The organism is Streptomyces sp. NPDC045778, assembly GCF_056431945.1.
Genome location: NZ_JBWKJZ010000002.1, coordinates 285,740 through 342,558, shown reverse-complemented (window position 1 = coordinate 342,558; position 56,819 = coordinate 285,740). Strand labels below are relative to the sequence as shown.

General features: G+C 71.5%; 49 protein-coding genes, 1 tRNA gene and 1 pseudogene (1 of these 51 cut by a window edge). 22 read left to right on the top strand and 29 right to left on the bottom strand.

Annotated features, from left to right (window positions below):
• The first annotated feature begins 236 nt into the window (after positions 1-236).
• Complete coding sequence (locus tag AC07GB_RS04265; RefSeq protein ID WP_478841670.1) at positions 237-1,121, top strand: D-alanyl-D-alanine carboxypeptidase family protein; 885 nt, start codon at positions 237-239, stop codon at positions 1,119-1,121.
• A gap of 73 nt (positions 1,122-1,194) precedes the next feature.
• On the opposite strand, the gene AC07GB_RS04260 is transcribed toward AC07GB_RS04265, so the two are convergent.
• Genes AC07GB_RS04260 through pdhA (AC07GB_RS04250) form a run of 3 tightly spaced genes read right to left on the bottom strand, consistent with a single transcriptional unit; the run spans position 1,195 to position 4,894 of the window.
• Positions 1,195-2,649: a dihydrolipoamide acetyltransferase family protein gene (locus AC07GB_RS04260; RefSeq protein WP_478841669.1), complete on the bottom strand. Its 1,455-nt coding sequence runs from the start codon at positions 2,647-2,649 to the stop codon at positions 1,195-1,197.
• Positions 2,650-2,660: 11 nt separating this feature from the next.
• Positions 2,661-3,641, bottom strand: coding sequence for an alpha-ketoacid dehydrogenase subunit beta (locus AC07GB_RS04255; RefSeq protein WP_478841668.1), 981 nt, complete (start codon positions 3,639-3,641; stop codon positions 2,661-2,663).
• A gap of 2 nt (positions 3,642-3,643) precedes the next feature.
• On the bottom strand, positions 3,644-4,894 hold the full coding sequence (gene pdhA / locus AC07GB_RS04250) for a pyruvate dehydrogenase (acetyl-transferring) E1 component subunit alpha (RefSeq protein WP_478841667.1): 1,251 nt from the start codon (positions 4,892-4,894) through the stop codon (positions 3,644-3,646).
• Between the two features lie 359 nt (positions 4,895-5,253).
• Between pdhA (AC07GB_RS04250) and AC07GB_RS04245 the strand changes: the two genes are divergently transcribed.
• Together AC07GB_RS04245 and AC07GB_RS04240 are read left to right on the top strand one after the other, a co-directional pair.
• Positions 5,254-5,913, top strand: coding sequence for a response regulator (locus AC07GB_RS04245; RefSeq protein ID WP_478841666.1), 660 nt, complete (start codon positions 5,254-5,256; stop codon positions 5,911-5,913).
• A gap of 79 nt (positions 5,914-5,992) precedes the next feature.
• Complete coding sequence (locus AC07GB_RS04240) at positions 5,993-6,433, top strand: pyridoxamine 5'-phosphate oxidase family protein (RefSeq protein ID WP_478841665.1); 441 nt, start codon at positions 5,993-5,995, stop codon at positions 6,431-6,433.
• Between the two features lie 93 nt (positions 6,434-6,526).
• On the opposite strand, the gene AC07GB_RS04235 is transcribed toward AC07GB_RS04240, so the two are convergent.
• Positions 6,527-8,128 (bottom strand): protein kinase domain-containing protein, encoded by a 1,602-nt coding sequence (locus AC07GB_RS04235; protein WP_478841664.1) that lies wholly within the window; start codon positions 8,126-8,128, stop codon positions 6,527-6,529.
• Positions 8,129-8,491: 363 nt separating this feature from the next.
• Here AC07GB_RS04235 and AC07GB_RS04230 point away from each other — a divergent pair, with 363 nt between their 5' ends.
• Entirely contained in the window at positions 8,492-10,144 is a 1,653-nt protein-coding gene (locus AC07GB_RS04230; protein ID WP_478841663.1) for a protein kinase domain-containing protein, read from the top strand.
• Positions 10,145-10,283: 139 nt separating this feature from the next.
• Entirely contained in the window at positions 10,284-10,745 is a 462-nt protein-coding gene (locus tag AC07GB_RS04225; RefSeq protein WP_478841662.1) for a carboxymuconolactone decarboxylase family protein, read from the top strand.
• A gap of 118 nt (positions 10,746-10,863) precedes the next feature.
• Here AC07GB_RS04225 and AC07GB_RS04220 read toward each other — a convergent pair whose 3' ends face one another.
• From AC07GB_RS04220 to pdhA (AC07GB_RS04180), 9 genes and pseudogenes are all read right to left on the bottom strand, one after another.
• Positions 10,864-11,409: a bacterial proteasome activator family protein gene (locus AC07GB_RS04220; RefSeq protein ID WP_478841661.1), complete on the bottom strand. Its 546-nt coding sequence runs from the start codon at positions 11,407-11,409 to the stop codon at positions 10,864-10,866.
• Between the two features lie 97 nt (positions 11,410-11,506).
• The gene (locus AC07GB_RS04215) at positions 11,507-11,938 is read right to left on the bottom strand and encodes a hypothetical protein (protein ID WP_478841660.1); all 432 of its coding nucleotides are present in this window, start codon (positions 11,936-11,938) and stop codon (positions 11,507-11,509) included.
• Positions 11,939-12,046: 108 nt separating this feature from the next.
• Positions 12,047-13,024, bottom strand: a complete 978-nt coding sequence (locus tag AC07GB_RS04210) for an NAD(P)H-quinone oxidoreductase (RefSeq protein ID WP_478841659.1) — start codon at positions 13,022-13,024, stop codon at positions 12,047-12,049.
• A 338-nt stretch (positions 13,025-13,362) separates the two neighbouring features.
• The gene (locus tag AC07GB_RS04205) at positions 13,363-14,469 is read right to left on the bottom strand and encodes a potassium channel family protein (RefSeq protein ID WP_478841658.1); all 1,107 of its coding nucleotides are present in this window, start codon (positions 14,467-14,469) and stop codon (positions 13,363-13,365) included.
• Positions 14,466-16,157 (bottom strand): molybdopterin molybdotransferase MoeA, encoded by a 1,692-nt coding sequence (locus AC07GB_RS04200; RefSeq protein ID WP_478841657.1) that lies wholly within the window; start codon positions 16,155-16,157, stop codon positions 14,466-14,468. The genes AC07GB_RS04205 and AC07GB_RS04200 overlap by 4 nt, the downstream gene beginning before the upstream one ends.
• Before the next feature lie 206 nt (positions 16,158-16,363).
• Positions 16,364-17,365, bottom strand: a pseudogene (locus AC07GB_RS04195) (DUF6457 domain-containing protein); the annotation flags it as partial.
• Between the two features lie 144 nt (positions 17,366-17,509).
• The gene (locus AC07GB_RS04190; protein ID WP_478841656.1) at positions 17,510-19,003 is read right to left on the bottom strand and encodes a dihydrolipoamide acetyltransferase family protein; all 1,494 of its coding nucleotides are present in this window, start codon (positions 19,001-19,003) and stop codon (positions 17,510-17,512) included.
• Positions 19,003-20,013 carry an alpha-ketoacid dehydrogenase subunit beta gene (locus tag AC07GB_RS04185; RefSeq protein ID WP_478841655.1) on the bottom strand — a complete coding sequence of 337 codons (1,011 nt, stop codon included), beginning with the start codon at positions 20,011-20,013 and terminating at the stop codon, positions 19,003-19,005. Before AC07GB_RS04185 ends, AC07GB_RS04190 begins: the two co-directional genes overlap by 1 nt.
• Positions 20,010-21,152 carry a pyruvate dehydrogenase (acetyl-transferring) E1 component subunit alpha gene (gene pdhA, locus AC07GB_RS04180; RefSeq protein ID WP_478841654.1) on the bottom strand — a complete coding sequence of 381 codons (1,143 nt, stop codon included), beginning with the start codon at positions 21,150-21,152 and terminating at the stop codon, positions 20,010-20,012. The genes AC07GB_RS04185 and pdhA (AC07GB_RS04180) overlap by 4 nt, the downstream gene beginning before the upstream one ends.
• 216 nt (positions 21,153-21,368) lie before the next feature.
• Here pdhA (AC07GB_RS04180) and AC07GB_RS04175 point away from each other — a divergent pair, with 216 nt between their 5' ends.
• The gene (locus AC07GB_RS04175; protein WP_478841770.1) at positions 21,369-21,854 is read left to right on the top strand and encodes an Lrp/AsnC family transcriptional regulator; all 486 of its coding nucleotides are present in this window, start codon (positions 21,369-21,371) and stop codon (positions 21,852-21,854) included.
• A 63-nt stretch (positions 21,855-21,917) separates the two neighbouring features.
• Here AC07GB_RS04175 and AC07GB_RS04170 read toward each other — a convergent pair whose 3' ends face one another.
• Positions 21,918-22,511, bottom strand: coding sequence for a TetR/AcrR family transcriptional regulator (locus AC07GB_RS04170; RefSeq protein WP_478841653.1), 594 nt, complete (start codon positions 22,509-22,511; stop codon positions 21,918-21,920).
• Positions 22,508-24,022: a 3-hydroxyacyl-CoA dehydrogenase gene (locus tag AC07GB_RS04165; RefSeq protein ID WP_478841652.1), complete on the bottom strand. Its 1,515-nt coding sequence runs from the start codon at positions 24,020-24,022 to the stop codon at positions 22,508-22,510. Before AC07GB_RS04165 ends, AC07GB_RS04170 begins: the two co-directional genes overlap by 4 nt.
• Positions 24,023-24,217: 195 nt before the next feature.
• Between AC07GB_RS04165 and paaN the strand changes: the two genes are divergently transcribed.
• The gene (gene paaN, locus AC07GB_RS04160) at positions 24,218-25,909 is read left to right on the top strand and encodes a phenylacetic acid degradation protein PaaN (RefSeq protein ID WP_478841651.1); all 1,692 of its coding nucleotides are present in this window, start codon (positions 24,218-24,220) and stop codon (positions 25,907-25,909) included.
• 45 nt (positions 25,910-25,954) lie between these two features.
• On the opposite strand, the gene AC07GB_RS04155 is transcribed toward paaN, so the two are convergent.
• The 3 genes from AC07GB_RS04155 to AC07GB_RS04145 are packed head-to-tail and all read right to left on the bottom strand — an operon-like array spanning position 25,955 to position 28,931.
• Positions 25,955-26,758, bottom strand: a complete 804-nt coding sequence (locus AC07GB_RS04155) for a TrmH family RNA methyltransferase (protein WP_478841650.1) — start codon at positions 26,756-26,758, stop codon at positions 25,955-25,957.
• Positions 26,755-28,143 carry an HTTM domain-containing protein gene (locus AC07GB_RS04150; protein WP_478841649.1) on the bottom strand — a complete coding sequence of 463 codons (1,389 nt, stop codon included), beginning with the start codon at positions 28,141-28,143 and terminating at the stop codon, positions 26,755-26,757. The genes AC07GB_RS04155 and AC07GB_RS04150 overlap by 4 nt, the downstream gene beginning before the upstream one ends.
• Positions 28,140-28,931 carry a DUF5819 family protein gene (locus tag AC07GB_RS04145; protein WP_478841648.1) on the bottom strand — a complete coding sequence of 264 codons (792 nt, stop codon included), beginning with the start codon at positions 28,929-28,931 and terminating at the stop codon, positions 28,140-28,142. Before AC07GB_RS04145 ends, AC07GB_RS04150 begins: the two co-directional genes overlap by 4 nt.
• A 565-nt stretch (positions 28,932-29,496) precedes the next feature.
• Between AC07GB_RS04145 and paaA the strand changes: the two genes are divergently transcribed.
• The 6 genes from paaA (at position 29,497) to AC07GB_RS04115 (ending at position 34,469) form a co-directional block, all read left to right on the top strand.
• Positions 29,497-30,555: a 1,2-phenylacetyl-CoA epoxidase subunit PaaA gene (paaA, locus tag AC07GB_RS04140; RefSeq protein WP_478841647.1), complete on the top strand. Its 1,059-nt coding sequence runs from the start codon at positions 29,497-29,499 to the stop codon at positions 30,553-30,555.
• Positions 30,552-30,842 carry a 1,2-phenylacetyl-CoA epoxidase subunit PaaB gene (paaB, locus tag AC07GB_RS04135; protein WP_478841646.1) on the top strand — a complete coding sequence of 97 codons (291 nt, stop codon included), beginning with the start codon at positions 30,552-30,554 and terminating at the stop codon, positions 30,840-30,842. Before paaA ends, paaB begins: the two co-directional genes overlap by 4 nt.
• Positions 30,839-31,564, top strand: a complete 726-nt coding sequence (gene paaC / locus AC07GB_RS04130) for a 1,2-phenylacetyl-CoA epoxidase subunit PaaC (RefSeq protein ID WP_478841645.1) — start codon at positions 30,839-30,841, stop codon at positions 31,562-31,564. Before paaB ends, paaC begins: the two co-directional genes overlap by 4 nt.
• Entirely contained in the window at positions 31,558-32,058 is a 501-nt protein-coding gene (paaD, locus tag AC07GB_RS04125) for a 1,2-phenylacetyl-CoA epoxidase subunit PaaD (protein ID WP_478841644.1), read from the top strand. Before paaC ends, paaD begins: the two co-directional genes overlap by 7 nt.
• Positions 32,058-33,125 carry a 1,2-phenylacetyl-CoA epoxidase subunit PaaE gene (gene paaE, locus AC07GB_RS04120; RefSeq protein ID WP_478841643.1) on the top strand — a complete coding sequence of 356 codons (1,068 nt, stop codon included), beginning with the start codon at positions 32,058-32,060 and terminating at the stop codon, positions 33,123-33,125. Before paaD ends, paaE begins: the two co-directional genes overlap by 1 nt.
• Positions 33,126-33,320: 195 nt before the next feature.
• Positions 33,321-34,469, top strand: coding sequence for an acyl-CoA dehydrogenase family protein (locus tag AC07GB_RS04115; protein WP_478841642.1), 1,149 nt, complete (start codon positions 33,321-33,323; stop codon positions 34,467-34,469).
• A 91-nt stretch (positions 34,470-34,560) separates the two neighbouring features.
• Here AC07GB_RS04115 and AC07GB_RS04110 read toward each other — a convergent pair whose 3' ends face one another.
• The 4 genes from AC07GB_RS04110 to AC07GB_RS04095 all read right to left on the bottom strand — a co-directional run bounded on the left by AC07GB_RS04110 (position 34,561) and on the right by AC07GB_RS04095 (position 38,515).
• On the bottom strand, positions 34,561-34,890 hold the full coding sequence (locus AC07GB_RS04110) for a rhodanese-like domain-containing protein (RefSeq protein ID WP_478841769.1): 330 nt from the start codon (positions 34,888-34,890) through the stop codon (positions 34,561-34,563).
• Positions 34,891-35,006: 116 nt separating this feature from the next.
• Positions 35,007-35,849 (bottom strand): J domain-containing protein, encoded by an 843-nt coding sequence (locus AC07GB_RS04105; protein WP_478841641.1) that lies wholly within the window; start codon positions 35,847-35,849, stop codon positions 35,007-35,009.
• Positions 35,850-36,094: 245 nt separating this feature from the next.
• Positions 36,095-37,705 (bottom strand): DUF2252 domain-containing protein, encoded by a 1,611-nt coding sequence (locus AC07GB_RS04100; protein WP_478841640.1) that lies wholly within the window; start codon positions 37,703-37,705, stop codon positions 36,095-36,097.
• A 723-nt stretch (positions 37,706-38,428) separates the two neighbouring features.
• Positions 38,429-38,515, bottom strand: a tRNA-Leu gene (locus tag AC07GB_RS04095).
• A 1,726-nt stretch (positions 38,516-40,241) separates the two neighbouring features.
• Here AC07GB_RS04095 and AC07GB_RS04090 point away from each other — a divergent pair.
• From AC07GB_RS04090 to pknB, 6 genes are all read left to right on the top strand, one after another.
• Positions 40,242-41,111: an FhaA domain-containing protein gene (locus tag AC07GB_RS04090; protein ID WP_478841639.1), complete on the top strand. Its 870-nt coding sequence runs from the start codon at positions 40,242-40,244 to the stop codon at positions 41,109-41,111.
• 10 nt (positions 41,112-41,121) lie between these two features.
• Positions 41,122-41,652 carry an FHA domain-containing protein FhaB/FipA gene (locus AC07GB_RS04085; protein WP_478841638.1) on the top strand — a complete coding sequence of 177 codons (531 nt, stop codon included), beginning with the start codon at positions 41,122-41,124 and terminating at the stop codon, positions 41,650-41,652.
• Positions 41,653-41,780: 128 nt separating this feature from the next.
• The gene (locus AC07GB_RS04080) at positions 41,781-43,325 is read left to right on the top strand and encodes a Stp1/IreP family PP2C-type Ser/Thr phosphatase (RefSeq protein ID WP_478841637.1); all 1,545 of its coding nucleotides are present in this window, start codon (positions 41,781-41,783) and stop codon (positions 43,323-43,325) included.
• A 26-nt stretch (positions 43,326-43,351) separates the two neighbouring features.
• Positions 43,352-44,791, top strand: coding sequence for an FtsW/RodA/SpoVE family cell cycle protein (locus tag AC07GB_RS04075; protein ID WP_478841636.1), 1,440 nt, complete (start codon positions 43,352-43,354; stop codon positions 44,789-44,791).
• Positions 44,788-46,251: a peptidoglycan D,D-transpeptidase FtsI family protein gene (locus tag AC07GB_RS04070; protein ID WP_478841635.1), complete on the top strand. Its 1,464-nt coding sequence runs from the start codon at positions 44,788-44,790 to the stop codon at positions 46,249-46,251. The genes AC07GB_RS04075 and AC07GB_RS04070 overlap by 4 nt, the downstream gene beginning before the upstream one ends.
• A 170-nt stretch (positions 46,252-46,421) precedes the next feature.
• Positions 46,422-48,458, top strand: a complete 2,037-nt coding sequence (pknB, locus tag AC07GB_RS04065) for a Stk1 family PASTA domain-containing Ser/Thr kinase (protein WP_478841634.1) — start codon at positions 46,422-46,424, stop codon at positions 48,456-48,458.
• 126 nt (positions 48,459-48,584) lie between these two features.
• Here the strand turns inward: pknB and AC07GB_RS04060 are convergent, their stop codons facing one another.
• The 5 genes from AC07GB_RS04060 to AC07GB_RS04040 all read right to left on the bottom strand — a co-directional run bounded on the left by AC07GB_RS04060 (position 48,585) and on the right by AC07GB_RS04040 (position 52,790).
• Positions 48,585-49,316, bottom strand: a complete 732-nt coding sequence (locus AC07GB_RS04060; protein ID WP_478841633.1) for a class E sortase — start codon at positions 49,314-49,316, stop codon at positions 48,585-48,587.
• A gap of 35 nt (positions 49,317-49,351) precedes the next feature.
• Positions 49,352-50,488, bottom strand: coding sequence for a class E sortase (locus AC07GB_RS04055; protein ID WP_478841632.1), 1,137 nt, complete (start codon positions 50,486-50,488; stop codon positions 49,352-49,354).
• Complete coding sequence (locus AC07GB_RS04050; protein WP_478841631.1) at positions 50,419-51,057, bottom strand: aminodeoxychorismate/anthranilate synthase component II; 639 nt, start codon at positions 51,055-51,057, stop codon at positions 50,419-50,421. Before AC07GB_RS04050 ends, AC07GB_RS04055 begins: the two co-directional genes overlap by 70 nt.
• Positions 51,058-51,285: 228 nt before the next feature.
• Positions 51,286-51,969: a class E sortase gene (locus tag AC07GB_RS04045; protein ID WP_478841768.1), complete on the bottom strand. Its 684-nt coding sequence runs from the start codon at positions 51,967-51,969 to the stop codon at positions 51,286-51,288.
• A gap of 29 nt (positions 51,970-51,998) precedes the next feature.
• Positions 51,999-52,790: a DUF881 domain-containing protein gene (locus tag AC07GB_RS04040; RefSeq protein ID WP_478841630.1), complete on the bottom strand. Its 792-nt coding sequence runs from the start codon at positions 52,788-52,790 to the stop codon at positions 51,999-52,001.
• A 146-nt stretch (positions 52,791-52,936) separates the two neighbouring features.
• Here AC07GB_RS04040 and crgA point away from each other — a divergent pair, with 146 nt between their 5' ends.
• Positions 52,937-53,194, top strand: a complete 258-nt coding sequence (gene crgA / locus AC07GB_RS04035) for a cell division protein CrgA (RefSeq protein WP_138960810.1) — start codon at positions 52,937-52,939, stop codon at positions 53,192-53,194.
• 320 nt (positions 53,195-53,514) lie between these two features.
• Here the strand turns inward: crgA and AC07GB_RS04030 are convergent, their stop codons facing one another.
• Together AC07GB_RS04030 and AC07GB_RS04025 are read right to left on the bottom strand one after the other, a co-directional pair.
• Complete coding sequence (locus AC07GB_RS04030; RefSeq protein WP_478841629.1) at positions 53,515-54,408, bottom strand: rhomboid family intramembrane serine protease; 894 nt, start codon at positions 54,406-54,408, stop codon at positions 53,515-53,517.
• Positions 54,409-54,535: 127 nt separating this feature from the next.
• Positions 54,536-55,069, bottom strand: coding sequence for a peptidylprolyl isomerase (locus AC07GB_RS04025; RefSeq protein WP_144319944.1), 534 nt, complete (start codon positions 55,067-55,069; stop codon positions 54,536-54,538).
• Positions 55,070-55,351: 282 nt separating this feature from the next.
• Here AC07GB_RS04025 and AC07GB_RS04020 point away from each other — a divergent pair, with 282 nt between their 5' ends.
• Both AC07GB_RS04020 and AC07GB_RS04015 read left to right on the top strand, forming a co-directional pair.
• On the top strand, positions 55,352-56,077 hold the full coding sequence (locus AC07GB_RS04020) for a DUF5324 family protein (protein WP_478841628.1): 726 nt from the start codon (positions 55,352-55,354) through the stop codon (positions 56,075-56,077).
• A gap of 361 nt (positions 56,078-56,438) precedes the next feature.
• A protein-coding gene (locus tag AC07GB_RS04015; RefSeq protein WP_478841627.1) for a M23 family metallopeptidase crosses the window boundary here: on the top strand, positions 56,439-56,819 show its 5' portion. 312 nt of this gene lie beyond the right edge of the window; only the first 381 of its 693 coding nucleotides appear in the window; it begins with the start codon at positions 56,439-56,441; its stop codon lies beyond the right edge, outside the window.

Sequence of the window (56,819 nt, the reverse complement as noted above, 5' to 3'; positions counted from 1 at the left end):
TGTATCCGGACGACGCCCTCGCACGTATCCGGACGACGCCCTCGCACGTACATGACCATGCGACAACTTTCGGGTCACTTTTTCCGTCATCCGTGCATCCTTCGTGCCCCCTCGCGAGTCTTGTCCGTGGCGGCTCCCTCATGTCGTCTGCAATGCAGGGGGATTCGGGGCGCGGGCCGCCCAACTCACGTATCAGGGACAATGGAGCGTCTACTTTGAGAATCCGGACAACGGGCATGCGCCGGGCATCCGCCGCCGCCGTCATCACGGCCGGAGCCGTCATGACGACGACGGTCGTCACGGTCCCCGCAGCACACGCCGCCGCGCCGCCCAAGCCGTCGATCTCGGCCAAGGGCGGCTTCCTCATGAACAGCGCGACGGGCAAGACGCTGTTCACGAAGAGCGCCGACTCCCGCCTCAAGACGGGGTCCACCACCAAGATCGCGACCGCGCTCACGGTGCTGAATCAGCCGAACCTGAACCTGAACCGCAAGGTCAAGTACCAGAAGGCGTACAGCGACTACATCGTCCGCAACGGCGCCTCCTCGGCCAAGGGCCTCATCGTCGGCGACACCGCCACGGTCCGCGAGCTGCTGTACGGCCTGATGCTGCCGTCCGGCTGCGACGCCGCCTACGCCCTCGCCGACACCTACGGCAAGGGCAGCTCGCGCGGCGCCCGCGTGAAGTCCTTCATCGGCAAGATGAACAAGACGGCGCGCGACCTGGGCCTGCGCAACACGCACTTCGACTCGTTCGACGGCATAAGCAATGGCGCGAACTACTCCTCGCCGCGCGACCTCACCAAACTGACGGTCAAGGCGATGAAGAACTCGCTCTTCCGCACCATCGTGAAGACCAAGGGCTACAAGGCCAAGCCCAAGATGCCCAACGGCGGCACCCGCGGGATGCCGGTCTGGGGCAACACCAACCAGCTGCTCGGCACCTACCGCGGTGCCATCGGCGTGAAGACGGGCTCCGGCGCCCAGGCCAAGTTCAACCTGGTCTTCGCCGCGACCCGCAACGGCAAGACCGTCGTCGGCACCGTCCTGACCGCGCCGACGAAGGAAGCACGCTACAAGGACGCCAAGAAGATCATGGACTACGGCTTCCGCGTCGCGTAACTCCCGGCCCCGAGCCACGGGAAGGGGGCCCGCCGCGGTGTGCGGCGGGCCCCCTTCTCGCGTCCGCGGGCGCCTACGCCCAGGTCATCAGCCGCTTGGGCTGCTCCAGGATCGCCGCCACGTCACCGAGCACCTTCGAGCCCAGCTCCCCGTCCACCAGGCGGTGGTCGAAGGACAGGCCGAGGGTGGTCACCTGACGCGGCTTCACCTTGCCCTTGTGGACCCACGGCTGGAGCTTGATCGCGCCGACTGCGAGGATCGCGGACTCGCCGGGGTTCAGGATGGGCGTGCCCGTGTCGATGCCGAAGACGCCGATGTTCGTGATCGTCACCGTGCCGCCCTGCATGGCGCCGGGCGACGTCCTGCCCTCGCGGGCCGTGGACACCAGCTCGCCGAGCGAGGCGGCCAGCTCGGGCAGCGTCCGGGCGTGCGCGTCCTTGATGTTCGGCACGATCAGGCCGCGCGGGGTCGCCGCGGCGATGCCCAGGTTCACGTAGTGCTTCTGCACGATCTCCTGGTTCGCCTCGTCCCAGGTGGCGTTCACCTCCGGGTTGCGGCGGATCGCCACCAGGAAGGCCTTGGAGATCAGCAGGAGCGGGTTCACCCGCAGGCCCTCGAAGGCCCGGTCCTGCTTCAGCTCCTCGACGAGCTTCATCGTGCGCGTCACGTCCACCGTCACGAACTCCGTGACGTGCGGCGCCGTGAACGCCGAGGCGACCATCGCCTGCGCGGTCGCCTTGCGGACGCCCTTGACCGGGATACGGGTCTCACGAGCCTCCGACGACACCGCCGACGACGACGCCACCGCCGCCACGGGCTCCTGGGCCGCCGCGGGTGCCGGGGCCACGGGGGCCGGCGCCGGGGCCACCGCCGCGTGCACGTCCTCGCGGGTGATGACGCCGTCCGGGCCCGTCGGCGCGACCGTGGCGAGGTCCACGCCCAGGTCCTTGGCGAGCTTGCGCACGGGCGGCTTGGCCAGCGGGCGGGACCCGGCGGGCGCGGGGGCCGCCGCCTCCGGGGCGGGCGGCGCGCTGTGGCCGTTCAGCTCGGCCTGCACCGCGGCCGCGGCGGGCGAGGGCTCGGCCTGGCCCGGCACCTGCTTGCGGGCGCGGCGCTTGGTGGAGGACTCCGCCACGCCGTATCCCACGAGGACCGGCTGGCGGCCGGAGGGGGCCGCGGGCTCCGCCGACGGCTCGGGCTCCGCCGACGGCTCGGGCTCCGCCGACGGCTCGGGCTCCGCGGCGGGCGCGGGCGCCGCGCCCCCGGACACGTCCACGGTGATGATCACCTGGCCGACGTCCACGGTGGTCCCCTCCGCGAACCGCAGCTCACGGACCGTGCCGTCGAACGGGATCGGCAGCTCCACGGCCGCCTTGGCCGTCTCCACCTCGCACACGACCTGGCCGTCGGTGACGGTGTCACCCGCGGCCACGTACCACTTGAGGATCTCCGCCTCGGTGAGTCCCTCGCCCACGTCGGGCATCTTGAACTCGCGGACGGCCGACGTGGTGTCAGTCATTGTCGTCACGACCTCTTCCCTCAGTACGCAAGCGAGCGGTCGACGGCGTCGAGCACCCGGTCGAGGCCCGGCAGATAGTCCTCTTCCACCCGCGCGGGCGGATACGGGGAGTGGAAGCCGCCGACCCGCAGGACGGGCGCCTCCAGGTGGTAGAAGCTGCGCTCGGTGATGCGCGCGGCGATCTCCGCGCCCGCGCCGAAGAACACCGGCGCCTCGTGCACGACGATCAGCCGGCCCGTCTTCTCGGCCGAGGCCTGCACCGTGTCGAAGTCGATCGGCGACATGGAGCGCAGGTCGACGACCTCCAGGGACTTGCCCTCCTCCGCGGCGGCCGCGGCGGCCTCCAGACAGGTGCGCACCATCGGTCCGTACGCCACGAGCGTCACGTCGGTGCCCTCGCGGGCCACGCTCGCCCGGTGCAGCGGGCCCGGGATGGCGTCGGTGTTGACCTCGCCCTTCTCCCAGTAGCGCCGCTTGGGCTCGAAGAAGACGACCGGGTCGTCGCTCTGGATGGCCTGCTGGAGCATCCAGTACGCGTCCGACGCGTTCGACGGCGAGACCACCTTCAGGCCCGCCACGTGCGCGAACAGCGACTCCGGGGACTCGCTGTGGTGCTCGACGGCGCCGATGCCGCCGCCGTACGGAATGCGGATGACGACCGGCACCTTGACCTTGCCGAGCGAGCGCGCGTACATCTTCGCGAGCTGCGTGACGATCTGGTCGTACGCGGGGAAGACGAAGCCGTCGAACTGGATCTCCACGACCGGCCGGTAGCCGCGCAGGGCCAGGCCGATCGCGGTGCCGACGATGCCGGACTCGGCGAGCGGCGTGTCGATGACGCGGTCCTCGCCGAAGTCCTTCTGGAGCCCGTCCGTGACCCGGAAGACGCCGCCGAGCTTGCCGACGTCCTCACCCATCACGAGGACCTTGGGGTCGGCCTCGAGGGCCGTGCGCAGGGATTCGTTGATCGCCTTGGCGACCGGCAACTTCTTCACGGCCATGACTACTTGACCTCCCCGCCGGTGGCGGCGTCCGCAGGAGCGTCCGCGAACGACGCTTGGTAGGCGGCGAACTCGGCCCGCTCCTCGTCCACGAGAGCGTGCCCGTCCGCGTAGATGTTCTCGAAGATCGACATGGGCTCGGGGTCGGGCATGGCCCGCACCGCCTCCCGCACCCGCTTGCCCAACGTCTCGCTCTCCGCGTCGAGTTCCGCGAAGAACGCCTCGTCCGCGTGGCCCTCGGCCTCCAGGTACGCCCGCAGCCGCTTGATCGGGTCCTTGGCCTCCCACGACTCGCGCTCCTCGTCGCGGCGGTAGCGCGTCGGGTCGTCGGACGTGGTGTGCGCCCCCATACGGTACGTGAACGCCTCGACGAGGGACGGGCCCTCGCCGGTGCGCGCCCGCTCCAGGGCCCACTTGGACACCGCGAGGCACGCGAGGACGTCGTTGCCGTCGACGCGCACGCCGGGGAAGCCGTAGCCCTGCGCGCGCTGGTACAGCGGTACGCGGCTCTGCTTCTCGGTCGGCTCGGAGATCGCCCACTGGTTGTTCTGGCAGAAGAACACCACGGGGGCGTTGTAGACCGCGGCGAACGTGAAGGCCTCGGCCACGTCGCCCTGGCTGGTGGCGCCATCGCCGAGGTACGCGACGACCGCGCTGTCTACGCCGTCCTTGGCCGCTCCCATCGCGTAGCCCGTCGCGTGCAGCGTCTGGGAGCCGATCACGATGGTGTACAGGTGGAAGTTGTTGCCGTTGGGGTCCCAGCCGCCGTGGTTCACGCCGCGGAACATGCCGAGCAGCAGCGTCGGGTCGACGCCCCGGCACCAGGCGACGCCGTGCTCGCGGTAGGTCGGGAAGACGTAGTCGTCCTCGCGGGTCGCGCGGCCCGAGCCGACCTGTGCCGCCTCCTGGCCGAGCAGCGAGGGCCACAGGCCCAGCTCGCCCTGGCGCTGGAGCGTGACGGCCTCGGCGTCGAAGCGCCGGGTCATCACCATGTCCCGGTACAGCGCGCGCAGGTCGTCGGGGGTCACGTCCGCCACGTACGGGTCGTACGCGGGGTTCTCCACCCGCTCACCCTCGGGCGTCAGCAGCTGTACGAGCTGGGGCTGAGCGCTCGGGCCCGCGTCCTTCGCGGCCTTCTTCGCGCTCGTGCTCTTCTTCGCGCTCGCACTGGCGCTCTTCGCGCTCGCGCTGGCGCGCTTGCCGCCGCTGCTTGCGCGGCGCGGCGTACGCGCGGCGGTGCTTTCCACGGTCACGTGTGCTCCTCCGTCGGTCCGGCCCCCGGGGTCCACCGGCAGGCCAGTACGGCTCGCCCGATTCCAGCCCGTCGCACGGGGTGGGTGCGGCTCAGCGGGATTAGGCGTGACAGTCGTCCCGGCGAGCGCCCTTCTCCAAGCACGTTACCCAGTGCGAACCAAAACTGTGAAACCCCGTCTGACCTGCAATTTTGCTTGGATTTCCAAGTAAAGGACCACTAGGGAATCCAACTAAACCGAGAAGCCGGGAAACACATGCTGGTCACGCCACTGATCACAGCCTGGCAGGGGGCCGGAACACCGGCACGTTATCCCGGCCACCCCGGGCACGGGAAGAGTTGATGTGTGACACTGACACCGTGCGCGAACAAGGAAAAATCACGGTATTCCTGCTCGATGATCACGAGGTCGTGCGACGCGGAGTCCATGAGCTGCTCTCGGTGGAGTCCGACATCGAGGTGGTCGGAGAGGCGGGCACGGCCGCCGATGCCTTGGTGCGCATTCCGGCCACGCGACCGGATGTCGCGGTCCTCGACGTGCGCCTTCCCGACGGCAGCGGAGTCGAGGTCTGCCGTGAGATCCGCTCGCAGGACGACTCCATCAAATGCCTGATGCTCACTTCCTTCGCGGACGACGAGGCTCTCTTCGACGCCATCATGGCCGGTGCCTCCGGCTATGTCCTGAAGGCCATTCGCGGCAATGAACTCCTGACCGCCGTGCGGGACGTCGCGGCCGGAAAGTCCCTGCTCGACCCGGTCGCCACGGCCCGCGTCCTGGAGCGCCTGCGCGACGGCAGCGGCGCCAAGGGCGACGACCGCATGGCCAACCTCACCGACCAGGAGCGCAAGATCCTCGACCTGATCGGCGAGGGCCTCACCAACCGCGCCATCGGCGAGCGGCTCCACCTCGCCGAGAAGACGATCAAGAACTACGTGTCCAGCCTGCTGTCCAAGCTCGGCATGGAGCGCCGCTCGCAGGCGGCGGCGTACGTGGCGCGGATGCAGGCCGAGCGCCGCTGACCGGTCGGGACCTACGTCCCGCGGTGACGGGGCCGGGCGGCTCTTCTCCCGCACGCGCGCGTGCCGCACGGTAGGGAACATGCCCTCCGACTCCGACCAGCAGCTCGCCTTCGCCCTGCTCCGGCGCACCGACTACGGCCGGGTCGCGACCAGCATGCGCGCCCTGCCCTTCCTCGCCGCGGCCCGCCACATCGTGACCGACGGGCACGTCCTGCTGCGCATGCACCGGGGCTTCGGATACCACGACGCGTGCGTCGGGAGCGTCGTCGCGTACGGCGCGGACAATCTGGGCACGGCGGCGGCCTCCGAGGGCCGGTGGACGGTCCAGCTCGTCGGCCTCTGCGAGGCCGTGCGCCCCACCACGGCGGAACTGGCCCGCTTCGGCCCGCCCCCGGGCTATGTGGACGGGGAGCTGTACGACGGGGTGTACCTGCGCATCGAGCCCCAGAAGGCGGTGGTCCACACGCTCAGCCCCGCGGTGAGCAGCGCCGTCGCCGGCGCCTTTCCCGCGGTGGGCTGAGCCGGAGGTCCCTCCCTCGGTGGGCTGAGCCGGAGGCCCTCCCTCGGTGGGCTGAGCCGGAGGTCCCTTACGGTTCTTCGTGGCGGGCCGAGGTCACTCCGAGTCGGAGCCCTCGCCGCCCTCGGTGCCGCCGTCGTTCCCGCCGTCGTCCGGCGGCGAGACCGGGTCGGACGGCTCGGTGGGCGGGTCCGAGGGGTCGGTCGGCGGGTCCGTGGGGTCGGTGGGCGGATCCGTCGGCTCCGTCGGCGGATTCGTCGGCTGGGTCGGCCGCGTCGTCGGCTGGGTCGGCTGGTGGGTCGGCCGGGTCGTCTGCTGCGGATAGTCGTTCTGCCCCCCGGTGGTGCTGTCACCGGGCTGCGTGTTGTTGTCCGCCGTCTCGTCGTCGTCCGCGCTCTTGCTCGGCTTCTTCTCCTGCGACTGCTTCGTCGACGGCGTCTTCGACGGCCCGCCGTCCTTCTTGCCGTCGTTGTCGCTCCCGGACAGCGCGAACGCGACGCCCACCGCGACCGCGATCACCGCGAGCACGGCCAGGATCCACACCTTGCCCGCGCGGCCCCGGCCGCCACCGTCCCGGTGACCGCCGTCGAAGCCGCCGTCGTCGCCGCCCGGGGGCCGCAGCATGGGGCTCGGGATCTGCTGGGTGCCGCTGTCCCCGGGGTGCGGCATCGCGGTGGTGCCCGCCATGCCCATCGCCGGGGTGTGCGCGCCCTCGTGGCCGTGGACGGCCTCCACGGGCCCGGTGTTCCAGGTCCCCGTGTGGCTGCCCTGCTCGGCGAGCATCTGGAGCCCGTACTGGATCAGGCCGCGCATCTCTTCAGCGGTCTGGAAGCGGTCGTCGGGGTCCTTGGCGAGGGACCGCATGACGAGCCCGTCCAGCTCCGGCGGCGCCGCGTCGGACACCTCGGACGGCGGCACGGGCGTGTCCTGGACGTGCTGGTAGACCACCGACAGGGGGGTCTCGCCGGTGAACGGCGGCCGCAGCGCGAGCAGTTCGTACAGCAGACAGCCCGTCGCGTACAGGTCGGACCGGTGGTCGACGGCCTTGCCGAGCGCCTGCTCGGGCGACAGGTACTGGGGCGTGCCCATGACCATGCCGGTCTGCGTCATCGTCGTGGACGCGCCGTGCAGGGCGCGCGCGATGCCGAAGTCCATCACCTTCACCGCGCCGGTGTTGGTGATCGAGACGTTCGCGGGCTTGATGTCGCGGTGCACGATGCCGTGCTGGTGCGAGTAGGCGAGCGCCTCCAGGACGCCCGACACGATGATCAGCGCCTGCTCGGGCCCTGGCGCCTCCGCGTTGATCAGCAGATCGCGGATGGTGCGGCCCTCGACCAGCTCCATCACGATGTACGGGACGGAGTTCCCGCCGATGAAGTCCTCGCCGGAGTCGTAGACCCCGACGACCGCGTGGTGGTTCAGGCCGGCGACCGACTGCGCCTCGCGCGTGAAGCGGGCCTTGGACACCGGGTCCTCGGCGAGGTCGGCGCGCAGCAGCTTGACCGCGACCGTGCGGCCAAGGCGTACGTCCTCCGCGGCGAACACCTCGGCCATGCCACCGCGGCCGAGCCGGTGGGTCAGGCGATACCTACCATCTCCGACAAGACCGCCGTTCCCCCACATCTCGGGCACGTCTGACATACCGCCGCCACTCGCCTCGGGGTCGGACGGGCCCTGAGCGCGCTGCGTCTGTGCCATCGGTCCTCGCCGTCGTTCTGATCGTGGTCCGCCCGTGGAGGGCGTGTACCGGATACGTGATAGGAGCGGTACGGGGTACTCCGCCGTGCCACGCTACAGCCTTCGCGCGGCATGCCGGTCCGAGGTGGACCGGCCATCAAACCCGCCGACCGCCCCTCGGGGCAAACTTGTAACGCTTACGAGACTCTTCTTGCGCGTACGGTCACGGAACGGGCACCGAGCTTGACGTGGCATCCCCCTCGGGCAGACTTGGCCAGGAATAGCGGATCGATCACCGTCTTCCAGACGTCTTCGGTCGCAACCCATAGCCACAGTCACAGCCGCGGCGCCGTCTCGCGTCCGCGCCGATGGGGGACGCACGACATGAGCCAGGACGGCGCTCAGGGCCGGTACGCGGGCAGTTCACTGGCCGGCGGCCGCTATCAGCTGCGCGATCTGCTCGGCGAGGGCGGCATGGCCTCGGTGCATCTCGCGTACGACACGGTGCTGGACCGACAGGTCGCGATCAAGACACTCCACACCGAGCTGGGCCGCGAGCAGTCCTTCCGTGAGCGCTTCCGGCGCGAGGCCCAGTCCGTGGCCAAGCTCACGCACACGAACATCGTGTCGGTCTTCGACACCGGCGAGGACGACCTTGGCGGGTCGACCATGCCGTACATCGTCATGGAGTACGTGGAGGGCAAGCCCCTCGGCTCCGTCCTGGACGCCGCGATCCGCCGGCAGGGCGCGATGCCCACCGACCAGGCGTTGAAGATCACCGCCGATGTGCTCGCGGCCCTGGAGATCAGCCACGAGATGGGCCTGGTCCACCGCGACATCAAACCCGGCAACGTGATGATGACGAAGCGGAACGTCGTCAAGGTCATGGACTTCGGCATCGCCCGCGCCATGCAGTCCGGCGTCACCTCCATGACGCAGACCGGCATGGTCGTCGGCACCCCGCAGTACCTCTCGCCCGAGCAGGCCCTCGGCCGCGGCGTCGACGCCCGCTCCGACCTGTACTCGGTCGGCATCATGCTGTTCCAGCTCGTGACCGGCCGCCTGCCCTTCGAGGCGGACTCGCCGCTCGCCATCGCGTACGCGCACGTCCAGGAGGAGCCGGTCGCCCCGTCCTCCGTCAACCGCTCGCTGCCCCCGGCCGTGGACGCCCTGGTCGCCCGCGCGCTCAAGAAGAACCCGAACGAGCGCTTCCCGACCGCCGAGGCCATGCGGGACGAGTGCCTGCGCGTCGCCCAGTCCTTCCACGCGGCGGCCCCCAGCATCGTCCCGGGCGCGCAGACCGCGAGCGGCGCGGGCGTCGGCTCCGCCGTCTTCCCGCCGGTCGACGCGGCGAACCCGCAGGCGCAGGGCAGCGTCCAGACGCCGTACCAGCCGGGCCCCGGCCCCTACGGCCCCGCGACCCCGGCAGCCCCCACCCCGCAGCCCGGGTACGGCTATCCGCAGCAGGGCTTCCCGACCCCCGCGCCCACCAACGCCTACGCCCCGGCGCCGCACGCGGCCCAGACCCCGCCTCCGTACACCCTCTCCCCGCAGCCCGCCACGGCGGCGCCGACCGGCGGCCGGGGCGGATCGGGCGGCTCGGGCGGCGGCAAGCGGACCATGCCGGTCGTCATCGGCTCGATCGTCGTCGCCCTGCTCGCCATCGGCGGCGTGATCACCGCCATCTCCCTGAACGGCGACGACGGCGACGGCGGTGGCTCCAAGGAGACGAAGAAGCCGGTGGCCGGGCACCGCGGCCCGGACCGCACGAAGACCGTCGAGAAGACGGAGTGCACGGAGCCGGACACGGCGTACAACGACCCGAAGAAGATCAAGCTGCCCGACTTCACCTACCAGGACTGGCGGTCGGTCCTCTCCTGCCTCCAGGCGGCCGGGTGGAACTACGACAAGCAGAAGGTCGACGAGAACACGTACGGCGAGGACACCGTCATGGGGCAGATCCCCAAGGCGGGCTCCGACGTCGACCCCAAGAACGTGGAGATCACCTTCCAGATCTCCACGGGCAACCCCTCGTAGCGCCCCCGCCGCCTCCTCACGCCACCGTGCGCGGCCGGTCCGGAAGTTTCTTCCGCGCACCGGTCACATTCCCCGCTCCCGCTCCGTCAGTGAAGTGACAAGCCAAGCGGCGCACGAAGCGGCACAGAGGAGACCAGCCATGCAGGCTCGCATGAAGAACCCGGCCTTCGTCCTTCCCGACAGCCTCAAGGGCATCGGCACCCTCATGAAGGCCATCGGCGAGAGCGGACTTCCGCAGGAACTCCAGGAGATCGTCGGCCTGCGCGCCAGCCAGATCAACGGGTGCAGCGCCTGCGTCCACAGCCACACGGCGAACCTGGTCAAGGCCGGGACGAGCACCGAGCGGCTCGCCGCGGTGACCGCCTGGCGCGAGGCGCCGTTCTTCACGGACGCCGAGCGCGCCGCCCTGGCCCTCACGGAGTCCGTGACCCGGCTCGCGGACCGCTCCGCGCAGGCCGTGTCCGACGACCTCTGGGACGAGGCCGCCGACCACTTCGACGAGCGGGAGCTGTCCGCCCTGATCCTGGTCATCGGCGTGACCAACATGTTCAACCGGATCAACGCCACGATCCAGGAGCCCGCGGGCACGACGTGGGGCTGAGCCCCGGCCCCGGGACACGGACAGAGGGGCCCGGTACGCGGGATGCGTACCGAGCCCCTTCGTACAGTGCGTACAGCGCGGAGACCAGAGGTACGGGCCTCCGCTGCGGCCGCGGAGACTAGAGGTACGGGCCTCCGCTGCGGCCCGCCACGCCGCCGCCCTCCTCGTCGTCCTCGTGGCCGCCCACGCCCGGCGGCAGCGCGCGGCGCATCTGCTCCAACTGGGCCCGCGCGGCCATCTGCTGGGCGAACAGTGTCGTCTGGATCCCGTGGAACAGGCCCTCCAGCCAGCCCACCAACTGGGCCTGCGCGATGCGCAGCTCCGCGTCGCTCGGCGTCGTCTCGTTCGTGAACGGCAGCGACAGGCGCTCCAGTTCCTCCACCAGCTCGGGCGCGAGGCCGTCCTCCAGCTCCTTCACCGAGCTGGCGTGGATCTCCTTCAGGCGCACCCGGCTCGCCTCGTCCAGAGGTGCCGCGCGCACTTCCTCCAGCAGCTGCTTGATCATGCTGCCGATCCGCATGACCTTCGCGGGTTGTTCGACCATGTCCGTCACCGGGACCTCGCGGGCGTCGTCGTCGCCTCCGCCGCCGAGCGCCATGCCGTCCTGGCCGACAACCAGGACCTGGGGGTTCTCCGGCGACCTTTCGTTCCTCGGCATCTCCATGCCGCCATTCTCTCGTACCCATTGCTCACACATCCGTGGTGCCCCCGTTCGCCACTGATCCACCGTGTACGAGGGGACGTGATGGGGCCGTACGGCGTCATCCCCGGCGCAGCCGCAGCCCCAGGAACCCGAGGCCCAGGCCGATCAGGACCAGGCCCGCGCCGAGCGGCAGGACGCGCAGGCCGGGGAAGGGCGGGCCCGTCGCCGTACGCCGGGCGGCGGGCTCGGCGACGTCGGCGGCGGCGGTCGCGGAAGGCGGCGGTGTCGGCTCGGCGCGCCGCTCACGGGCCGCCGGGGGCGGCAGCGCGTACCAGGCCCGCGGATCGGGCACGACGAACGGCTCCGCGCGGCCCGGCCGGGCCCTGCCCTCACCCGCACGGCTCCCGGCGAGCGCCGCCTCGTCGTAGTACGCGGCCGAGGGAGCGGGCGACGGATCCGCCGCGTGCCCCGGGTGCGGGGCCCACAGCACCACCGCGCACAGCACCACCGGTAGGGCCACGCGCGGCGCGCGGCACAGCCATGACGTCACCGCACGACTCCCTCCCGCTGCCGGTCGCCAAGATCGCGGGCGTGAGGCCAGCGTCACACGGCAGGCGCCATCCGGCATCTCGGAGCCGCAGGCCCCCCGCCCCGGCGCCTACCGCGTGAGCAGCACCTTCCCGATGTGCCCGCTCGACTCCAGAACCTGATGCGCGGCCCCCGCGTCCCGCATCGGCAGCGTCCGGTCCACCACGGCCCGCACCTGGCCCGCCCCGATCAACGGCCACACGTGCTCCCGCACCGCCGCGACGATCGAGGCCTTCTCCGCGACCGGCCGGGCCCGCAGCGAGGTCGCGGTGACGGCGGCGCGCTTGCGCAGCAGCGTGGCGATGTTCAGCTCGCCCTTGACGCCGCCCTGCATGCCGATGATCGCGAGGCGGCCGCTGACCGCGAGGGAGTTCACGTTCCGCTCCAGGTACTTGGCGCCCATGATGTCCAGGATCACGTCCGCGCCCGCCCCGCCCGTGGCCCGCCGGATCTCCTCGGCGAAGTCCTGTTCGCGGTAGTCGATGAGGATGTCCGCGCCCAGGTCGCCGCAGAACGCCAGCTTCTCCTTGCTGCCCGCCGTCACCGCCACGCGCGCGCCGACGGCCTTCGCGAGCTGGATCGCCATGGTGCCGATGCCGCTGGCGCCGCCGTGCACGAGGAGCGTCTCGCCGGGGCGCAGATGGGCCACCATGAACACGTTCGACCAGACCGTGGCCGTGACCTCCGGCAGCGCGGCGGCCGTGACGAGGTCGACGCCCTCGGGCACCGGCAGGACCTGCCCCGCGGGCACGGCGACCTTCTCCGCGTAGCCGCCGCCCGCGAGCAGCGCGCACACCTCGTCGCCCACCGACCAGCCCGCGACGCCGGGGCCGAGCGCGGCGATCCGCCCGGAGCACTCCAGGCCCGGGTACGGGGACGCGCCGGGCGGCGGGTCGTAGAAGCCCTGCCGTTGCAGCAGGTCGGCACGGTTCACGGCACTGGCGGCCACATCGATGAGGACTTCGCCCTCACCGGGTACGGGATCGGGGACCTCGGCCCACTGGAGCACCTCGGGCCCACCGGATTCGGGGATCGTGATCGCATACATGCGGGCGAGGCTACTCCCGCGACGCCGGCGGGGGGCTCCCCGGCGGGCGGAGTGGGGCGGGCCCGGGCCTTCCCGGCCGGGGGCCAGCCCGGCGGGCTCGGGGGGCCTTCCCGGCGGGGGCCCCGGACGGCGGGGCGCGGGCCTCTCCGGCGAGGGCCCCCGGACGGCGGGGCGGGGCCCCGGGGTCACCGAGGAGGCGGGGGCAGGTGGCAGGGTCTCTCGGGGGCCGCGCACGTGGGGCGGGCCCGCGCTCCGCCCCCCGGGCGGCCGGGCACCCGGCAGGGCGCACGCTCCGCCTCCCGCCGGGCCGGGTCCAGGGCCGCCCCGCGCGGGCCTCCTCAGTCCAGGGGCCGCCCCGGCCGCCGCACCTCCGTCGCCGGCGGCTCCGGAGCCGGGGAGGCCCGGACGATCGTGATCAGCCGGTCCGTCAACTGGAGTTCACCGATCGCGGGATCGTCGTACGCGAGCAGCCTGTGCCCGCGTACGACGCTGACGACGAGGTCCTTCATCTCGCGCACCCCGCGCCCCACCTCTGCCTTTATCACCGGCCGCTCGACCAGGTCGAGCCCGCTGCCCTGCTGGATCAGGTCCTCCATGACCACGCCCGCGCTCGGGCTGAGCACCGAGAGGCCGAGCAGCCGTCCGGCCGCGCTGGCGCTGGTGATGACGGCGTCGGCACCGGACTGCCGCAGCAGCGGCGCGTTCTCCTCCTCGCGCACCGCCGCCACGATCTTCGCCTGCCGGTTGAGCTGCCGGGCGGTGAGCGTGACCAGGACGGCCGTGTCGTCGCGCTGGGTCGCCACGATGATCCGGCGGGCCTTCTGCACCTCCGCCCGCAGCAGCACATCGCTGCGCGTCGCGTCGCCGACGACTCCCGCGTAGCCCTCCGCCGTGGCCGCGTCCACGACCTTCGAGCTGGGGTCGACGATCACGACCTGCTCGGGCTTGAGTCCCGTCGCCTGCACGGTCTGGATCGCGGAACGACCCTTGGTGCCGAAGCCGACGACGACGGTGTGGTCACGCAAGTTGGACCTCCAGCGGGAAAGCCGCCATTCCTCACGGGTGCGTTCCGTCAGCACTTCCAGCGTGGTGCCGACGAGGATGATCAGGAAGAGCACGCGCAGGGGCGTGATCAGGAAGATGTTCGCCATCCGCGCGCTGTCGCTGTGCGGGACGATGTCGCCGTACCCGGTGGTGGAGAGCGTCACGGTGGCGTAGTACGAGGCGTCGAGGAAGTCGATCGTCCCGTTCGCGTTGTCGTGGTAGCCGTCGCGGTCGACGTACACGATGAAGATGGTCAACGCCAGCACGAACAACGCCATCAACAGGCGTTTGCCGACCTGGCGCAGGGGCCGTTCGACGACCCGTCGGGGGAGTTTGACGCGGTGCGTGACGAGGTGTTCGTCGGCTTGGCGCGCGATCGCGTCATGGCCGGGCAGTTTCACGTGAAACACACCTCGCTGAAGGGGCCTTGAGGGCCGTCGGACCCCAACCCGCCGACGGATGCGCCCGGTTCGGTCCAGGGCAGATCGAGGACCGTCACCTCTTGCTGACGCCGCGCCCCACCCGGCGGCACCACCGCGAGCCCGTCGGCCACGGCGATGCCCCGCAGCATCGCGGGGCCGTTGTAGTGCAGCGGCACCGCGTACTCGGCACGCAGGACGACCGGCACGAGACGCGTGTCGTACGGATGCCCGTGTACGTCCTCACGCAGCGGCGCGGTGTACGGCTCGACGGCGGGGCGGCCCGCGAGGCCGCGCAGCAGCGGCTCGGCGAGCGTGAGCAGGCCGGAGACGGCGGCCAGGGGGTTGCCGGGGAGGCCTACGAGGTGGCGGGTGGGGGGCTTGGGGGGTGTGGTGGGGGGTGCCTGCGGGGCTCGCCCGGGGGCTGTCTCGGGGGCTCCCCCGGGAGCTTCCCCGGGGACTGTCTCGGGGGCTGTCTCGGGCAGGCGGGCGAGGAGCATGGGGTGGCCGGGGCGTACCGCGACCCCGTCGACGAGCAGCTCGGCGCCGAGACGGCGGAGCGCGGGGTGGACGTGGTCGACGGGCCCGGACGCCGTACCACCGGTCGTCACGATCACATCCGCCGTGGACCTGGCCAGGGCCTCGTACAGGGTTTCCGCGTCGTCACCGAGGCGGCGCACGGCGGTCACGTCCGCGCCGAGCGCGCGCAGCCAGGGCGGCAGCATCGGACCGAGCGCGTCCCGGATACGGCCTTCCTGGGGCAGCCCTTCGGTGAGCAACTCGTCACCCAGGATGAGGATTTCCGCACGCGGGCGGGGGGCGGCGGGCAGCGCGTCGTACCCGGCCGCGGCGGCGAGGCCGAGCACGGCGGGCGTCACCAGGGCGCCGGGCGGCAGGAGTTGGTCACCCGTGCGGCACTCCTGGGCACGCGGCCGGATGTCCTGGCCCGGCACGACCTCACGCTGGGCGTGCAGCTTGTTCTTGTCGTCCACGCGCGCGTGCTCGCTGCGGATGACGGCCGTGGTGTCCCCCGGGATACGGGCGCCGGTGGCGATCCGCACCGCCTCCCCGTCGCCGAGCGGCTCGGCCCGCTCCTGCCCGGCCAGGATGCCGTCCGCGAGGACCGCCCAGGGCCCGGGACCGGCCACGGCCCAGCCGTCCATCGCCGAGGTGTCGAAGGAGGGCAGGTCGGTGAGGGCGGTCAGGGGCGAGACGAGGACACGGCCCAGGGCCTCGGCCAACGGCGTCGGCACCGCGTCAGCGGACACCGGCACCCCGGCCTTGCGGGACACCACGCGGGCTTCGGACCAAGGCGTGGCCCGGGGGCGGCCTCGGTCGCCGCCGGGCACCGCTTGGGCGGGGGGTGCGGCGGGCTCGGCTCCGGGGGGAGGAGGGCCTACGGGGGCGGGGCTGGGGCCGGGCTGGGAGCCAGGGGTGGGGCCGGATTCGGCGCCGGAGCTGGAGGCGGGCGGGTCGCTGGCGGGCCCGGAGGCAGGGGCCGCGCTCCCGGGGGCGGGCAGGGGCGATTCGCCCGGGGGGCCGGGCGCGGGCGGCACGCCCGGGGAGCCCGGCGCGGGCCGCGCGCCCGCAGCCCGGGAAGCCGCTCGGTCCTCGTTCACCAGGGCCAGCGCTTCGTCCAGTTCGGCGTCGGCCGATTGGCTCCCGCTCATCGGGCGCCGGGATTCTCGTCGGCCGGGGCGTTGCGCGGGGCGCCGGAGGGAGCGGCCGGAGCCGCACCGGCGGAGGTGCCGGAAGACGCGTCCGGAGCCGCACCGGCGGAGGTAGCGGAAGACGCGTCCGGAGCCGCACCAGCGGAGGTAGCGGAAGACGCGTCCGGAGCCGCACCAGCGGAGGTAGCGGAAGACGCGTCCCGTGCCGCACCGGCGGGGGTGTCAGGAGCAGGGGCCGGTGCCGCACCGGCGGGGGCGCCGGCAGCAGGGCCCGGTGCCCCAGCGGCGGGGGCGCCGGGCCCAGGCCTTGGGGTCCCGCCCCCGGCGGGGGCCTCCGCTTCCTCCGCCCAGCGGGCGGCGAGCGCCGCCGCCTTGCGGGCCGCCTCCGCGACGGCCTGCGGCCCGCCGCTCGCCCCGGCGAGCCCCGCCGCGTACCCGACCAGGAAGGTGGTCAGCGGCGCGGCCGGCCGGGCCACCCCGTGGGCGGCGTCGCGGGCGAGGTCGAGGAGGGCGCTGGTGTCGACGTCGAGGTCGATGCCCAGTTCGTCCTTGACTGCGGAAATCCATTCATCCAAAACCACGTGCCCATGCTCCCTGATTCGCGCGCGAGCGGCGGCGATGTCGTCCCAGGTGTCGCAGTCGAACGCGGCCAGCGGCTCCGCGATCCGGGCCAGGCCGAGGCGCTCCGTGAGCAGCCGCAGCGGCAGGCCGGCGAGCCCGGGCGCGGCGCCCGCGCGGCGGGGCTCCTCTGCCGCGAGCAGCGCGAGTTCCCTGCGCAGGACCGCGCCGCGGTACACGGCGACGAGTGGCTGGTCACGGCCGTCGGGGTCGGTGAGCAGCGCACCGTCCGCCGAGCCCACCGCGGTGACGAGGCCGCGTACCGTCTCCTCGCGCAGGAACGGCAGGTCGGCGGAGAGCACCACGACCAGCTCGGCCGCGGTGTGGCGAAGCCCTGCGTCGAGCGCGGCCAGGGGCCCGCCGCCCGCGGGCTCCTCGCGGGCCCACACCACGGGCCGCACGGTGGGCCGGGGCGCCGCGACGACGACGGTCGTCGACGCGCCGGAGCAGGCGGCGAGGACACGGTCGAGCAGCTTCCTGCCGCCGACGCGCACGCCGGGCTTGTCCGCGCCGCCGAGCCGCGCCGCGCGGCCTCCGGCGAGCACGACGGCGTCGAACGCCACCGCGCCGGGGGCCGTATCCGAGGTCATCTTCCGAGTATGGGCGCACGAGATGTCAACGCCACCCCCTACGGGTGCCCCTCAGGTCTCATGTTCCTCACAGGCGTACGCACCCGGCGGGTGAGGGCGCCACCCGGTGAGGCCCCCGAAGGCAGGCTTCACCGGGGGACCTGGTCACACCTTGCGCAGCAGCACCGCCGGCTGCTCGACGCAGTCCGCCACGAACCGCAGGAAGCCGCCCGCCGTGCCGCCGTCGCACACCCGGTGGTCGAAGGTCAGCGACAGCTGGACGACCTGCCGCACCGCCAACTCCCCCTGGTGCACCCACGGCTTGGGCACGATCCGGCCGACGCCGAGCATGGCCGCCTCGGGGTGGTTGATGATCGGCGTGGACCCGTCGACGCCGAACACGCCGTAGTTGTTCAACGTGAACGTGGACCCCGTCAGTTCCCCGGGCGTGAGCGTCCCGGCCCGGCCCGCCTCCGAGAGGCGTGCCAGCTCGGCGCTCAGCGACTCCGTGTCCCGAGCGTGCGCGTCCCGTACGACGGGTACGACGAGCCCCCGCTCGGTCTGCGCGGCGAAGCCGAGGTGGACCTCGGCGAGCTGTACGACCTCACGCGCCTCCATGTCGACCGTGGAGTTGAGTTCCGGATAACGGGCGAGGGCCGCCGTGCAGATCCGGGCGAGCAGCGCGAGCAGGGAGACCTTCGGCCCGCCCGCCGCGTTCATCGCCGCGCGCGCGTGCATCAGCTCCGTCGCGTCCGCGTCGACCCACGTGGTGGCGTCCGGTATCTCCCGGCGGCTGCGGGACAGCTTGTCGGCCGCGGCCCCGCGCACGCCACGCAGCGGGACGCGCGTACCGGACGCGGTGGCGCGGCCCGCGGCGGCCCGGCCCGGGGCGGCGGCGCCCGTGGCGGGCGTGCCTTCCCGGGTGCTGCCGAAGGTGGCGCCGACACCCGTCACCGTGGTGCGCGCGGCGGCGGAGGCGGGGGCGGGGCCCGCGAGCGGCGCGGCCGTGACCGCCGACGCCCGCATGACGTCCTCCACGTCGGCTCGCAGGATCAGCCCGTCCGGGCCGGAGCCCGCCAACTCCCGCAGGTCCACGCCGTTCTCCCGCGCCAGCTTGCGGACGAGCGGCGAGATCACGGGCACGGGCCCTTCCTCGTCCATGGGGGCCCGCTCGGCGCCAGGGGCCCGGCCGGACCCTGCCCCGGGCTCCACGGGGGCCTCCGCGCGGGCGGCCGGGGACGCGGCCGCCACGCCGCGCGCGGGGCGTATCCGCCGCCGCCTGGCGGGGGCCGCTCCTGTGCCGTAGCCGACGAGGACGTTCCCCGACGTCTCGTCCGCCGGGGCGGGGGCGCCGTCCGCCGCGGTGAGGGCGTCGTCCACGGCTTTGCCCCGGGTCGGCGCGCCCACCGCCGGGCTGCCCACCGCGACCGTCAGCAGGGGTGCCCCCACCGGCAGCTCGGTGCCCTCCTCGCCGAAGCGGGCGGTGACCACGCCCGCGTACGGGCACGGGACCTCGACCATCGCCTTGGCCGTCTCGACCTCGACGACCAGCTGGTCCACTTCGACCACGTCGCCGACCTGCACGAGCCAGCGGGTGATCTCCGCCTCGGTGAGCCCCTCACCGAGGTCGGGCAGCTTGAACTCCAGGACCTGGGCCATCAGCTCTCCGCCTCCCACTGCAACCGCGCCACGGCGTCCAGGATGCGGTCGACGCCCGGCAGGTGGTGCCGCTCCAGCATCGGCGGCGGGTAGGGGATGTCGAAGCCCGCGACCCGCAGCACCGGCGCCTCCAGGTGGTGGAAGCAGCGCTCGGTGATCCGCGCGGCGATCTCCCCGCCGGGCCCCCCGAAGCTGGTCGCCTCGTGCACCACGACCGCGCGCCCGGTGCGCCGCACGGACGCGGCCACCGTCTCGTCGTCGAACGGCACCAGCGAGCGCAGGTCGACGACTTCGAGGTCCCAGCCCTCCGCGTGCGCCGCCTCCGCCGCCTCCAGACAGACCGGCACGGACGGGCCGTACGTGATCAGAGAGGCGCTGCGCCCGGTGCGTCGCACCACGGCCCTGCCGATCGGCTCGACCGTCTGCGGGGTGTCGGGATTCCACTCGGCCTTCGACCAGTACAGGCGCTTGGGCTCCAGGAAGACCACGGGGTCGTCGGAGGCGATGGCGGCACGCAGCAGGCCGTAGGCGTCGGCGACCGTGGCGGGCGTGACGACATGGAGCCCCGGCGTCGCCATGTAGTACGCCTCGGAGGAGTCGCTGTGGTGCTCGACGCCGCCGATCCCGCCGCCGTACGGCACCCGGATCGTGAGCGGCATGGGCAGCGTCCCCTTGGTGCGGTTGCGCATCCGCGCCACATGCGAGATCAGCTGCTCGAAGGCGGGGTAGGCGAACGCGTCGAACTGCATCTCCACGACGGGCCGCAGGCCGTACATCGCCATGCCGACCGCTGTCCCCAGGATGCCCGCCTCGGCCAGCGGCGTGTCCGTACAGCGGTCGTCGCCGAACTCCGCGGCGAGCCCGTCGGTGACACGGAAGACGCCGCCGAGCGTGCCGACGTCCTCGCCCATGACGTGCACGGTGGGGTCCTCGGCGAGCGCGTCGCGCAGCGCGCGGCCGAGCGCCTGCCCCATGGTGGCCGGTTTCACGGCGACAGTGGCAGTGGTCATCGGGCTGCTCCGTCCGACTCGGTCTCGGCCTCCAGCTCGGCCCGCAGCTGGGCGGCCTGCTCGCGTAGTTGGGAGGTCTGCTCGGCGTACACGTGGGTGAACAGGTCCATCGGGTCGAGCTGGGGGTCCTGGTTCATCCGTTCCCTCAGGTCCGCCGCCATCGCCTCGGCGTCCTGTCGCACCGTGGCGGCGCGCTCTTCGTCGAGCAGCCCGCGCGCGGTCAGCTCGCGCTCCATGAGCAGGACCGGGTCGTGGTCGCGCCAGGCCTGGACCTCGTCGTCCTCGCGGTAGCGCGTGGCGTCGTCCGCGTTGGTGTGCGCCTCCATGCGGTACGTCACGGCTTCCACGAGGGTGGGGCCGCCGCCGTCGCGCGCGTGCCGCACGGCCTCGCTGAGCACCTGGTGCACCGCGAGGGCGTCGTTCCCGTCGACCAGGCGGCCCGGCATGCCGTAGCCGACTGCCTTGTGCGCGAGGGAGGGCGCGGCCGTCTGCTTGGCGAGCGGTACGGAGATCGCGAAGCCGTTGTTCTGCACGAGGAAGACCACCGGGGCCTGCCACACGGCGGCGAAGTTCAGCGCCTCGTGGAAGTCGCCCTCGCTGGTGCCGCCGTCGCCGACCATGGCGAGCGCGACCACGTCGTCGCCCTTGAGGCGGGCGGCGTGGGCGAGGCCCACGGCGTGCGGCAGCTGGGTGGCAAGCGGCGTGCACAGGGGCGCTATCCGGTGCTCACGCGGGTCGTACCCGGTGTGCCAGTCGCCGCGCAGGAGCGTCAAGGCGTGCACCGGGTCGAGGCCGCGCGCGACGGCCGCGAGGGTGTCCCGATAGCTGGGGAAGAGCCAGTCACGCTCCTCCAGGGCGAGCGCGGCAGCGACCTCGCAGGCCTCCTGGCCGGTGCTGGAGGGGTACACCGCGAGCCTGCCCTGCTTGGTGAGGGCCGTCGCCTGCGTGTTGTACCGCCGTCCGCGCACCAGCTCGGCGTGGAGGCGCAGCAGCAGCCGCGCGTCGGCCTCGGCCGCGGCCTCGGTGCCGAGCACCCGATACGGCGCCGCGTCGGGCAGCAGCGGCTCAGGGTCGGTCCTGAGCTGCCATGCGGGGGGCGGGGCAGGTCGATAGGCGCCCCGCTGCTCCATGACCGTCATGACGGCACCTCCTGGGGGGATGCTGAGGGAAGCGGTCTCCTCGTGGGAGCTGCAAAAGAGGCGCGGCGATGTGATGCGCCTCACCTACCGATTGTTCGGTCGTTGGCACATTTTGGCTACAGGCACCTCCAGGCTGTGGACAAACGGTTCTGCACAGCCTGGGATGGACGCATTACGTCCATGGTAAGGAGGCGGGGGGACATGGCAGCTGAACGAATGGCCGACAGGCAGGACGGTGGCCCTCCGGAACCACCGCCCCGCCCGCTGGACGCCATCGACCGCGACATCCTCCAGATCCTGCACACGGACGGTCGCGCCTCGATACGTTCCGTGGCGGAGCGCGTCCACGTGTCGCGGGCGAACGCCTACGCGCGCATCAACCGGCTCATCGAGGACCGCGTCATCCGCGGCTTCGGCGCCCGGATCAACTACGAACGGGCAGGCCAGGGCGCTTCCGCGTATATCACCCTGAAGATCGTCCAGAACACCTGGCGCACGGTCCGCGACCAGCTGCGCACGCTGCCGGGGGCGTCCCACATCGCCTTGGTGAGCGGCGACTTCGACGTACTGCTCCTCGTGCACACACCCGACACGCGCGCACTGCGCGAGCTGGTCCTCACCCGTCTTCAGGCCATCCCCGAAGTCCTCAGCACGCGCACGCTCCTGGTCTTCGAGGAGGACGACCTGGAGACGCAGGACTGAGGCGCGGACCGCTCCCGCCCGGCGGTACACCGACGGATTCAGCCGTCGGCGTACCGCCGGCCGTCAGCCGTCCGTCCGCAGCCCCGCGAACGCCAACTGCACGACCGCGTCGGCGATTTCCGCGCCGTCGGCCGCGCCGCGGCTGTCCGGTCGGTACCACTCCACGATGGAATTGATCATTCCGAAGAGCAGCCTGGTGGCCAGGCGCAGCTCGACGTCGGAGCGCAGGTCTCCGTCCGCCGCGGCCTCCTTGAGGAGCGCCGCGACCTGGTGGTCGAAGTCCCTGCGCCGCTCCATCGCCCACCGCTCGGTGTCGGTGTTGCCGCGCACACGCAGCAGCAGCGTCACATAGGGCAGCTCGGCCACAAGGACCTCGACCGTGCGGCGCGTGACGTACTCCAGGCGGTCCACCGCCCTGCCCACGCGCGCGTGCTCCTCTCCGAGGACGGCGAAGAGCCCGTCGAGCGCCCGGTTCACCGCGCGCCGCAACAGCTCCTCCTTGCCCGCGACGTGGTGGTAGATCGACGACTTGGAGATGCCGGCCGCCTTGGAGAGGTGCTCCATGGACGTGCCGTCGTAACCGCGTTCGTTGAAGACCCGCACGGCGACCTCGAGCAGGGTCTGCGGGGTGTAGGTGTCGCGCCTCGCCGTGGTCATCCGTTCTCCTCCTGAGCGGCCGCGCGGCGCAGCCCCGCAGAGGGGGCGTAGCGCCCCGAGGGGTACTCGCTGTGCACGTCGTCGAGGAACTCGGCCACCCAGGAGAGGCCGAGTGAGGCTCCCCAGGAGAGCGGTCCGCGCGGGTAGTTGACGCCCAGACGCATGGCGGTGTCGACGTCGTCCGCGTCGGCCACCTCACGCGCGACGGCGTCGTGCGCGAAGTCGACGAGCATCGCGACCGTGCGGGCCACGATCATGCCCGGGGTGGCGCGGATGACGCTGACCTTCTTGCCGAGCGCCTGGAAGAGGCCCACGGCCTCGCTGAGGTCCTGGTCACTGACGCGCACATCACGGGCGAGCGCGATCCGGGTGGCGCTCGCGTAGTCCAGGGCCAGGTCGAACTCGATCGTGGGCTCCGCCATGGCGTGCACGGAGGTGCCGGAGACGAGGGCGAGGCGCGCCCCGCCGGGCAGCTCGATCCAGCCCGGGTACGGCGCGCTCGCGGACTCCTCGCGGTCCAGGCGGATGCCCGCGGCCTCGATGAGCCCGACCAGAGCCGCGGCCTGGAACAGCTCGCCGCGCAGGGTGACGGACGCCGGCGCGTCGGTGGGCTCGGCGGTGTGCGGCTCGGCGCGCCGCACGTCGTCGCCGTACGCGTACCAGCCCTGCCCCGACTTGCGCCCCAGGCGGCGCGACTCGACGAGGCGGCGCTGGGCGAGGGACGGGGTGAACTTGGGGTCCTGGAAGAACGACTCCCACACCGAGCGCGTGACGGCCTCGTTCACGTCCTGGCCGATGAGGTCCGTCAGCTCGAAGGGGCCCATCTTGAAGCCGCCGCACTCGCGCAGCACGGCGTCGATCGTCGCCGGATCGGCGACCCGCTCCTCGTACGCGCGCAGCGCCTCGGCGTAGTAGGGCCGCGCGACGCGGTTGACGATGAACCCGGGGGTGTCGGCGCAGCGCACCGGGGTCTTGCCCCAGGCCTTCGCCGTGGCGTACGCGCGCGTGGCGGCCGACTCCTCGGTCGCGAAGCCGCTGACGACCTCGACGAGGGGCAACAGCGGCGCCGGGTTGAAGAAGTGCAGGCCCACGAAGCGGCCGGGCCTGGTCAGCGCGCCCGCGATGGCGGTCACGGACAGGGACGAGGTGTTAGTGGCGAGCAGACAGTCCTCGGAGACGACGCCTTCAAGGTCCTGGAACAGCTGCTGTTTGACGTCCAGTTGCTCCAGGACAGCCTCGACCACGAGCCCGCACCCGGCCAGCTCGGCCAGGCCGTCGACCGCCTGGAGGCGGCCGGCGGCGGCCGTGCGGGCGTCCGCGTCGAGCCGGCCCTTCTCCACGAGCCGGTCCAGGCGGGCGGTGATCGCCTCGACCGCCGTCTTCGCGAAGCCGGGCGCGGCGTCGTACAGCCGCACCGGGTGTCCCGCCACCAGGGCGACCTGGGCTATGCCCTGGCCCATGGTGCCGGTGCCGACCACGGCGACCGGGCTGCTGAGATCGAGTGCTGTCATGCTCGCGATCCTCCCGCACAAGGGTCTTGGCCAGGGGTTCGGGGTGGGCGGGGGAGGTTTTCCACAGCTTTGGCAGACCCTCTTGTCCCGACCGATCGTTCGGTTACTCTAGCTCTGTCCAGCTGTTCCTGCCCACCGTCCCTGCCCAGCTCGCCAGCTCGAAGGAGAGCTGACTCGACGAGGAGTTGGTCCCTCATGGCCGCCGAAGTCACCGCGCACCAGCTGATCGCCAAGCACCGGCCCACGCTCGACCAGGCCCTCGAGGCCATCAGCACGCGCGCGTACTGGTCGCCGCACCCCGAGCACCCCAAGGCCTATGGGGAGGACGGCAGCCTGAGCCTGCCGGAAGGCAAGTCCGCCTTCGAGTCCCTCCTGCACGGCCGCTTCGACCTCGACCAGCCCGGCACGGACGACTGGACGGGCGCGGAAGTCTCCCCCTTCGGCCCCGAGTTGGGCATCACGTATCCGCACCCGGACGTGGACACGCTGCTCCCCGCGATGCGCGCGGGCCTGCGCGCCTGGCGCGACGCGGGCGCCGAGACGCGCGCGGCGGTCTGCCTGGAGATCCTGTCCCGCATCAGCGCCCGCACGCACGAGTTCGCGCACGCGGTCATGCACACCAGCGGCCAGGCCTTCATGATGGCGTTCCAGGCGGGCGGCCCGCACGCCCAGGACCGCGGCCTGGAGGCGGTGGCGTATGCGTATGCCGAGCAGTCCCGCACCCCCGGCACCGCCGAGTGGCACAAGCCGCAGGGCAAGCGCGACCCCCTGGTCCTCGCCAAGCGCTTCACCCCGGTGGGCCGCGGCATCGCCCTCCTCATCGGCTGCAACACGTTCCCGACGTGGAATGGCTACCCCGGCTTCTTCGCCTCCCTCGCCACGGGCAACGCGGTCCTGGTCAAGCCCCACCCGCGCGCGGTCCTTCCGCTCGCTTTGACCGTGCGGATCGCCCGCGAGGTCCTCACCGAGGCGGGCTTCGACCCGAACCTGGCCGCGCTCGCCGCCGAGCGCCCCGGCGAAGGCATCGCCAAGACCCTCGCCGTCCGCCCCGAAATCAAGATCATCGACTACACGGGCTCCACCACCTTCGGCGACTGGCTGGAGACCCACGCCCGCCAGGCCCAGGTCTACACGGAAAAGGCCGGGGTCAACACGGTCGTCATCGACTCGACCGACAACTACAAGGGCATGCTGGCGAACCTCGCCTTCTCCCTGTCGCTGTACAGCGGCCAGATGTGCACCACCCCGCAGAACCTCCTCATCCCGCGCGAGGGCATCTCCACGGACGCGGGCCCCAAGTCGTACGACGAGGTGGTCACGGACCTCGCCGCCTCGGTCAGCGGCCTCCTGGGCGACGACGCCCGGGCCAACGGCATCCTGGGCGCCCTGGTCAACCCGGACGTGAAGGCCCGCCTGGACGCCGCGCCCGGCATCGGCGAAGTCGCCCTGCCCTCGCGGGAGGTCGCCAACCCGGAGTTCCCGGACGCCGTGGTGCGCACCCCGGTGATCGTGAAGCTGGACGGCGCGAAGCCGGACGCCGAGGCCGCGTATCTGAGCGAGTGCTTCGGCCCGGTGTCGTTCGCCGTCGCCGTGGACTCCGCGGCGGACGCCGTGGACCTGCTGCGGCGCACGGTGCGCGACAAGGGCGCCATGACGGTCGGCGCGTACACCACGTCGGACGACGTCACCTCCGCCGTGGAGGAGGCCTGCCTGGAGGAGAGCGCCCAGCTGTCGCTGAACCTGACCGGCGGGGTCTATGTGAACCAGACCGCGGCGTTCTCGGACTTCCACGGCTCCGGCGGCAACCCGGCGGCGAACGCTGCGCTGTGCGACAGCGCCTTCGTGGCCAACCGCTTCCGAGTGGTGGAGATCCGCAAGGAGGCGTGAGCGCGGCCCCGGGCCGGGGAGCGGCCCGACCCCGGGGGCGGAGGCTCAGTCCTGCGCCCCCGGCGGCCCGCCCGCCGGCCCGTGCAGCGACGACCAGTGGAACAGCGTCATGCCGACGCTCGTCGCCAGGTTGTAGCTGGACACCCGCGGCCGCATCGGCAGGGACACCAGGTGCTCGGCTCGGGCACGCAGCTCGGGGGACAGGCCGCTGCGCTCGGACCCGAAGGCGAGGACGGCGTCGTCGGGAAGCTTCAGACCCCGGATGTCCTCGCCCTCGGCGTCGAGCGCGAACACCGGGCCTGCGGGCAGGTCGTCCACGTCCAGGCGCTCCACGGCCGTGGCGAAGTGCAGCCCCGCGCCGCCCCGGACCACGGTGGGGTGCCAGGGGTCGAGCGTGCCGGTCGTCACCACGCCCGTCGCGCCGAAGCCCGCGGCGAGCCGGATCACCGCCCCGGCGTTGCCGAGGTTGCGCGGATCGTCCAGGACGACGACGGGCGCGGTCCTCGGCTGGCGCGCAAGCGCCTCCAGATTGGCGGCACGCGACGGACGGACCGCGAGGGCGGCCACCGCCGTGGGGTGCAGCCGGGGCACCAGCGCACGCAGCGTCGCGTCGTCGGTCTCGGCGAGCAGCGCGTCGAGCGCGTCCGTGACGTCCGGCGCGAGGTCCGCCGCCAGAGCGAGCGCGGCCGCCTTGTCACTGGTCAGCGCCACCGGGACGCGCGCACCGAAGCGCAGCGCGTGCTTCAGCGCGTGAAAGCCGTCCAGCAGCACCGACGCATCGGTGAGCCCGCGCCACGCGCTCACCGCGTCCGCCGTGCCCGGCCCGCCGCCCTCATCCGTACCGCTCATGCACCGAAGCCTACGCGCGCGTGCTCAGCGCCTTCCTGCACGCTCTGACCGCTCTGCGGGCCCGTCTCCGGCCTCGTACGAACCCGGTCGGGACGGGAGCCCCGGGGGAGACGGGACAGCGGCAGACGGGCGGACAGCGCCCCACGCGCGCGTGCCGCCCACGTGCCCAGCCGCCGCAGGAACGGCGTCGGCAGGAACACCGCGTCGGCCGCGATCATCGCGAGCGAGAAGAACGGCAGTCCCAGGACCACCGCGATGGCGGCGTGCTCGCAGATCATCAACGTCAACAGCACGTTCTTGACACGCCGGTTGAGCAACGTGAACGGGAAGGCGACCTGCACCATGACCGTCCCATAGGTGATGATCATGATCATCACGCCGTGCGAGGTCAGCAGGTCGGACAAGGCGGGCCAGGGCGAGAAGTAGTCCAGGTTCAGCGGGTAGTAGACCGCCGTCCCGTCCTGCCAGCGGCTTCCCTGGATCTTGTACCAGCCCGCCGTCGCATAGATCAGACACGCCTCGACCATGATCACGAGCAGGGCCGCGTTGTGCGCGAGGTTGGCCACGACGTCGAGCAGCAGCTGTGGCGCACCGCGCGGCGCGTACCGTCCGGCGGCCCACCACAGGCCCTGGGATGCCCACAGCCCCCAGAAGAGCACCAGCCAGAACCAGCCGAGTTCCCCCATGCCCGTCACGAGGCCCAGCGCGATCCCGAGCACCCACCACAGCACGGGGCCCACCCGGTCCACGCGCTCCGCGCCACCCCCGGGGTCCGTGCCATCGTCCGCACGCGCGGGGGTGTGCCGATCCGCGTCATCGTCCACGCGCGTGTGTGCGCGCAGATCCGCCTCATCGTCCACGCGCACGCGTGAGCGCCGTCGCGCGTCGGCGCGTGAACGCCGTCGCGCGTCCAGGGACCACACCTGTCCGCAGCGCGTGAACACCAAGTAGATCGCCATCAGATGGATGACGTTGTCCCCGCCGTCGCCCATGAAGATGCTGCGGTTCTGCAAGGACAGAACGCCGATCATGAACAGCACGGACATGGTCCGCGTACGCCACCCCACCAGGAGCAGCGCACTGGTGAGCACGGCGAAGCCGTAGACGCACTCGAACCAGAGCTGCGTGTCGGACCACATGAGCACCGTGAACGCGTCGTTCTCGGAGATCAGCCGCCGCGCCATGTCCCAGGCCCACGGGCTGTCGGGCCCGTACAGCTCGTCCCGGTACGGCAGTTCGCGCAGCAGGAACAGCAGCCACGTAGCGGCGAACCCGATACGCACCACCGCGGTCTGGTACGGGCCGAGGGCCTGCGCGGTGACGCGCTGGAGCCCCCGCGCGAGCGGGTCGAGACGCGCCACCAGGCGCCCCTTCGGACGGCTCACCGGGCGCTCCCCTCGGCGGCGACGGCCCGCCTCGCGCGCGCGTCGTCGGCGAGCGGCAGGTCGTCCGCGGTCACCGACCACCACGGCAGCACCCGGAGCACCGGCTTGGCGTCGGTCTTCTCGTCGCTCCACTTCGGTGGCCGTACGCCCGTCGTCCGCGACCGGACCTGCACCTGGTCGATCGCTTCCCCGCGCGCGAGCTGCTCCTTCCGGTCGATGCGCAGCAGCACGATGCGGCGGACGTAGCGCTCGGAGATCTCACCGCGCAGGCCGGTGGCACGATTCTGCGCGTCGTGCGTGGAGACGAAGAAGTCCCAGGCCCGGCGCAGTTCGTTCTGCTGTGTGTGGCTCGGCAGGAGGTTGTGGTCGATGGCCGCTCCGTCCTGCGCCGACAGGTCGTACCAGCCGGTGACCCGACGGCCGCCGTCCGCGGTGCGCAGCTGCGCGCGGGCCTGCACCGCGACGTTCTGTTGCAGCGGATTGGGCGCGAACAGCTTCCAGTTCTGCTCGAACTCCGGATACACCCAGTCGTAGATCTTCTTGCCGTGCTCCTTGCTCACCGTGTTCGCCGGGGCGACGTGCAGGAACGTCATCCCGAGGTGCACGCAGACGGTGACGGCGATCAACGCGAGCGCGAGGGCGGCGGCGAGCTGGTAGCCGCGGGGGAGGCCGGCGATTCCGGTGGCTGGGGCGTGCGGGGGGTCGCCGTCAGCCGAGGGGTGGCCTTCGGTCACGTGCGCCTCGGCCTTCGCGGACGCTCCGTCCCTCACGAGGGCCTCGTCCGTCACGGGCGGCTCGTCGGCCGTGAGCGCCCCACGAACGTCCTGTGGCTGATGTGCCCTGTGTGCCCCCTGCGACTCCTGTGCATCCTGCGACTCGCGTGCCTTTTGCGGCTCGGGTGCCTCTCGCAGCTCGTACACCCCTTGCGGCTCGCGGGCCTCTCGCAGCTCGTACGCCTTCTCTGCCTCGCGTGCCTCCTGCGCCACAGGGGTCTCCTCAGCCCTAGAAGACACAGGAGGAACGACCGTCTCGTCCGGGGCGGGAGGACCGTCAGCCCCCTCCAGCGCGGAAGGCCCCTCGGCCCCGTCCGGCGCAGAGGACCCGTCAGGCCCGACAGGCCCTTCTCGCGGGCCCTTGTCGTAGGCGTCCATTCCGTCCCGTTTCCCGATCCCGCACCGAACCCTGCCGCCGGAACGGTACTCAGGCCTGCCTGCCAGGCACAGCGCCCCGGAGGTTATCCACAGGGTTGACACCTTATGGCGCGGCGCCGCACCATTGAATTCCGGCGGACCGAACGATCGGTCGGGAGGCCGTCGAAGACGCAGAGACTGCCCGAGGTCGAGGGGGACCGAGATGGCGACAGCGCACAAGGCGCCCGACGTGGCGAAGGACAGGGCTGCGCCCGACGCGGCAGCGGGCACCACGGCGCTGCCTGACACCACCGAGCTGGTGTCCGTCTTCGACGCGGCCGTGGCGGCCGACGAGCGCATCGAGCCACGCGACTGGATGCCGGACGCCTATCGCGCGACGCTCGTGCGCCAGATCGCACAGCACGCCCACTCCGAGATCATCGGCATGCAGCCGGAGGCGAACTGGATCACGCGCGCCCCGTCCCTGCGCCGCAAGGCGATCCTGATGGCCAAGGTCCAGGACGAGGCGGGCCACGGCCTGTATCTGTACAGCGCGGCGGAGACCCTCGGCGTCAGCCGCGACGAGCTGCTCGACAAGCTGCACTCGGGCCGCCAGAAGTACTCATCGATCTTCAATTACCCGACCCTGACGTGGGCGGACGTGGGCGCCATCGGCTGGCTCGTCGACGGCGCGGCGATCACCAACCAAGTCCCCCTGTGCCGCTGCTCGTACGGCCCGTACGCACGCGCGATGGTCCGCGTCTGCAAAGAGGAGTCCTTCCACCAGCGCCAGGGGTATGAGCTGCTGCTCGCCCTCAGCCGCGGCACCCCCGAGCAGCACGCCATGGCCCAGGACGCCGTGGACCGCTGGTGGTGGCCGTCCCTGATGATGTTCGGCCCCCCGGACGCCGAATCGTCGCACTCCGAGCAGTCCATGACCTGGAAGATCAAGCGCCACTCGAACGACGAGCTGCGCCAGCGCTTCGTGGACATCTGCGTCCCCCAGGCCGAGTCGCTCGGCCTGACCCTGCCCGACCCCGACCTCCGGTGGGACGAGGAGCGGGGCCACCACGAGTTCGGCGCCATCGACTGGAGCGAGTTCTGGTCGGTCCTGAAGGGCAACGGCCCGTGCAATGACCAGCGCCTCACCCAGCGCAGGCGCGCCCACGAGGAAGGCGCCTGGGTCCGCGACGCCGCCGCGGCGTACGCGGCCAAGCACAGCGACCACGACAAAGACCGCCGCCCCGCGGCGCACGGCACCCCCGCGGAGGCGACCGCATGAGCAGCTCGACCGAATGGCCCCTGTGGGAAGTCTTCGTGCGCTCGCGCCGCGGCCTCTCCCACACGCACGCGGGCAGCCTGCACGCCCCGGACGCCGAAATGGCCCTGCGCAACGCCCGTGATCTGTACACCCGCAGAAGCGAAGGCGTCTCCATCTGGGTCGTGCCGTCCGCCGAGATCACCGCGTCGTCCCCGGACGAGAAGGACTCGTTCTTCGAACCGGCCGCGGACAAGCCCTACCGCCACCCGACGTTCTACGACATCCCGGAAGGAGTGAAGCACCTGTGACCACGACGCCCCGCCCCGCCGACATCGCGGCCCTCGCCCTCGGCGACGACGCGCTGGTGCTCTCGCACCGCCTGGGAGAGTGGGCGGGCCACGCCCCCGTCCTCGAAGAAGAAGTCGCCCTGGCGAACATCGCCCTGGACCTCCTCGGCCAGGCCCGCGTCCTGCTGTCCCTCGCCGGCGACGAGGACGAGCTGGCCTACCTGCGCGAAGAGCGCGCCTTCCGCAACGTCCAGCTGGTCGAGCAGCCCAACGGCGACTTCGCCCACACCATCGCCCGCCAGCTCTACTTCTCCGTGTACCAGAACGCGCTGTACAGCCAGCTCGCCACCACGGAGAGCGACCTGGCCCCCCTGGCCGCGAAGGCCGCCAAGGAAGTCGCCTACCACCAGGACCACGCCGAGCAGTGGACACTCCGGCTCGGCGACGGCACGGCGGAGAGCCACGCCCGGATGCAGCAGGGCCTGGACGCCCTGTGGCGGTACACAGGAGAGCTGTTCCAGCCGGTGCCCGGCCTTGACCTCAGCTGGCAGACACTGCGCGACCAGTGGACCGCCACGGTCACCGGGGTCATCGAGAAGGCCACCCTCACCGTCCCGGAGGGCCCGCAGACCGGGGCCTGGACGGCGGGCGCCGGACGCCAGGGCCTGCACACGGAGCCGTTCGGCCGGATGCTCGCCGAAATGCAGCACCTGCACCGCAGCCACCCGGGGGCGTCATGGTGACCACCACGCCCACCGCACTGGAGGAGCGCCTGCTCGCCCTCGCGGGCTCGGTGCCCGACCCCGAGCTGCCCGTCCTGACCCTCGCCGAGCTGGGAGTGGTGCGCTCCGTCCACGTCAGCCACCCCGGCCAGGTCGAGGTCGAGCTGACACCGACCTACACCGGCTGCCCCGCGATCGAGGCCATGTCCGCCGACATAGAGCGGATCCTCCACGACCACGGCGTGGCCGACGTCCAGGTGCGCACGGTGCTCTCCCCCGCCTGGTCCACGGACGACATCAGCGCTGAAGGCCGCCGCAAGCTCGCCGAGTTCGGCATCGCCCCGCCCCGCCCGCACGCCGCCGACGGGCCCGTGCCGCTCACCCTCGCCGTCCGCTGCCCCCACTGCGGCTCCACCGACACCGAGCTGCTCAGCCGCTTCTCGTCCACGGCCTGCAAGGCGCTGCGCCGCTGCGTCTCCTGCCGCGAGCCCTTCGACCACTTCAAGGAGCTGTGATGGCGCGCTTCCACCAGCTGCGCGTAGCCGCCGTCGACCAGCTCACCGACGACTCCGTGGCCTTGACCTTCGACGTGCCACCGGAGCTGCGCGAGGACTACCGCCACGCCCCGGGCCAGCACCTCGCCCTCCGCCGCGTCGTCGACGGCGTGGAGATCCGGCGCACCTACTCGATCTGCTCCCCGGCACCCGCCCCCCAAGCCCCCTGGGAGCCCAGCACGCTGCGGGTCGGCGTGCGCGCGGTGGACGGCGGCGCCTTCTCCACGTACGCGCACAAGGAAATAGCCGTGGGCGACGAGCTGGAGGTGATGACCCCCGCGGGCCGCTTCACCCTGGACCCCGCCCCCGGCCGGTACGCGGCGGTGGTCGGCGGCAGCGGCATCACCCCGGTGCTCTCCATCGTCACCACGCTCCTGGAGCGGGAACCACGCGCCCAGTTCTGCCTCATCCGCAGCGACCGCAGCACGGCGTCCACGATGTTCCTGGAGGAGGTCGCCGACCTCAAGGACCGCTGGCCGGACCGGTTCCAGCTGGTGACGGTGCTCTCCCGCGAGGAGCAGCAGGCCGGTCTCACCTCGGGACGGCTCGACCAGGAGCGGCTCGTGGCCCTGCTGCCCGCGCTGCTCACGGTGCCCGAGGTCGACGGCTGGTTCCTGTGCGGCCCGTACGGCCTGGTGCAGAGCGCGGAGCGGACCCTGCGGTCCCTCGGTGTGGACCGGCGCCGCATCCACGAGGAGATATTCCACGTCGACGACGCCCCCACAGCACCCGCGGCCGTCCCGACACCCGAGCACAGCACGGTCACCGTGACCCTCGACGGCCGCTCCGGCACCTGGCCGGTGCAGTCGGGGGAGACGCTCCTCGACACGGTGCTGCGCAACCGTGCGGACGCGCCGTTCGCCTGCAAGGGCGGCGTGTGCGGCACCTGCCGGGCCTTCAAGGTCTCCGGCGATGTCCGCATGGACCGGAACTTCGCGCTGGAGCCGGAGGAGACCGAGGCCGGCTATGTCCTGGCCTGCCAGTCCCATCCGACCACGGACACAGTGGAGCTGGACTTCGACCGCTAGAGCGAGCCCGCACCAGCGAAATGCCCTCCGCCCTGCCCACCACCACCGACGGCCGTGGCCCACCGGCCCGGCACGCCCACCACCGAAGCGGCAGCTGTTCCCATCCGCTAGAACCTGTTCTATCTTGACGACCCGTCAGAAACGGCGACGGAGCGAACGGACACGACCAGGCCGGCGCGCGCGGGAGGACGAACAGTGGACTTCACCTTCACCGAGGAACAACAGGCCGCGCTCGAAGCGGCCCAAACCCTCTTCGCCGACATCGCGCCGGACGGCGTGCCCAGCCCCTCCCTCACCCCCGGCGCCGTCGCCGACGACTTCGACCGCGCCCTGTGGGCCAAGCTCGCCGAGGCCGACCTGCTCAGCCTGCTCCTGGCCCCGGAGTACGGGGGCTCCGGCCTCGACGCCATCGCGCTCTGCCTGGTCCTGCGCGAATCGGCGAAGGTAGTCGCCCGCGTCCCGCTCCTGGAGTCCAGCGCGGCCGCGTACACCGTGCAGACCTACGGCGGCGCCGAGTTGCAGCAGCGACTCCTCACGAAGGCCGCCCGGGGCGAAGTCGTCCTGACCGTCGCCGCACACGGCCGCACCGGACACGACGGCGCCGAACTCGCCGTCACCGCACGGACCGACGGCCCCCACTGGCTCCTCGACGGCGTCCAGACCGCCGTGGCCTGGGCGCACAACGCCGACTTCACCCTCGTACCGGCCACCGCACCGGAAGGCCGCACGGTTCTCGCCGTCGTCCCCCGCGCCGCCCCGGGCCTCAGCCTCGCCGAGCAGACCTCCACCAACGGCGAACGCCTCGGCGAACTGCACCTTGACTCCGTACGCGTCCCGCACGCCGACCTCATCACCACCGACGGGGCCTGGGGCTTCCTGCGCGACCTGCTCACCACCGGCACCTGCGCGCTCGCGCTCGGCCTCGGCACCAGAGTGCTCCGCATGACCAGCGAATACACCGGAAAGCGCGAGCAGTTCGGCCACCCCATCGCCACGTTCCAGGCCGTCGCGGTCCAAGCCGCCGACCGCTACATCGATCTGCGCGCGATGGAAGCGACCCTCTGGCAGGCCGCCTGGCGCCTCAGCGCACCCGGCCGCACGGCCCCGGCCGACGGGCTACTGCCTGTGGCCGCCGACATAGCCGTGGCCAAGACCTGGGCCTCGGACGGCGTACGCCGCGTCGTCCAGACCGCACAACACCTGCACGGCGGCTTCGGCGCCGACACCGACTACCCCCTGCACCGCTACCACGCCTGGGCCAAGCACCTGGAACTCTCTCTCGGCCCGGCGGCAGCCCACGAGGAAGCACTGGGCGACGTACTCGCCGCCCACGCCCTCGACTGACACGGCACGCGACAGCATCCAGGGCCCACCAAGGGGCCACGGCACCGCGCGAGGAAAGGGGAAAGAGGCAGCGGTGGCGGTGGGCGGCGCCCTAGATCACCGCGCCCGGCTGGCCCTTGTCGTCGACGACGGGCCTGCCGGAGGCCTCCCAGACCTGCATGCCACCGTCCACGTTGACGGCGTCGATGCCCTGCTGGACGAGGTACATCGTCACCTGCGCCGAACGGCTCCCGGCCCGGCAGAGCACGTGGACCTTGCCGTCCTGCGGCGCTGCCTCGGTCAACTCCCCGAAACGGGCCACGAATTCACTCATCGGAATGTGCAGCGCATCCGCCGCGTGACCAGCCTGCCACTCATCGTCCTCACGGACGTCGAGCAGAAAGTCGCCGTCCGAGAGATCAGCGACCGTGACCGTGGGCACACCAGAACCGAATTCCATGCCACCGACGCTACCCGACCCCCACACCACAGCCCCGCCCGACCGCCCACAGCCGACGGGCCACCGCCGACCCTCGCCGCCGTGGCTCAGGACACGGCTCACGCCGCGGTCAGCCGCTCCAGCTCCGCCTCGCGCTCCGCGACCTGCGCGAGCAACTGCTCGGCGATCTCCTCAAGCAACCGGTCGGGGTCGTCCGGCGCCAACTTCAGCATCGAGCCGATCGCACTCTCCTCCAGCTCCCGCGCGACCACCCCCAGCAGTTCCTTGCGCTGCGCGAGCCACTCGAGCCGGACGTACAGCTCCTCGCTGGGGCTGGGCTGCCGATCCTCGGGCACCGGGCCCGCGTCCCACTCCTCGAGCAGCTCCCGCAGCAACGCCTCGTCACCACGGCCGTACGCCGCGTTCACCCGGGCGATGAACTCGTCACGCCGCTCCCGCTCCGTCTCGTCCTGCGCGAGATCGGGGTGCGCCTTGCGCGCCAGCTCCCGGTAGAGCTTGCGGGCCTCATCGCTCGGCCGCACCCGCTGCGGCGGCCGCACCGGCTGCTCGGTGAGCATCGCAGCGGCCTCGGGCGGCAGCCCGTCACCGTCCATCCAGCCGTGGAACAGCTCGTCGACCCCCGGCATCGGCAGCACCCGCGCCCGCGCCTCGTCCGCCTTGCGCCGGTCCTCCGGATCACCGGACCGCGCCGCCACCGCCTCGGCGATCTGCGCGTCCAGCTCGTCGAGGCGCGCGTACACGGGGCCGAGCTTCTGGTGATGCAGCCGGGAGAAGTTCTCCACCTCGACCCGGAACGTCTCCACCGCGATCTCGTACTCGATCAACGCCTGCTCGGCCGCCCGCACAGCCCGCTCAAGCCGCTCCTCAGGCCGCGCACCACCCTCAGGCGGCGCTCCCTCGGGCGACTCGTCCTGCACTTGCTCGGCTTCCGGGGTCGTCACCAGGCCAGCGTAGGCCACGGGGCGAACACCACCACGCCCAGAACCCACATCTCCGGGGGCCCCTCCCCCCCCACCCCCCTCCCCTCACCCCCACACGACTGCCTCCGGAACCCGGCGCACCCCGCTTCCGCGACTTCCAGCCCCGTCCCCGGCCCTCCGTCCCAGCACACCGACGATCACGAACACCCGAACCACGAAGCCCGCCCAGCCGTCCGGACAGCCCCAGTCCGCGACTCCAGGACCGCTCAGACCCCCGTCTCCGCAGGCACCCGCCCCTCGCGCACGGCGGCGACGAGCAGGGCGTGGTCGGCCTCCGTGCGGTCGGCGTAAGCGGTGGCGAAGGCGGCTATGGCCTCGTCCAGCTCGTCGTTCTTGCCGCAGTACCCGGCTATGAGCCGGGGGTCCGCGCTATGGGCGTGGGCGCGGGCCAGCAGGGCGCCGGTCATGCGGCCGTAGTCGTCCAACTGGTCGGCGGCGAGGGCGGCCGGGTCGACGCTTCCCTTGCGGTTCCTGAACTGCCGTACTTGGTAAGGGCGTCCGGCGATCGTGGTCCAGCCGAGCAGGAAGTCGCTGACGACCTGCATCCGCTTCTGGCCCAGCACCACGCGCCGGCCCTCGTGGGCGGCCTCCTGCTCCTTGAAGCCGGCTGTCGGCAGGTGGGGCAGCAGCGCCGAGGGGCCCGCCTCCTTGACCTGGAGCACCAGGGGCTCGCCCCGGTGGTCGAGGAGCAGCACCACATAGGAGCGCAGCCCGACGCTCCCGGTGCCGACGACGCGGAACGCCACGTCCTGGATCGCATACCGCGCGAGCAGGGGCAGCCGGTCCGGCGGCAGCGTGTTCCGGTACTCGCCCAGGGCCAGGGCCACCGCCGCGGCCTCGGCGTCCGGTATGCGGCGCAGGACCGGAGGCGCGTCGACGAAGCGCCGGGGGGTGACACCGCCGGCACCGCCGGCCTCGTCTCCTGCGGCGGTTACGGGCTCGGTCGACTTGGCCGCGAAGCGGGCGCTCGTGTTCTGCCGGGCCTTCTGCGAGACCCGGTCGAGGGTGCCGAGCAAATCGCGTGCGTCGGTGTGGGAGACCAGTTCCTCGTCGGCTATCGCGTTCCACGCGTCGAAGACCGGGAGCTTGGCGAGCAGCCGCATCGTGCGGCGATACGCGCCGACGGCGTCGTAGGCCGCTTCCTTGCAGGTGTCCTCGGCGGCGCCCGCCTCGCGGCCCGCGAGGACGAGGGAGGTGGCCAGCCGTTTGACGTCCCACTCCCAGGGGCCGTGCGCGGTCTCGTCGAAGTCGTTCAGGTCGATGATGAGGCCGCCGCGCGCGTCCCCGTACAGGCCGAAGTTGGCCGCGTGGGCGTCACCGCAGATCTGCGCGCCGATGCCGGTGACGGGGGTGCGCGCGAGGTCGTACGCCATGAGTCCGGCCGAGCCGCGCAGGAAGGCGAAGGGGGTAGCGGCCATCCGGCCGGTGCGGATGGGGGTGAGCTCCGGAAGCCGGCCCCTGTTGGTCTCGGCCAGGACTGCGAGGGGGTCGGGGCGGTGGGCGTCCTCTGCGTACTCCGCGTGCGCTGAGCGCGGGACGCGGGTGCGCATGGCCTTGCCCTCCTGCTTGGGCCTGGCGTGCTGGCCCGCACCGTGCGCGGGCAGGCGCGCGAACCCGTCCACGTGCGGCAGCCGCCGTACGCCTTCCGGCTCCTGCGGCCCCCGCTCGGGCGCCCCCGGCGATCGCGGCTCCGGCACCACAGCACCGGCGTCGGCAGCCTCGGCGCGTGCGCCTTCGCCACCGCCCAGCAAACCGCCCGCGCCACCGCCGAGCGGCCCGCCCAAGCCAGATGTGTCGGTTGTCTCAGTCACGGCCATCGCCCCCCGGATTCCCGCGTCCGCGTAGCCACGTCGGCGCATGCACCCGCCCCGAGACGGAGCCGTCACGCGGCCTCGCGAACATCAACTGGCTTCGACCGTACCGCCGCGAGCGAATCCCCGTCACAGCCTGTGGATAACTTCGGGCTCGGCACTCGCGGAAGCGGTCGCGTGACATACATCACCGACCAGACGGGGGAGGAAAGGAGCAGCCAACCCGACGTGGAGAAACGGCTGAGAACAGTGAAACCGCTGGGGGCAGCGGGTGGATCGGGTCACGCGTAGCGGCCACGCACGGACCGCATCCGCTGACTCCGCCCGGTGACCCCGTCCGGACCGCACCCCGGCGGCCACGCGCCGCGATCACACCCGGCGACCCCGCCTGGACCACACCCGGCGGCGGCCACGCTCCGCTGCCGTACCCGGCGACTCCGCCCGACAGCACACCCCGCTGCCGCACCGGCAACCGCGCCCGCCCCCGGATCCCTCACGCTCCGCACACCGACCGAGCCGAGCGAGCCGACCGAAGTGACGTCCAGCACAGTCCCGCACCTCGCGGCCCGCCCTCGGCGGCCCCACCGGGAAACCCGGACCCCGGAGCCGGAAACCCGGACCTGGGACCCCAGCGAGCCCGGGGAGACCAGAGAGCCCGCAGCCCCCCGACCACCTACCGACACCAAGGCCGAAAAAACAGAAAGACCCCAGATGAACTGGGGTCTTACCTGGTGCGCGAGGGGGGAGTTGAACCCCCACGCCCTTTCGGGCACTGGAACCTGAATCCAGCGCGTCTGCCTATTCCGCCACCCGCGCATGGGTGTTGTCTTTGGGTCTCTCACTGTGTGGTGCGAGCGCCTGCCGACATCCAGAAGATTAGCACGCTGGGGAGGGTGGATTCACATCCGTATGTGCGGGCACCTGCACGGCCCCCCTCCGACCGCCCCGCACCCCCACCACCCCGGCGACCTGCGGACCCACCGACGAGCAGCCCCCCGCCCCACCAGCGCACGCCCCCGACCCGGCACCCTCGCGCCCCCGCACCACCTCAGCTCAACAGGCACCCAGCCCAACCCTCAGCCCTCAGACCCCCCGCCCGGGCGCCCCGGCCACACCACAGCCCAGCTCAGCCCGCGACCACACCCGGCCCGAGCGCCCCCAGCCACCCCCCGCCCGCGCGACCCCGCCCGCCCGCACAGCCCCGCAGCTCATCCCCACCCCAGCCGCATAGCCCAGCCACACATCCCGGCCACGCAGGCCGACATCACCCCAAGACCCCCGCCCCCGACGCAACCGAGGCGCCCGTCAAGTCCTCCTCCAGAGTCGACAGCCACGTACGGGACACTGTCTTGAGAGCCCCTCTACGATCCCTGGTAAAGAGGAACCCGGCCCGGTCCGTAGAGGCACCAGATGTCCGGAACGGACATGGACGGGTACTCGGAAGGGAACTCGGCGGGAACGCCGGGCCCGGACGGGTCCCGACGGGCACCGACGGGCACCGAGCGAGACCCGACGGGCTCCGGACGGACCCCGAGGACCGCCCGGCGCGCCCGGCGGACCCAAGGGCCACCCGGCCCCCGGCCGGCCACACGGCCAGGCGCAAGCAGTCGCGGACACACCGCGGGTGCGAGCTGGTGAGAACTGCGGAAGGCAGCGGCAGGTAGCCGCAGGCAGAGGAAGGAAGGGCGGAAGGCGAGGACGGAGCGAGCAGCGAGTGCGGCAGGACCTGAGTCGAAGGACCAGCGCCACCAACCGAACAGATGGATCCGAACCGAAGGACCCGAGCGCGGAGACCCGAGCGCGGAAACCCGAGCGACGGCCTCAACGGGAACTCTCAAGGCACCCCAAGGAACCGCAAGGCACCCCAAGGAGCCTTAAGGCGACCCATGGAGTCCGAAGGAGCCCCAGAGGAAGCCTCACAGCCCGCCAAGGACTGTCAGGAGCCTCACAGGCCCCGAAGGAGCCCCAGGATCCCGACAGGCCCCCAAGGAACCCCCAAGGAACCACGGAACCCGACAGGACCCACAGGAACCCACAGGAACCCCCAGAACCCATGCGGAGCCGAAGAGGACCCCAAAAGGAACCCGGCAGGGACCCCGCGAGGGAAGCCGACGGAAGCCCCGCGAGGGGCACGAAGGCAACCCACCAGGGCACCTTCAAGGAACCCCGCGAAGCCTCCCAGGCACCCTTCGCGGAAGCCTCCACGAGAGGCCCCGGGGGGGGATCTCACGGCCCTGCGGGACGCCCGGCCGACGACCTTGGGGGACGCCCGGACGAAGGCGCCCCGCGACGGTTCCCGAAGGAGCCCCTGAGGTGTCCCTGAAGATCGACGGCGGATCTCCGCCGAAGGCGTGGGCAGAACCCTGGCGGTCCTCCGGTGGAACCCTGAAGGAACCCGGAGGATCCCGGAAGAGCGGTGCGGGCATGCCTTGTGAGAGGCGACACTCGTGGTCTGGGCAGACAGGGGGAACCAGCTGATTTCCCGGCGCGTGGATACGATCAGTAAGCAGTACGAGGATGACAACGACGGAGGAGGTGCCCCATGGGAGTTCTGAAGAAGTTCGAGCAGCGACTCGAAGGTCTGGTCAACGGCACCTTCGCCAAGGTGTTCAAGTCCGAGGTCCAGCCGGTCGAGATCGCGGGCGCGCTCCAGCGCGAGTGTGACAACAACGCGACGATCTGGAACCGCGAGCGGACAGTCGTCCCGAATGACTTCATCGTGGAGCTGAGCGCCCCCGACTTCGAGCGCCTGAGCCCGTACTCGGGACAGCTGGGTGACGAACTGTCCGGCATGGTGCGCGAGTACGCGAAGCAGCAGCGCTACAGCTTCATGGGCCCCATCAAGGTCCACCTGGAGAAGGCCGAGGACCTCGACACCGGCCTGTATCGGGTGCGCAGCCGCACGCTCGCGTCCAGCACCTCGCAGAGCCCCGACGCCGCCCCCGGCGGCCCGGCGGGCCCCGGTGGCGGGCCCACGAGCGCGGGCCAGGGTGCCCGCGGGGGCTTCAGCCCCGCACCGGGCCCCTCGGGCGCTCCTCCCATGCCCGCCGCGCCGCCTCCCGGCGCGGGCGCGGGCCGCGGCGCCCAGGCGCCGAGCCGCCCGCAGGGCCCCGGCGCCCTCCCGGGCACACAAGTACGGCGCTGGATTGAGATCAACGGCAATCGCCACCAGATCTCCCGCCCGACGCTGGTGCTGGGCCGCAGCACCGACGCCGATGTGCGGATCGACGACCCCGGCGTATCGCGCCGGCACTGTGAGATCCGGACCGGAACGCCCTCGACGATCCAGGATCTCGGGTCTACCAACGGCATCGTGGTAGACGGGCAGCACACCACCCGCGCTACGCTCCGCGACGGCTCGCGGATCGTCGTGGGCAGCACGACCATCATTTACCGGCAAGCCGAAGGGTGAAGCGGGGGCAATGTCAGAGCTGACCCTGACGGTCATGCGGCTGGGTTTCCTGGCCGTTCTGTGGCTGTTCGTGATCGTGGCCGTCCAGGTCATCCGCAGCGACCTGTTCGGTACGCGCGTCACTCAGCGCGGCTCGCGCCGTGAGGGCGGGAGGCAGGCGGCCCGGCAGGCCGCCGCGCCGCCACCGCAGCGCCAGCAGGAAGGCCGGGGACGGCAGAGCGGCGGGGGCGGCCGCCAGCGCCGTGGCGCCCCCACGAAGCTGGTCGTCTCGGAGGGGACGCTCACGGGTACGACCGTTGCCCTCCAGGGCCAGACGATCTCGCTCGGCCGGGCGCACGACTCCACCATCGTCCTGGACGACGACTACGCCTCCAGCAGGCATGCCAGGATCTATCCGGACCGTGACGGCCAGTGGATCGTCGAGGACCTCGGGTCCACCAACGGCACGTATCTCGACCGGACCCGCCTGACCACCCCGACGCCCGTTCCGCTGGGCGCGCCGATCCGCATCGGCAAGACCGTCATCGAGCTGCGGAAGTAGTGCTACATCATGAATGAGCGCGAGCGGAGCGAGCGAGCCGACGCGGTCCCGTCACAGGCCGCCAGCGCGCTCCCGACCGGAGGGTGGGCACCGTGCGGATGTACCCGGAGCCGACGGGCGAGGTGCGCATGAGTCTGTCACTGCGCTTCGCCGCCGGATCGCACAAAGGCATGATCCGGGAGGGGAACGAGGACTCCGGTTACGCCGGTCCGCGGCTCCTCGCCATCGCCGACGGCATGGGCGGGCAGGCCGCGGGCGAGGTGGCCAGCTCCGAGGTGATCTCGACGCTCGTCACGCTCGACGACGACGTGCCGGGTTCGGACATCCTCACCTCCCTCGGCACCGCCGTACAGCGGGCCAACGACCAGCTGCGCCTGATGGTCGAGGAGGACCCGCAGCTGGAGGGCATGGGCACGACGCTCACCGCCCTGCTGTGGACCGGCCAGCGGCTCGGCCTGGTGCACGTCGGCGACTCGCGCGCGTATCTGCTGCGCGACGGCGTGCTCACGCAGATCACGCAGGACCACACCTGGGTGCAGCGGCTCGTCGACGAGGGCCGCATCACCGAGGAGGAGGCGACGACGCACCCGCAGCGCTCGCTGCTGATGCGTGCCCTCGGCAGCGGCGACCACGTGGAGCCGGATCTGTCGATCCGCGAGGTCCGCGCGGGCGACCGGTACTTGATCTGCTCCGACGGCCTGTCGGGCGTAGTGTCCCACCAGACGATGGAGGACACGCTCGCCAGCTACCAGGGCCCCCAGGAGACCGTGCAGGAGCTGATCCAGCTCGCGCTGCGCGGCGGCGGCCCGGACAACATCACGGTGATCGTGGCCGACGTCCTGGACATCGACACCGGTGACACCCTCGCGGGCCAGCTGTCCGACACCCCCGTGGTGGTCGGCGCGGTCGCGGAGAACCAGCTCCAGACGAACGACGGCGGGGCCATGCAGACCCCGGCCGGCCGCGCCTCCGGCCTCGGCCGTCCCACGCCGCCCTCCGCGGGCGGCTTCGGCCCGCCCGGCAGCGGCGGCGACACTGCGGGGTACGTCCCGGAGGGCTCCTTCGGGGCGTACGACGACGAGGACTTCGTGAAGCCCGGCGGCGGCCGCAAGTGGCTGAAGAGATCGCTGTACACGGCGCTCGCGCTCGCCGTCGTCGCGGGCGGCCTCTACGGGGGCTATCGCTGGACGCAGACGCAGTACTACGTAGGCACGAAGGACGAGCACGTAGCGCTCTACCGCGGTATCGACCAGGACCTGGCGTGGGTGAGCCTGTCGAAGGTCGAGAAGGACCACCCCGAGATCGAACTCAAGTACCTGCCGCCGTACCAGCGCAAGCAGGTCGAGGCGACCATCGCCGAGGACAGCCTCGGCGACGCCCAGGGCAAGATCCAGGAGCTGGGCCTGCAAGCGTCGGCATGTGAGAAGGACGCCGAGCGGCGCAGGATCGAGCGGGAGAGCAAGGAGCGCGCGGAGCGCGAGGCCAAGCCCTCCGCCAAGCCCGGTGAGGGCGAGGCGGGCGGCATGAGCGGCCAGACCGGCGCACCCACGTCCGACGGCGACAAGAACGCCAAGGACGACAAGTCCAAGTCCACCACCGCACCCACTCCCACACCCGGCCCCAGCCTCTCCGAGGAGGAGCAGAAGCTGGTCCCGCAGTGCGGTAAGCAGTAAGCAGCCGTTGGGGGCCCTCGCACGCCATGAGCAGTAGCACTACACACACGTCGACGATCGGCGCCATCGGAGCGCCGAGCCGGCGTAACACCGAGCTAGCGCTCCTGGTGTTCGCCGTCGTCATCCCGCTGTTCGCCTATATGAACGTGGGCCTCGCCATCTCCGGCGAGCTCCCCCCGGGCATGCTCGGCTACGGCCTCGGACTGGGCCTGCTCGCGGGCGTCGCGCACCTGGTGGTGCGCAAGTTCGCGCCGTACGCCGACCCGCTCCTGCTGCCGCTCGGCACGCTGCTCAACGGCCTGGGCCTGGTGGTGATCTGGCGCCTCGACCAGTCGGAGAGACTCCAGCAGCTGGCCAAGGCGTCGTTCGGGGCGTTCAGCCCGTCCGGGCCGAAGCAGATGATGTACACGGCCATCGGCGTCGCCCTGTTCCTGGCCGTGCTCATGCTGCTGAAGGACCACCGCATCCTTCAGCGCTACACGTACATCTCCATGGTGGGCGCGCTGGTCCTGCTGCTCCTTCCGCTGGTGCCCGGCCTCGGTCAGAACATCAACGGCGCGAAGATCTGGATCCACCTCGGCGCGTTCTCCATCCAGCCCGGTGAGTTCGCGAAGATCGTCATCGCCGTGTTCTTCGCGGGGTACCTGATGGTCAAGCGGGACGCCCTGGCCCTGGCCAGCCGCCGCTTCATGGGCCTGTATCTCCCCCGTGGCCGCGACCTCGGTCCCATCCTGGTCGTGTGGGCGATGTCCATCCTGATCCTGGTCTTCGAGACCGACCTCGGTACGTCGCTGCTGTTCTTCGGCATGTTCGTCGTGATGCTGTACGTGGCCACGGAGCGCACCAGCTGGATCGTGTTCGGTCTGCTGATGTCGGCCGTGGGCGCGGTCGGTGTGGCCTCGTTCGAGCCGCACGTGCAGCAGCGTGTCCAGGCCTGGCTCGACCCCATGGGCGAGTACCTCAAGAGCCGTGAGGGGCAGGTCGGCCACTCCGAGCAGTCCATGCAGGCGCTGTGGGCCTTCGGGTCCGGCGGCACCCTGGGCTCCGGTCTCGGTCAGGGCCACTCCGACCTGATCAAGTTCGCCGCCAACTCCGACTTCGTCCTCGCCACGTTCGGCGAGGAGCTGGGCCTGGCGGGGCTCATGGCGATCCTGCTGATCTACGCACTGATCGTGGAGCGCGGCATCCGTACGGCGCTTGCCGCGCGCGACCCGTTCGGCAAGCTCCTCGCCTGCGGTCTGTCGGCCGCTTTCGCGATCCAGGTCTTCGTCGTGGCGGGCGGCGTCATGGGCCTGATCCCGCTGACGGGTATGACGATGCCGTTCCTCGCGTACGGAGGATCATCAGTGATCGCCAACTGGGCACTGATCGGTCTGCTCCTACGGATCAGCGATACCGCGCGCCGGCCCGCCCCGTCGCCCTCCCCGAACCCTGACGCCGAGATGACCCAGGTGGTACGGCCGTGAACAAGCCCGTGCGCCGCGTCGCGATCTTCTGTGGCCTGCTCGTCCTGGCCCTGCTGGTCCGCGACAACTGGCTGCAGTACGTGCAGGCCGATTCGCTGGCCAAGGACACGGACAACTACCGCGTCACCATGGAGCGCTACGCCCAGCCGCGCGGCGACATCATCGTCGACGGCAAGCCGATCACCGGCTCCACGAAGACGGACGACCCCGACCTCAAGTACAAGCGCACCTGGAAGAGCGGCCCCATGTGGTCGCCGGTCACCGGCTTCGCCTCGCAGCGCATCGGTGCCAACCAGATCGAGAAGATCGAGGACGAGGTCCTCACGGGCAACGACGACCGGCTCTTCTTCCGCCGCACGCTCGACATGCTGACCGGCAAGAAGAAGGAGGGGGGCAACGTCGTCACGACGTTGAACTCCGCCGCGCAGAAGGCCGCGTACAACGGCCTGAAGGGCCAGGGCAAGGGCGCCGTCGCCGCGATCGACCCGGAGACCGGCGCGATCCTGGCGCTCGCCTCCACCCCGTCGTACGACCCGTCGACGTTCGCGGGTAACACCAACAAGGACGCCGAGACCTTCGCGAAGCTGGACAAGGACCGCGACAAGCCCATGCTGAACCGGGCGCTGCGCGAGACCTACCCGCCCGGCTCCACGTTCAAGGTGGTCACGGCCGCGGCGGCCCTTGAGCACGGCCTGTACCCGGACATCGACTCCAAGACGCGTTCGCCGCTGCCGTGGGTGATGCCCGACACCCGCACGGAGCTGAAGAACGAGGGGCCCATCCCCTGCAAGAACGCCACGCTGCGTGAGGCGCTGCGGGTGTCCTGCAACACCGTCTTCGGCAAGATCGGCTCCGATCTCGGCAAGGACAAGATGCGGGAGACGGCCGAGAAGTTCGGCTTCAACGAGGAGCAGTTCGTCCCGATCCGTTCCAACGCATCGACGTTCCCGAAGGAGATGGACAAGCCGCAGACCGCGCTGTCGTCCATCGGCCAGTTCGAGACCGCGGCGACGCCGTTGCAGATGGCGATGGTGACGTCCGCGATCGCCAACGACGGCACGCTCATGGAGCCGTACATGGTCAGCGAACTCCAGGCGCCGAACCTCGACGTGGTCGAGAAGCACTCGCCGAAGGAGATGAGCCAGCCGCTGTCCAAGGAGAACGCGCAGAAGCTCCAGGACATGATGCAGACGGTCGTGAGCGAGGGCACGGGCACCAAGGCCAAGATCCCCGGCGTCACGGTCGGCGGCAAGACGGGTACGGCCCAGCACGGTCTGAACAACAGCAAGAACCCGTACGCGTGGTTCATCAGCTACGCCAAGACCGACTCGGGCTCGCCGGTGGCGGTCGCCGTGGTCGTCGAGGACAGTGCCGCGAGCCGTGACGACATCTCCGGCGGCGGTCTCGCGGCGCCGATCGCGAGGGACGTGATGAAGGCGGTCCTCGACAGCAAGAAGTGACCCATGTCACGGCCACTCCACATCGGTGCACGTTGCGATACCGGTCCTGTATCGGGTGACGGTTGCGGCCGGGTCACGTCAGGCGATCCGGGTACGGTATGCCCGGACAGCACACCGCCGGACCGCGCAACACGGTGCGGTCGGGACCGACGGAGAGGGCTGGAATAGCTATGGAAGAGCCGCGTCGCCTCGGCGGCCGGTACGAGCTGGGCCAGGTGCTCGGCCGCGGCGGGATGGCCGAGGTCTACCTCGCGCACGACACCCGTCTCGGCCGCACCGTGGCGGTGAAGACGCTGCGGGTGGACCTCGCCCGCGACCCGTCGTTCCAGGCCCGGTTCCGCCGTGAGGCCCAGTCGGCCGCCTCGCTCAACCATCCGGCGATCGTCGCGGTCTACGACACCGGCGAGGACTACGTCGACGGGGTCTCCATCCCGTACATCGTGATGGAGTACGTCGACGGCTCCACGCTGCGTGAGCTGCTGCACTCCGGGCGCAAGCTGCTGCCCGAGCGCGCCATGGAGATGACGATCGGCATCCTCCAGGCCCTCGAGTACTCGCACCGCAACCAGATCGTCCACCGCGACATCAAGCCCGCGAACGTCATGCTGACGCGCAACGGCCAGGTCAAGGTCATGGACTTCGGCATCGCCCGCGCGATGGGCGAGTCCGGCATGACGATGACGCAGACCGCGGCCGTCATCGGTACCGCGCAGTACCTCTCGCCGGAGCAGGCCAAGGGCGAGCAGGTCGACGCCCGCTCCGACCTCTACTCCACGGGCTGTCTGCTGTACGAGCTGCTGACCGTGCGGCCGCCCTTCGTGGGCGACTCCCCGGTCGCGGTGGCCTACCAGCACGTGCGGGAAGAGCCGCAGGCCCCGAGCGTCTTCGACAACGAGATCACGCCCGAGATGGACGCGATCGTCCTCAAGGCGCTCACCAAGGACCCGGACTACCGCTACCAGTCGGCGGACGAGATGCGCGCCGACATCGAGGCCTGCCTCGACGGCCAGCCCGTCGCCGCCACCGCCGCGATGGGCGCCGTCGGCTACGGCGGGCACCCGGACGACCAGGCCACGGCCATGCTGCGCCCGCAGAACGGCGCGCCGGGCCAGGGCCAGACGTCGATGATGCCCCCGGTCAACCCGGACGACGGCGGCTACGACGAGAACGGGCGCCGCGGCCGCCAGAAGAAGAGCAACACGTCGACGATCCTCCTCGTCGCCGCGGGCATCCTCGTCCTGGTGGGCGCGATCCTGATCGGCAAGTGGGCGTTCAGCGGCACGAGCGGCGCGAGCGACGACAAGAAGGCCCCGAACTTCGTCGGCGAGACGCTGAAGGAAGCCCAGCGGTCCGCGGCGAACGTCGACCTGAAGATCGAGGTCTCCGAGCGCAAGCCCTGCGAGAAGTACCCCAAGGGCGAGATCTGCTCCCAGACCCCGACGGAGGGCACCAAGGTCGAGAAGGGCGACACGATCAGCGTGGTCGTGTCGACGGGGGCGCCGAAGGTGGCGGTTCCCAGCGTTCTCGGCCTGGACGAGGACGAGGCGACCGACAAGCTGGAGAGCGACAAGTACCAGCTCAAGGTCGAGACCAAGCAGCGGATCTCCACCGAGACCGAGGGCAAGGTCCTCGAACAGGACCCGGTCACCGGCACCGAGGTGCAGAAGGGCAGCACGATCACGCTGGTCATCGCTAAGAAGCAGCAGATGTCCACCGTCCCTGATGTCACCGGCCAGAGCTGGGAAGCCGCGAAGAAGCAGATCGAGGACAGTGGCCTGATCCCTGAGCGGCAGGACGTCGAGAGCGACAGTGTCGAGGAAGGCAAGGTCATCCAGACCACGCCGACCGCCAGCACACAGGTCGAGCCGAACTCCAAGGTCAACGTCCAGGTCGCCAAGAAGAAGCCCGAAGAGGAAGAGGACGTACAGGTCCCCACTCTGACCGGCCAGAAGCTGTCCGACGCCCGTGACGCCATCGAGGACGCGGACCTGACGGTCGGCAACATCCAGGGCCCGCAGGACGACGACGCCCTGGTGGTCCTCTCCGTCCCGGCCGGCGGCCAGAAGGTCAAGACCGGCACCGCCATCAACCTCACCACCGTCGGTGGCGGCGGCCAGCAGGGCGGCGGCGACAACGGCGGCGGCGGAGACGACGACGGCGGCTTCATCGAGGGCGCCACCGGCTTCGGCCGCCACGAGCGGGACTGACGCCCACGAGGCGAGCGGCAAAGAGCCCCGGCACCGATCTGGTGCCGGGGCTCTTCCGTTGCCGGGGGCGACGCGGAGCTACTTCAGCGCGCAGCCACTTCAGCGCGCAGCCACTTCAGCGCGGAGCTACTTCAGCTCCGGCGGCGGTGTCCGCCTGTTGTCGACCTTCTCGACCCGCTCCAGCTCGCCCCACACCACGTAGCGGTACTTCGACGTGTAGATCGGCGTACAGGTCGTGAGCGTGATGTAGCGGCCCGGCTTCTTCGCGCCGGACTCCTTCGGGATCGGGTCGAGGACGCGGACGTTGAACTTCGAGGTCTCGGGGAGCGTTTTGTAGACCTTGTACACGTACCACTTGTCGCGGGTCTCGAAGACGATCGGGTCGCCCTCACCGACCTTGTCGATCTTGTGGAACTTCGCACCGTGGCCGTCGCGGTGGGCGGCCAGTGAGAAGTTGCCCTTCTTGTCCTGGGGCAGGGCCGACTTGATCGGCTCCGTGTAGTAGCCCGCGACGCCGTTGTTGAGGGTCCCGGTGGCGGTGCCCTTCTTCACGAGGATCTCGCCGGCGCCCATGGACGGTACGTGGAGGAAGCCGATGCCGTCCTTGGTGTTGAGGGCGCCGGGGCCGCCGGCCCAGTGGTCGCGGACGCGGTCGCCCTGCTTCCTCGCCTCGCGGTCCGCTATGACGTTCGTCCACCACAGGGAGTAGACGACGAACAGGCCGAGGACCAGGCCCGCGGTGATGAGGAGTTCGCCGAAGACGCTGACGGCCGTCGCGATGGGGCCGCGGCCGCGCGGCGGCCCGTCCGCGGGCCTGGACTCGTCGGTCCGCTCGTCCTCTTCGGTGGTGGCTGCCATGCATCCGCCCTGTCTGTCTCGGCTTTCCGGCGCCCTCAGTCGACCAGCGCGGCCGGTTTCCCCTTGGCCCGTGGCCGGCCTTCGACCATCTTGCCCCACACGATCATGCGGTACTTACTCGTGAACTCAGGGGTACAGGTGGTCAGTGTGATGTAGCGGCCGGGTTTCGTGAAGCCGGAGCCCGGCGGGACGCGGCCGAGGACCGCCGTGTTGCCGGGGCTCGTCTGCGGGAGGATGCTCGCCATCTTGTAGACGTAGTACGTGTCCTGCGTCTCGACCACGATCGGATCGCCCGGTTTGAGCCGGTTGATGTACCGGAACGGCTCGCCGTGGGTGTTGCGGTGTCCGGCGACCCCGAAGTTACCGGGGTCCGCGTCGGGCATCGCGGTCTTGGTGCCGCCCTCGTTGTAGTGGCCGACCATGCCGCGGTCGAGGACCTTGTGCTTGTCGATGCCCTCGGCGACCGGCACGACGACGTCGAGCTTGGGGATGTGCAGCAGCGCGAAGCCCTGCCCCGGCTCGAAGACGCCCGGCTCGCCCTTGCCCTTCGCCCAGTCCTCCTGGAGGTCGCGGGCGGCGGCGTTCGCCTGCTGCTGGGCTCTTATGTTCGTCCACCACAGCTGGTACGTGACGAACAGGAGCATCAGGACGCCGACGGTGATGAACAGCTCGCCGACGACACGGCTCGCCACGGTGGCCGGGCTCGGCCTGCGGGCGCGCTCGGCACGGCGGGCTTCGAGCCGGGTGAGCGGGCGGTCCGGCGGGGTCTCCGCGACGGAGGCCGCCTTCTCCCGGGGCTTCGCGCCGCGATGGCCCTTGTGCTTGGCCGCCTTGCGCCGAGCGGCCCGGCCGCCCGGCACCACCGGCCCTGCCGCTATTCGTCGCGTGCCCGCCGTCCGCAGGACGATGGTCTCGTCGTCCGACGGCGGATCGTACGCGGGTACGTACGGCTCCGGGGCCCCGGGAGCCGGCTGTTCCGGCACAGGCTCATCGGGGGCAGGCGCGCCGGGGACAGCCGCGTCCGGCGCCGCCGCGCTGCGGAACCACGGTGACGGATGCTCCCCCGTCCCCGCCGCGTCGGCGCCCCCGTGCGCCTGCGGGGTCACGCCGTGGCCCGGCCCACCACCGGGGCCAGCCCGCTCGATCGTGCGACGGCCCCGGCGTCGCCGCACTCGGCGAGCCAGTTGGCGAGCATCAGGTGCCCGTGTTCGGTGAGGACGGACTCGGGGTGGAACTGCACGCCCTCGACGGGCAGTTCACGGTGGCGCAGGCCCATGATGATGCCGTCCGCCGTGCGGGCCGTCACGTCCAGCTCGGCGGGGACGGTGGTGGGCTCGGCGGCCAGGGAGTGGTACCGCGTGGCGATGAAGGGCGAGGGCAGGCCCGCGAAGACGCCCTTGCCCTCGTGCGTGACCGGCGAGGTCTTGCCGTGCAGCAGCTCAGGGGCCCGGTCCACGACGCCGCCGTACGCCACGGCCATCGACTGCATGCCCAGACAGACACCGAAGACGGGCACGCCGGTGGCCGCGCAGTGGCGCACCATGTCCACGCAGACGCCCGCCTGCTCGGGGGTGCCGGGGCCCGGCGAGAGCAGCACGCCGTCGAAGCCGTCCTGCGCGTGCCGCAGCTCGACCTCGTCGTTGCGCAGCACCTCGCACTCCGCGCCCAGCTGGTAGAGGTACTGCACGAGGTTGAAGACGAAGCTGTCGTAGTTGTCGACGACGAGGATGCGCGCGCCCATCAGTTGTCCACCGTCACGTCGTTGAAGGGAAGAAGGGGCTCCGCCCAGGGGAACACGTACTGGAACAGCACATAGACCACGGCGAGGATCAGCATCAGGGAGATCAGTGCCCTCACCCATGCGTTCCCCGGCAGATGTCGCCAGATCCAGCCGTACATGCCGTCCCTTTCGTCGCCACACGACCGCCCGGCCCCACCGCACCGGCCGTCGCCGCCGTACCGCACCAGACTAACGGCGCAGTGCCTCGGGTTTCCCGGCCTCCGCGGGCTGGGTGGCGTCCAGATGGGCCCAGGCGACGAGGCGGTGGCTGTGGCCCCACTCGGGCTCGCAGGTGGTCAGGGTGAGATAGCGGCCGGGCTCGCGGTAGCCGGACCCGCGCGGCACGGGGTCGACGACACCGGTGTCACTGGGCAGCGTCTTGTACGGCTTCCTGTCGACGCGGTACGTGAACCAGGTCGTGCCGTCGGTCAGGACGACCGCGTCGCCGGGGCGCAGCTCCGGGAAGTCCTTGAACGGGTCGCCGTAGGTGCGGCGGTGTCCGGCCACGGCGAAGTTGCCCTTCTGGCCGAGCTGGGCGGTGCGCGCGTAGTGGCCGAGGCCCTTCTTGAGGGTGTCGGTGGCGGTGCCCTGGAGCACGGGCTTGTTCCACGTGAAACCGAAGCGGGGGATGTACATGACGGCGAAGGGCTCGCCGTTCTCGTAGGGGGCAGGCTTCGGGGGCGAGGCGTCCAGGGCGCCGGCGCCGGTGGTGGTCCGGTTCTGGGCCCACCGGTCCTGAAGGCGGTCGACCTGGTCGTCCATGGCCCGGTCGGCCTTCACCCCGGTCCAGAACAGCACGTACACCACGAAGAGCACGATCACGGTGCCGACGGTGACGCACAGTTCGCTGAACGTGCGGACGACCACGCGCACCGACACCGCAGGGACCTCCCGAGCGAGCGCTACTCCACAGGCTTCGCGTAATGAAGGTTCACTGTGCCCGAGTAGCCGGGAAGAGTCATCGCCCCGTCGTCGTCGACTTTCCAGCCGAGCCCGTAGGCGTTGACGTACAGCATGTAGTTCTGGATCTCGGGCGAGGCGGCGAGGGCCTGCTTGAGGCGGTCCGGGTCGCCGATCGCGGTCACCTTGTACGGCGGTGAGTAGACGCGGCCCTGGAGGATCAGGGTGTTGCCGACGCAGCGGACGGCGCTGGTGGAGATCAGGCGCTGGTCCATGACCTTGATGCCCTCGGCGCCGCCCTGCCACAGGGCGTTGACCACGGCCTGGAGGTCCTGCTGGTGGATGACCAGGTCGTTGGGCTGCGGCTCGGGGTAGCCGGGGAGCTTGGCGGTGGCGTGCGGCGGGGCGTCGGTGAGGGTGACGGAGACGGCCCGGCCGCGCAGCTTCTTGGTGCCCGCGTTCCGCTCCAGGGCGCTGAGGCGGGCGTCGTCGGCCTTGGTGCCGGGGCTGTCGCGGCGGGCGAGGGACTGGACCTCCTCGCGCAGCGAGCCGGTGGCCTGGTCCAGGTCCTTGTTCTTGCGGCTGCGTTCCTGGATGAGGTCGGAGAGCTTCAGGAGGGAGGCGTCGGTGCGGATGTTGGTGCCCTTGGCCGTGTTGAAGCTGGTCATGAAGAGCAGTCCGGCGAGGGCGAAGACGCCCGCGGTGAGCACGCGCAGCGGCCGCAGGCGGCGGCGCCGGCCGGTGTCCGGGGGCGTCAGGGCCGGGCCCGTGGGGAAGTCGGCGGAATTGCTCAACGTACCCTTATCTCCTTCACCGCCGCGGAAGCACTACGCTAACGGACGCCCGGGGGAAGACTTAGCGCACCGTAGCGCCGTAGCGTCCCCGGCGACGGACCCAGTTACCTGCGCGGCCACGCAGCGCATCGACAGGAGAGACCCTCGTGCCGAAGTCACGTATCCGCAAGAAGGCAGACGACTACACGCCCCCGTCGTCGAAGAAGGCGACGAACATCAAGCTGACCAGCCGCAGCTGGGTGGCTCCGGTGATGCTGGCGATGTTCCTGATCGGCCTGGCCTGGATCGTCGTCTTCTACGTCACGGACGGCGAGCTTCCGATCGACCCCCTGGGCAACTGGAACATCGTGGTCGGCTTCGGCTTCATCGCCGCGGGCTTCGGCGTCTCCACCCAGTGGAAGTAACGATCCGGGGTCACGCCGGGGGCACAACGCAAGCCCTGGCCTGAGTTATCCACAGCGCGAGCGGTGCCATCCACAGACCTGGGGAAAGGTCTGAAGATCTGTGGATAACTCTCCGGACGTTGACGCCGGTGTGACTGGTCGGCCGCCCCGACCTGGCCTGTCCACCCCTTGCCCTGCCTGGGAAAACCCGGATCAGCGACGCACGGAACAGACGTTCCCCACTTCGTGCACAAGATCGGGCACAGACTGTGGACAACCCGGGGGCACGCGGTGGAAAGCCCGCGTACCCCCGGGCACAGAACGGCCCCGGCGCCTCGCGCTCAGGTGAGCTGCACCGTGCGGACGATCACGGTGGCCGCGATCACCAGGAAGACCAGGGCGCAGGTGCCCCATTGGATGAGGGCCCGGCGCTCACGGGGTGCGTGCACCATTCCGTACGCGATGGCGACGCCGGCGACGAGACCGCCGACGTGCGCCTGCCAGGCGATGCCGCTCCAGGTGAACGTGAACAGCAGGTTCAGCGCGAGCAGGGCGATGACCGGACGCATGTCGTAGTTCAGGCGGCGCATCAGGACCGCCGTCGCGCCGAGCAGGCCGAAGATCGCGCCGGAGGCGCCGAGCGAGGCGTCGCTGGGGTCCGAGACCAGATACGTCAGGGCGCTGCCGCCGAGCCCCGACAGCAGGTAGAGGGCGAGGAACCGCGCCCGGCCGAGCGCCGCCTCCAGGGGGCCGCCGAGCCACCAGAGCCCCAGCATGTTGAACGCGATGTGCCAGATCTCCTGGTGCGTGAACATGGCCGTGACCAGGCGGTACGTCTGCCCGTCCGCCACGCCCTCGGTGGCGGGGAACGGCTCCGGCGGCCACCGGCCGATCAGGAACAGGTCCCCGACGAGGTCCTCACGGGCGCGGACCGCGATGAACACCAACACGTTGATCACAAGGATGATCTTCGTGAACAGGCGCGGGTCCTGCGTGAGCGTGCCGCCCGCCAGCGTGCGCGGCTGGGTGGCCGCCGGGGCGTGCCCGGTGCCGGAACCGCCCTTGACGCACTCGGGGCACTGGAAGCCGACCGAGGCGCTGATCATGCACTCCGGGCAGATCGGACGCTCGCAGCGGGTGCAGCTGATACCCGTCTCCCGGCCGGGATGCCGGTAGCAGCTCGGCAGGCTCTGCGCGTCCTGCGGCCCCTGCGGGCTGCCTGGCGCCTGGTCCATCACGGTCCCCTCTGGTCTGCCGTACGCGGCGGCGCCGGCATGCTTGGTCCAACGCGCCGCCCCGCCCTCCTCTACGGATGGGCGGGGCGGTTTTGTTCCCTGGCGGGCGGGGTCGAGCGCGGGGCGCTCAGCCCTCGCGCGTCTCGACGACGACGGACTCGATGACGACGTCGTTCACCGGACGGTCCGTGCGCGGGTTGGTCTGCGTGCCGGCGATGGCGTCCACGACCTTCTTACCGGCGTCGTTGGTGACCTCGCCGAAGATGGTGTGCTTGCGGGTCAGCCACGCGGTCGGGGAGACCGTGATGAAGAACTGGGAGCCGTTGGTGCCCGGGCCCGCGTTCGCCATGGCGAGGAGGTACGGCTTGTCGAAGGCGAGGTCGGGGTGGAACTCGTCCTCGAACTCGTAGCCCGGGCCGCCCGTGCCGTTGCCCAGCGGGTCGCCGCCCTGGATCATGAAGCCGCTGATCACCCGGTGGAAGACCGTGCCGTCGTACAGCTTGTCCGTGGACTTCTTGCCGGTCGCGGGGTGCACCCACTCGCGCTCGCCCTGAGCGAGCTCAACAAAGTTCCTGACCGTTTTGGGCGCGTGGTTCGGCAGAAGCCGGATCTCGATGTCGCCCTGGTTGGTCTTGAGAGTGGCGTAAAGCTGCTCAGCCACGATCTGCCTTCCGTTGTCCTCTGTGACCCTCCGATCCTCGCACGGACCGGTTTGGGACGAGTAGCCGCCGAGCAGGCGCACCTCAGGGCGATCCGTGGCATTGTCGACGACGGGCCGTGCCCGTACCGCGTCGAGCGGCTTCGCCCGCGCTGGATCGCGCGCCGCGCTCGTGGGGATGCCCCGGATGCCCGACCGCGCGTGCCCCGGTTACATCCCGGCAGGCATGATCCCGGAAAGGGTGGAAAGGTGACATACCTATACGCCACCAAGGAGGAGGATCCCGTGACCCGCAAAGACAGCGTGCGCGCCGCGGCCGACTCGGCGAAGGAAAGCGCGCGGCACGCCGCGGACGCGGTGGCGCCCTACGCCGAAGAAGCCAAGGACCGGGCCACACACCTGGCACAGGAGGCGCGTTCACGCCTCGCCCCGAAGGTGTCGCACGCGGCACACGTCGCCGCCGACCAGGCCCGCGCCCAGTACGGGGCGCACGTCGCGCCGCGCGTGGTGCAGGCACGAGGGCATGTGCCGCCGAAGATCGACCACGCGGCGCACGAGGCCGCCGCCCGCACCCGCAGGGCCGCCCGCCAGGCCGCCGACTTCTCGAAGCCCCGCATCGAGCACGCCGTGGCCGCCTCGGGGCCGGTCCGTGAGGAGGCGGCGGCCCGGGGCGCGGCGGCGCTCGCCGCCCTGCGCGGCCAGGTGTCGCCGCAGGAGATCAAGGAGATCGCCCGCAAGCAGCAGCGGCGGGCCCGCACCGGCCGCGCGGTCAAGCGGCTCGCCGTCCTCGGCGTGCTCGGCGCCGCCGCGGTCGCCGTGTGGAAGTGGTGGGACAAGCAGGCCAACCCGGACTGGCTGGTCGAGCCCCCCGCGGCCACGGAGATCCCCGACCGCACCTCGCTGACCTCGGTGGACGGCAGCGGCCAGGCGTCCCTCGACCCCGAGGTGCAGGCGAAGCAGGCGGAGGCCGAGGCGGACTCGGACGCGAAGAGCCGGGACGAGAAGGGCTGACGCGGCGGCCTGACGCGAAGGCCTGACGACTGAGGGCGAGGTTCCGGTACGACCGGCCTCGCCCTCAAGCCTGAGCCCGGGCCGGGAGCCGACTCCGTCAGGGACCGGCCTCGCCGGGGTGCCTGTCCGACGCGGCGATGTCCAGGTACGCCTGGCGGGCAGTCTCCGCCGCGCGGCCGCAACAGCGCGCCCGCGCCCCGGAAATGGACGAGTGCCCCCCTCGCACCCCCGCGCGTTACGCCAGGTGGCGCAACCGGGCGTGCGCCGCCCGGCCGCCCCCGTTGTCCTAGCGGATATGGGCTACCACATAGACGGCCCGCAAACAGCGGGCAGAACACGGCGTGACGCACTGGGAATCGGCGTGATCCTGCTCGCCTCAGGTGCGCTCGGCATGGCGGGCACCCCGCCGGACGAGGTCGTCGACCGTGACGACCTCGCAGACCCGGACGACCTCGTCGATCCGGACGGCCTCATCGACCGCGAGGACCTCGACGGACTCGCGGATCCGGACGGCGGCACGGTCTCCGAGGGCGCCGCGGACCCGCACGACGCCTGCGTGGCCGACTTCGACCCGCACTTCGAGGAGGACCTGGCGGCGGCCGACGCCGCGGTCCCCGAGGTGCGCGCGCTCACGGGCCCACCGCGCCGCTTCGCGCGCCCGCTGCGCCGCCGCTTCCGGGTCAGCGCCCGCTACGGCATCCGCGGCAACTGGGTCGCGGGCCACCACACCGGCGTCGACCTG

What these genes read in the sequence shown, in the direction of transcription:
- AC07GB_RS04265 (WP_478841670.1), top strand. Translation starts at nt 237, where the DNA reads ATGCGCCGGGCATCCGCCGCCGCCGTCATCACGGCCGGAGCCGTCATG.
- AC07GB_RS04255 (WP_478841668.1), bottom strand. Translation starts at nt 3,641, where the DNA reads ATGGCCGTGAAGAAGTTGCCGGTCGCCAAGGCGATCAACGAATCCCTG.
- AC07GB_RS04240 (WP_478841665.1), top strand. Translation starts at nt 5,993, where the DNA reads ATGCCCTCCGACTCCGACCAGCAGCTCGCCTTCGCCCTGCTCCGGCGC.
- AC07GB_RS04235 (WP_478841664.1), bottom strand. Translation starts at nt 8,128, where the DNA reads ATGGCACAGACGCAGCGCGCTCAGGGCCCGTCCGACCCCGAGGCGAGT.
- AC07GB_RS04230 (WP_478841663.1), top strand. Translation starts at nt 8,492, where the DNA reads ATGAGCCAGGACGGCGCTCAGGGCCGGTACGCGGGCAGTTCACTGGCC.
- AC07GB_RS04225 (WP_478841662.1), top strand. Translation starts at nt 10,284, where the DNA reads ATGCAGGCTCGCATGAAGAACCCGGCCTTCGTCCTTCCCGACAGCCTC.
- AC07GB_RS04220 (WP_478841661.1), bottom strand. Translation starts at nt 11,409, where the DNA reads ATGGAGATGCCGAGGAACGAAAGGTCGCCGGAGAACCCCCAGGTCCTG.
- AC07GB_RS04210 (WP_478841659.1), bottom strand. Translation starts at nt 13,024, where the DNA reads ATGTATGCGATCACGATCCCCGAATCCGGTGGGCCCGAGGTGCTCCAG.
- AC07GB_RS04200 (WP_478841657.1), bottom strand. Translation starts at nt 16,157, where the DNA reads ATGAGCGGGAGCCAATCGGCCGACGCCGAACTGGACGAAGCGCTGGCC.
- AC07GB_RS04190 (WP_478841656.1), bottom strand. Translation starts at nt 19,003, where the DNA reads ATGGCCCAGGTCCTGGAGTTCAAGCTGCCCGACCTCGGTGAGGGGCTC.
- AC07GB_RS04185 (WP_478841655.1), bottom strand. Translation starts at nt 20,013, where the DNA reads ATGACCACTGCCACTGTCGCCGTGAAACCGGCCACCATGGGGCAGGCG.
- pdhA (WP_478841654.1), bottom strand. Translation starts at nt 21,152, where the DNA reads ATGACGGTCATGGAGCAGCGGGGCGCCTATCGACCTGCCCCGCCCCCC.
- AC07GB_RS04175 (WP_478841770.1), top strand. Translation starts at nt 21,369, where the DNA reads ATGGCCGACAGGCAGGACGGTGGCCCTCCGGAACCACCGCCCCGCCCG.
- AC07GB_RS04170 (WP_478841653.1), bottom strand. Translation starts at nt 22,511, where the DNA reads ATGACCACGGCGAGGCGCGACACCTACACCCCGCAGACCCTGCTCGAG.
- AC07GB_RS04165 (WP_478841652.1), bottom strand. Translation starts at nt 24,022, where the DNA reads ATGACAGCACTCGATCTCAGCAGCCCGGTCGCCGTGGTCGGCACCGGC.
- paaN (WP_478841651.1), top strand. Translation starts at nt 24,218, where the DNA reads ATGGCCGCCGAAGTCACCGCGCACCAGCTGATCGCCAAGCACCGGCCC.
- AC07GB_RS04155 (WP_478841650.1), bottom strand. Translation starts at nt 26,758, where the DNA reads ATGAGCGGTACGGATGAGGGCGGCGGGCCGGGCACGGCGGACGCGGTG.
- paaA (WP_478841647.1), top strand. Translation starts at nt 29,497, where the DNA reads ATGGCGACAGCGCACAAGGCGCCCGACGTGGCGAAGGACAGGGCTGCG.
- paaB (WP_478841646.1), top strand. Translation starts at nt 30,552, where the DNA reads ATGAGCAGCTCGACCGAATGGCCCCTGTGGGAAGTCTTCGTGCGCTCG.
- paaD (WP_478841644.1), top strand. Translation starts at nt 31,558, where the DNA reads ATGGTGACCACCACGCCCACCGCACTGGAGGAGCGCCTGCTCGCCCTC.
- paaE (WP_478841643.1), top strand. Translation starts at nt 32,058, where the DNA reads ATGGCGCGCTTCCACCAGCTGCGCGTAGCCGCCGTCGACCAGCTCACC.
- AC07GB_RS04100 (WP_478841640.1), bottom strand. Translation starts at nt 37,705, where the DNA reads ATGGCCGTGACTGAGACAACCGACACATCTGGCTTGGGCGGGCCGCTC.
- AC07GB_RS04090 (WP_478841639.1), top strand. Translation starts at nt 40,242, where the DNA reads ATGGGAGTTCTGAAGAAGTTCGAGCAGCGACTCGAAGGTCTGGTCAAC.
- AC07GB_RS04085 (WP_478841638.1), top strand. Translation starts at nt 41,122, where the DNA reads ATGTCAGAGCTGACCCTGACGGTCATGCGGCTGGGTTTCCTGGCCGTT.
- AC07GB_RS04080 (WP_478841637.1), top strand. Translation starts at nt 41,781, where the DNA reads ATGAGTCTGTCACTGCGCTTCGCCGCCGGATCGCACAAAGGCATGATC.
- AC07GB_RS04075 (WP_478841636.1), top strand. Translation starts at nt 43,352, where the DNA reads ATGAGCAGTAGCACTACACACACGTCGACGATCGGCGCCATCGGAGCG.
- pknB (WP_478841634.1), top strand. Translation starts at nt 46,422, where the DNA reads ATGGAAGAGCCGCGTCGCCTCGGCGGCCGGTACGAGCTGGGCCAGGTG.
- AC07GB_RS04060 (WP_478841633.1), bottom strand. Translation starts at nt 49,316, where the DNA reads ATGGCAGCCACCACCGAAGAGGACGAGCGGACCGACGAGTCCAGGCCC.
- AC07GB_RS04050 (WP_478841631.1), bottom strand. Translation starts at nt 51,057, where the DNA reads ATGGGCGCGCGCATCCTCGTCGTCGACAACTACGACAGCTTCGTCTTC.
- AC07GB_RS04030 (WP_478841629.1), bottom strand. Translation starts at nt 54,408, where the DNA reads ATGGACCAGGCGCCAGGCAGCCCGCAGGGGCCGCAGGACGCGCAGAGC.